At 34.9% G+C, this 41,804-nt stretch carries 26 protein-coding genes and 2 tRNA genes (1 of these 28 cut by a window edge); 11 read left to right on the forward strand and 17 right to left on the reverse strand.

Going from position 1 to position 41,804, the window contains the following annotated elements:
• Positions 1-2,060, forward strand: partial view of an alpha-ketoacid dehydrogenase subunit alpha/beta gene (locus F6P99_RS13170; RefSeq protein WP_152287960.1) — the 3' portion only. Its footprint begins 397 nt before the window's first position; the window shows 2,060 of its 2,457 coding nt (coding positions 398-2,457); its start codon lies beyond the left edge, outside the window; its stop codon occupies positions 2,058-2,060.
• Positions 2,061-2,126: 66 nt separating this feature from the next.
• Here the strand turns inward: F6P99_RS13170 and F6P99_RS13175 are convergent, their stop codons facing one another.
• The 8 genes from F6P99_RS13175 to F6P99_RS13210 form a co-directional block, all read right to left on the reverse strand.
• A complete protein-coding gene (locus F6P99_RS13175; protein WP_152287961.1) occupies positions 2,127-2,849 on the reverse strand; it encodes a hypothetical protein in 723 nt (240 codons plus the stop codon).
• A 147-nt stretch (positions 2,850-2,996) separates the two neighbouring features.
• On the reverse strand, positions 2,997-3,743 hold the full coding sequence (locus F6P99_RS13180; RefSeq protein WP_152287962.1) for a hypothetical protein: 747 nt from the start codon (positions 3,741-3,743) through the stop codon (positions 2,997-2,999).
• A gap of 167 nt (positions 3,744-3,910) precedes the next feature.
• Complete coding sequence (locus F6P99_RS13185) at positions 3,911-4,558, reverse strand: hypothetical protein (protein ID WP_152287963.1); 648 nt, start codon at positions 4,556-4,558, stop codon at positions 3,911-3,913.
• A 40-nt stretch (positions 4,559-4,598) separates the two neighbouring features.
• The gene (locus F6P99_RS13190) at positions 4,599-5,324 is read right to left on the reverse strand and encodes a hypothetical protein (RefSeq protein WP_152287964.1); all 726 of its coding nucleotides are present in this window, start codon (positions 5,322-5,324) and stop codon (positions 4,599-4,601) included.
• A 190-nt stretch (positions 5,325-5,514) separates the two neighbouring features.
• On the reverse strand, positions 5,515-6,258 hold the full coding sequence (locus F6P99_RS13195) for a hypothetical protein (RefSeq protein ID WP_152287965.1): 744 nt from the start codon (positions 6,256-6,258) through the stop codon (positions 5,515-5,517).
• Positions 6,259-6,406: 148 nt separating this feature from the next.
• Positions 6,407-6,640: a hypothetical protein gene (locus F6P99_RS13200; RefSeq protein ID WP_152287966.1), complete on the reverse strand. Its 234-nt coding sequence runs from the start codon at positions 6,638-6,640 to the stop codon at positions 6,407-6,409.
• Positions 6,641-6,771: 131 nt separating this feature from the next.
• Positions 6,772-7,515, reverse strand: coding sequence for a hypothetical protein (locus F6P99_RS13205; protein WP_152287965.1), 744 nt, complete (start codon positions 7,513-7,515; stop codon positions 6,772-6,774).
• Positions 7,516-7,663: 148 nt separating this feature from the next.
• Positions 7,664-8,995 carry a DUF2851 family protein gene (locus tag F6P99_RS13210; protein ID WP_152287967.1) on the reverse strand — a complete coding sequence of 444 codons (1,332 nt, stop codon included), beginning with the start codon at positions 8,993-8,995 and terminating at the stop codon, positions 7,664-7,666.
• A 165-nt stretch (positions 8,996-9,160) separates the two neighbouring features.
• On the opposite strand from F6P99_RS13210, the gene F6P99_RS13215 reads away from it, so the two are divergent.
• Together F6P99_RS13215 and F6P99_RS13220 are read left to right on the forward strand one after the other, a co-directional pair.
• On the forward strand, positions 9,161-9,790 hold the full coding sequence (locus F6P99_RS13215; protein WP_152287968.1) for an NAD(P)H-dependent oxidoreductase: 630 nt from the start codon (positions 9,161-9,163) through the stop codon (positions 9,788-9,790).
• Positions 9,791-9,801: 11 nt separating this feature from the next.
• Entirely contained in the window at positions 9,802-11,262 is a 1,461-nt protein-coding gene (locus tag F6P99_RS13220) for an aminoacyl-histidine dipeptidase (RefSeq protein ID WP_152287969.1), read from the forward strand.
• A gap of 64 nt (positions 11,263-11,326) precedes the next feature.
• Here the strand turns inward: F6P99_RS13220 and F6P99_RS13225 are convergent, their stop codons facing one another.
• Positions 11,327-12,286 carry an FKBP-type peptidyl-prolyl cis-trans isomerase gene (locus F6P99_RS13225; protein WP_152287970.1) on the reverse strand — a complete coding sequence of 320 codons (960 nt, stop codon included), beginning with the start codon at positions 12,284-12,286 and terminating at the stop codon, positions 11,327-11,329.
• A gap of 239 nt (positions 12,287-12,525) precedes the next feature.
• Positions 12,526-13,479 (reverse strand): FKBP-type peptidyl-prolyl cis-trans isomerase, encoded by a 954-nt coding sequence (locus tag F6P99_RS13230; protein ID WP_152287971.1) that lies wholly within the window; start codon positions 13,477-13,479, stop codon positions 12,526-12,528.
• Positions 13,480-13,570: 91 nt separating this feature from the next.
• Between F6P99_RS13230 and F6P99_RS13235 the strand changes: the two genes are divergently transcribed.
• The 5 genes from F6P99_RS13235 (at position 13,571) to F6P99_RS13255 (ending at position 16,079) form a co-directional block, all read left to right on the forward strand.
• On the forward strand, positions 13,571-13,963 hold the full coding sequence (locus F6P99_RS13235) for an RNA-binding S4 domain-containing protein (RefSeq protein ID WP_152287972.1): 393 nt from the start codon (positions 13,571-13,573) through the stop codon (positions 13,961-13,963).
• 71 nt (positions 13,964-14,034) lie between these two features.
• A complete protein-coding gene (locus F6P99_RS13240; protein WP_152287973.1) occupies positions 14,035-14,532 on the forward strand; it encodes a phosphoribosyltransferase family protein in 498 nt (165 codons plus the stop codon).
• Positions 14,533-14,978: 446 nt separating this feature from the next.
• A tRNA-Lys gene (locus F6P99_RS13245) sits at positions 14,979-15,051 on the forward strand.
• Positions 15,052-15,109: 58 nt separating this feature from the next.
• Positions 15,110-15,193: transfer RNA gene (locus F6P99_RS13250), tRNA-Leu, on the forward strand.
• An 88-nt stretch (positions 15,194-15,281) separates the two neighbouring features.
• Positions 15,282-16,079 carry a carboxypeptidase-like regulatory domain-containing protein gene (locus F6P99_RS13255; protein WP_152287974.1) on the forward strand — a complete coding sequence of 266 codons (798 nt, stop codon included), beginning with the start codon at positions 15,282-15,284 and terminating at the stop codon, positions 16,077-16,079.
• A gap of 62 nt (positions 16,080-16,141) precedes the next feature.
• Here the strand turns inward: F6P99_RS13255 and F6P99_RS13260 are convergent, their stop codons facing one another.
• Entirely contained in the window at positions 16,142-17,641 is a 1,500-nt protein-coding gene (locus tag F6P99_RS13260) for a DEAD/DEAH box helicase (protein ID WP_193316087.1), read from the reverse strand.
• Between the two features lie 263 nt (positions 17,642-17,904).
• On the opposite strand from F6P99_RS13260, the gene F6P99_RS13265 reads away from it, so the two are divergent.
• Complete coding sequence (locus F6P99_RS13265) at positions 17,905-25,578, forward strand: Ig-like domain-containing protein (protein ID WP_152287975.1); 7,674 nt, start codon at positions 17,905-17,907, stop codon at positions 25,576-25,578.
• A 133-nt stretch (positions 25,579-25,711) separates the two neighbouring features.
• Positions 25,712-34,408: a T9SS type A sorting domain-containing protein gene (locus F6P99_RS13270; protein ID WP_152287976.1), complete on the forward strand. Its 8,697-nt coding sequence runs from the start codon at positions 25,712-25,714 to the stop codon at positions 34,406-34,408.
• Positions 34,409-34,468: 60 nt separating this feature from the next.
• Here the strand turns inward: F6P99_RS13270 and F6P99_RS13275 are convergent, their stop codons facing one another.
• From F6P99_RS13275 to F6P99_RS13300, 6 genes are all read right to left on the reverse strand, one after another.
• Positions 34,469-34,891: a secondary thiamine-phosphate synthase enzyme YjbQ gene (locus F6P99_RS13275; RefSeq protein WP_152287977.1), complete on the reverse strand. Its 423-nt coding sequence runs from the start codon at positions 34,889-34,891 to the stop codon at positions 34,469-34,471.
• 99 nt (positions 34,892-34,990) lie between these two features.
• Positions 34,991-36,889: a molecular chaperone DnaK gene (dnaK, locus tag F6P99_RS13280; protein WP_152287978.1), complete on the reverse strand. Its 1,899-nt coding sequence runs from the start codon at positions 36,887-36,889 to the stop codon at positions 34,991-34,993.
• 165 nt (positions 36,890-37,054) lie between these two features.
• A complete protein-coding gene (locus F6P99_RS13285) occupies positions 37,055-38,266 on the reverse strand; it encodes an ABC transporter ATP-binding protein (protein WP_152287979.1) in 1,212 nt (403 codons plus the stop codon).
• 11 nt (positions 38,267-38,277) lie between these two features.
• Complete coding sequence (gene yaaA, locus F6P99_RS13290) at positions 38,278-39,036, reverse strand: peroxide stress protein YaaA (RefSeq protein WP_152287980.1); 759 nt, start codon at positions 39,034-39,036, stop codon at positions 38,278-38,280.
• A gap of 11 nt (positions 39,037-39,047) precedes the next feature.
• Positions 39,048-40,091, reverse strand: coding sequence for an RluA family pseudouridine synthase (locus F6P99_RS13295; RefSeq protein WP_152287981.1), 1,044 nt, complete (start codon positions 40,089-40,091; stop codon positions 39,048-39,050).
• Between the two features lies 1 nt (position 40,092).
• On the reverse strand, positions 40,093-40,647 hold the full coding sequence (locus F6P99_RS13300) for a PASTA domain-containing protein (RefSeq protein ID WP_152287982.1): 555 nt from the start codon (positions 40,645-40,647) through the stop codon (positions 40,093-40,095).
• A 90-nt stretch (positions 40,648-40,737) separates the two neighbouring features.
• On the opposite strand from F6P99_RS13300, the gene F6P99_RS13305 reads away from it, so the two are divergent.
• Positions 40,738-41,709 carry a D-alanine--D-alanine ligase gene (locus tag F6P99_RS13305; protein WP_152287983.1) on the forward strand — a complete coding sequence of 324 codons (972 nt, stop codon included), beginning with the start codon at positions 40,738-40,740 and terminating at the stop codon, positions 41,707-41,709.
• Positions 41,710-41,804: the final 95 nt, after the last annotated feature.

Below are 41,804 nucleotides of genomic sequence, written 5' to 3' on the forward strand. Positions count from 1 at the left end.
ACCAAACAAAACAATACAACACGAGTTCTGATGTTTCATGTACTGCCGCACAAATGCCTAGATTAGTAGGATTGGCATATGCATCAAAACTTTATCGAAATGTTGAATGTTTGAAAATTGGCTATGAAAAATTCTCCTCTAACGGCAACGAAATAGGCTGGGGAACGATTGGAAATGCAAGTACGAGTGAAGGTCATTTTTTCGAAGCTATCAACGCATCTGGAGTACTTCAAATACCAATGATTACGAGTGTTTGGGATGATGAGTATGGTATTTCTGTTCATGCAAAATACCAAACCACAAAAGAAAATATTTCTGAAGTACTGAAAGGGTTTCAGAGAGATAAAAAAAATAAGGGATTAGAAATTATGCGTGTGAATGGTTGGGACTATGTTCAACTAATTGACACCTATAGCAAAGCAGCAGAAACATCAAGAAAAGAACATGTACCCGTGTTAATTCACGTACAAGAACTTACCCAACCACAAGGACATTCTTCTTCAGGTTCACATGAACGATACAAGAGTAAAGAACGCTTGCAATGGGAAGAAGATTTTGACTGCAATAAAAAATTCAAAGAGTGGATACTAGAATTTGAATTGGAAAATCAAGATGGAAGCATTTTAAAAATTGCTGACAATGAAGCTATTCTTAAAGAATTAGAAACGAAAGCTCGAAAAGAAGTTTTACAAGCGAAAAAAGATGCTTGGAAAGCTTTCTTGGCACCACTACAAAAAGAGCAACAAGAGTTGCTCGTATTGCTAGATCAAGTTTCTGTAGTAAGCAGCAACAAAAATTTCATCATTAAGATGAGAAATGAACTGGCTGCAATCAAAGAACCTTCACGCAAAGAAATATATTCTACAGCAAGAAAAGCCGCACAGTTTTTAAGAAAAGAACAATCTCCTGAAAAGAAAGCTTTTCAAAATTGGCTTGTAGAAAATAAAAAAATCACTCAAGATAGGTACAGCACCAAATTATACAACGACACTGGAAACGGCGTAAGTACAATTGACGAAATTCTACCTACTTACGCAGAGGACATTCCAGAAGTAGATGCAAGAATTATCATAAGAGATAATTTTGACGCTCTCCTACAAAAACATCCTGATCTGTTTATATTCGGTGAAGATTCTGGAAAAATTGGAGACGTTAACCAAGGTCTAGAAAGCTTACAAGATAAATTCGGAGAAGATCGTGTCACTGATACAGGAATTCGAGAATCTACTATTATTGGTCAAGGTATCGGTATGGCATTAAGAGGTTTGCGCCCTATTGCCGAAATACAATATTTAGATTATTTGATATACACTATTCAAACTTTAAGTGATGACTTAGCTTGTTTGAGGTACAGAACTTTCGGAAAACAAAAAGCCCCATTGATCATTCGAACGAGAGGACATCGTTTGGAAGGAATTTGGCATTCTGGTTCACCGATGGGTATGATATTAAGCACCCTTAGAGGTGTACATTTATTGGTTCCTAGAAACATGACAAAAGCAGCTGGATTTTACAATACATTACTAAAATGTGATGAACCTGCTGTTGTTATTGAAAATTTAAATGGATACCGTTTAAAAGAAAACCTTCCTAACAATTTAGGTGAATATACAACGCCTATTGGTTATGTAGAAACCATTAAAGAAGGAGCAGACATCACTATTGTTTCTTATGGTTCTACATTACGTATTGTTGAAGAAACTGCTTTAGATTTATTACAAGCAGGCATTGATATTGAAATAATCGATGCTCAAAGTCTGATGCCGTTTGACATCAATAATGACATTTCCAAAAGTGTACAAAAAACGAACCGCTTGTTAATTGTTGATGAAGATGTACCAGGTGGTGCATCGGCATACATTCTTCAAAAAGTATTAGACGAGCAAGATGCATACAAATATCTCGACAGCAAACCTGCAACTTTAAGTGCTAAGGCGCATAGACCCGCATATGGAAGTGATGGTGATTATTTCTCTAAACCTTCGAAAGAAGATATTTTCGAAGCTGCTTATGCGATTATGCATGAAGTCAATCCAACTGAATATCCTCAACTATATTAAGTTTAATATATAAAAAAGCCGAAGCAAAATGCTTCGGCTTTTTATTTATATTCTATTGCGTCTTTTTTAATATGAATATCTATTTATATTAAAATACAAATCTTCAAACTTGATGTTTTTTTGTGATTGAGAACCTCCAATAGCATCAGAAAATGTTACCTCATACACTACGCCTTCTCCGATTACATTTTGATGTTCCCCTTTAATTTCATTATCAAAGACATCAACCTCTACCTTAATGTCTTTTTTTGTTTCATCGGTATAATAAATGGTATTCAACTCCACTTCGTCTTTACCAATTTTCACCTTCTCGATAAACAATTCCATAAAATCATTCGCTTCAACAGCAACATATCCTTGAATCAACTCCAAGGGAACAGAAATAACTCCAGCTCCAGGCGATGTTGCTACATCATATTTATCCAATCCATAATAAGCTACTGTTCCTAGTTTTTTCTTTTTAAAATCTGGATGTTTAACTGTTACTTCAATTTCACCAGTAACTTCTAACAAAATAGGTTGGTTTAAATCTACATCAGTCAATTCCATATCTCCATCAACCAAACCACCTTTAATTGTTACTTTATACCCAGTTTTTTCGTAGTTATGTTCGATATCCATATCTCTACCAGGTTGCAATGCCAAACTAAATCCGATACTTACCTCGTAAGGATCTACTATTTCTTGTGGCATCTCTTCTTCTATATTTGTATCATTACAAGAAATAAGTCCAATTGCAAAAATTGAAAAAACAAATCCCCTTACTATAATTTTAGTTAGTGTTTTCATAATCTTTATTTTTAAAAATACCATCAATTTTAAAACTTGAAAATATTTTATGGTTCAAATGGTTCACTCAAATTGATGAAAATTAGATTTTTTAAAATCCAATTCATCAAAAAACTCTTATGTTTTATAAAACTGTTTATCTATACCCTACGATTGAATCCTTGATTGCTCTAAGATGAAATCATCCCCGTTTATTTGGTCTACCTTTTTACTACCGCTCCCAATGATATCTTGAATTGTTACATTATAAACAACGCCTTCTCCTAAAACATTCTCATGCTTTCCTTTCAAAGTACGACCGAAAACATTTACTTCAATCAACAAATCTTCATTTCGTTTACCCGAATAGTAAACGGCATTCATATCAACTATTTCACGATCAATGGTTGCTCTCTCAACAAATCCTTCTAAAAAACTTGATGTGGTAATTGAAACATATCCCTGAACAAGCTCTAACATCACTTTACTTTGCAAACCTTCAACCGGTATTACCTCTTGCTTCTCTGTTCCAAAATAAGCAACCTCTTGTAGCTCATCCTCTTTAAAACCTAAATGAACAACGGTTACTTGAATCGGCCCTGTGGTTTCAACCTCTAATCTTGTTGTTAAATCAACATGCTTAAATACTCGATTACCTCCAACGATATTGCCTTCAACGGTTACTTTATATCCCTGCTTTTCATAATTATGTGAAATTGTGTTTTTCGCTTGACTACCTGTTCCTTTTTCTACAGGTTGTAAATCTAAACCAAAACCTAGAGACACTGTGATAACTTTATCTTCAGGATCTGTACTCCCCTCATCTAAATCATTAGTCTGAGAGCAAGAAGCCAAAGATATTCCCAGAATACTTATCATCCAGAAATACAAACTATATTTTACTAATTGTTTCATTTTTTTAATCTTTGGAGGCGCTTAATCATAAACACTATTCTGAGCACCTAAATGTTAGTTTCATTGATTATACTATAAAACTACATCTACTTTAACAGTTTATACAGTTAAACTAAGTGAAGTGGCAGAAAGCTTTTGTGAAACAACTTTGGTACAACTTTAAAAAATCACATAAAATATAAATTACCGTCCTCGTCTTGATGTACGTAATAAGTAACACCTGAACCGATGATATTTACAGAAGATCTATCTATTTGCATTTGTCCTGAAGTTACAGCAACAATTACCTCTGGTGAGGTCAAATAATAGGTTGTTTTAAACTCAGCTGTTTTTTCGTTTATTTCTACTAAACAAGAAGATTCTAAACCATCTTCTGAATTGACATAAACATACCCCTGTATTAATGCCACGTCTATAGAATGTTCATCTACTGTTGAAGTGTTTAAATAAACTTCATCGACACCATAATACGCTTCTGTCATCATTTGATCTATTTCAAAATCTGGATGCGAGATTGAGATTGTTACATCTTCATTCGTTTCAAATGTAAAAGTCCCCAAAAGGTTTACATTATCATAAACCAACTCCTCTGATGTTTGGTTATTGAGAATAGTAATTGTGTAACCTTTAGTTATATAACTATGAATACTTTTTGCACTCAAACCGTCATTAGTCTCCAAATAATCTAGTTCAAAACTGAGCTGTACATACCTATCATCAACAGGTTCTTGCGGTTCTTGTGTCTCACTATCTTGACAGCCAACCATCCCTATTACCATAAATAGGAATATTATATATTTTAGTATCGTTTTCATAAATTAAGGTTTTAAAAATTACACGAATTTTCGTTCATTTTTACGGATTCCAAATACCATCACCTGGATCTCCGAATTCAGGAAAAGTAAATTCTATTCCATCACCTAAATATGTAACATTGTATTGAACCCCTTCACCTAATTCGGTTGCATGATTCCCTTGTAAACTCCCATAACCATCAGTTCTTACAATAACATCAACATTTGAAGCATCGGTATAATAAATGGTATTCAACTCTTTTTCTAAACCGAGTATCCTTACTTCCGTAATTACAGGCTCAATAAGCTCATCAGATGTCACCATTACGAATCCTTGAACTAATTCCAAAGGCACTATATTCACATCTGAACTACCTGTTGGGACTGGATAATCTTCAATACCATAAAATGCCTCAGTTAAAACATTATTGCTATAAAAATTTGGGTGTTTCACAGTTATTTGAATATCACCTGACACCTCAACGGTTAACCCTTGTGTTAAATCCATATCTGTATGATACGCATCACCTGGATCAACTGCTCCGGAAATTTCAATAATATATCCATCTGTAATATAATTATGGTCGATAGATTTGACTCCTACCTTTGACATCATTCCACCCTCTTCTGGAACCAACACCAAACCGTCAAAACCTAATTGAATCTCTCTAGGCTCTTGTGGTTCAACCGGAGTACTATCCGATGTACTGTCACTACATGAAAACAAAACTCCAAAAACCAACACTGAGAGCAAACCTCTTACTGTATTTTTAAAAATTGTATTCATAATAAATTCTTTTTGATTAGTAACTCAAAGTTAAGATGTAGTATTTTTGAAAATCAAAAAAACAAAGTGAAGCGACTAAAAGTAAACTCCAAACATCTTAAGGCCTGTTTTGGTTAAAAACAAACTGTTTTCTATGACTGAAACAAAAGAGCAGCCATATAACTGCTGCCCTTTGTTATATAAATTTTGTTTAAAGTGTGGGAACTAAGTTTCCATCATCAGGATCACCAAACTCTGGCAATTCAAACTGAATCAATTCTCCAGATGAGGTTACAGTAAACTTTACTCCTCTACCAATGTTATTTGTAGCATCACCTCGTAAATCATTACCTACGGTTGTAATATCAACCCAAATGTTCGGATCTGCTGTGTAATATGGTTTGTTTTTGTCTTTTCCAATATTATCGTTAATATCTAAATTTGTAATTACTCCTTGAGCTCCATCACCTTCTGTTACGAACACAAAACCTTGAACCAATTCTGTGGTAATCAAATAGCTTTCTGAAGCATAAGGAATCGAAATATCTGTAGCTCCATAATAAGCGCCTTCTACAACTGCTGTTTCCACAAAATCAGGATGTGAAACTGTTACCGTAATATCTCCTACTACTTCAATTGGAATTCCTGCCGGATCTGCCAAATCTACATCAGTAAACAATGAATAATCTGGTGATACACCTCCTGAAACTCTTACAGTATAGCCCTTTGTGATATACGTATGGTTGATTGTAGAATCTGCTGAACTAGCCGATTTTCTTTGCAACTGTGATTCTGGAGTTAAAATATATCCTTCAAAACCTAAGTTGATCATTTTTGGCTCTTGTGGTTCGATTGGAGCCGTTTCACTCGTGTCATCACTACTACATGATGCTAACATTCCTACTGTTAATATGGCTAACAAAACCGTCTTGGTACTTTTTACTAAATTTTTCATCTTATTAACTTTTTACGATTAGTATACCCCAAATGTAGAGCGATACTAAAAGCTAAAATGAAAGAACTAAGTGAAGCTGCTCTTTTGAAAACTGAAACGTCTTTTTACTAAAATGAACTTTTCTTCTAAAAATAAATCACCCTGTAAATCACGAACTCCTTTGTAACAAACTCATACCTATTGCACATTGCAAACAGCGTTTTTTATTACTGTAATTCGACTTTAATTGTAATAGTGCTTGACTTCCTAATGCATTTTCTACATTTACACCTCGTTTACCAAAAGCTGTAATAATAGCATTTTTCTCTGGATTTATAGAAGTTATCAAGGTCTCTAAACTTTCAAAATCAATGTTTTTGAATTTATGAAATGCATACTTCATTCGGATGAATGTGATCACACCAAAACAAACAAACACATCCAAAAGATATCTAGATAGCTTCGCCAATATTAAACAGAAAAAAGGCAACAATATCATTGTTGCCTTTACTGAATAATCTAATTCAATTTTGTTTAAAGTGTGGGAACTAAGTTTCCATCATCAGGATCACCAAACTCTGGCAATTCAAATTGAATCAATTCTCCGGATGAGGTTACAGTAAACTTTACTCCTCTACCAATGTTATTTGTAGCATCACCTCGTAAATCATTACCTACGGTTGTAATATCAACCCAAATGTTCGGATCTGCTGTGTAATATGGTTTGTTTTTGTCTTTTCCAATATTATCGTTAATATCTAAATTTGTAATTACTCCTTGAGCTCCATCACCTTCTGTTACGAACACAAAACCTTGAACCAATTCTGTGGTAATCAAATAGCTTTCTGAAGCATAAGGAATCGAAATATCTGTAGCTCCATAATAAGCGCCTTCTACAACTGCTGTTTCCACAAAATCAGGATGTGAAACTGTTACCGTAATATCTCCTACTACTTCAATTGGAATTCCTGCCGGATCTGCCAAATCTACATCAGTAAACAATGAATAATCTGGTGATACACCTCCTGAAACTCTTACAGTATAGCCCTTTGTGATATACGTATGGTTGATTGTAGAATCTGCTGAACTAGCCGATTTTCTTTGCAACTGTGATTCTGGAGTTAAAATATATCCTTCAAAACCTAAGTTGATCATTTTTGGCTCTTGTGGTTCGATTGGAGCCGTTTCACTCGTGTCATCACTACTACATGATGCTAACATTCCTACTGTTAATATGGCTAACAAAACCGTCTTGGTACTTTTTACTAAATTTTTCATCTTATTAACTTTTTACGATTAGTATACCCCAAATGTAGAGCGATACTAAAAGCTAAAATGAAAGAACTAAGTGAAGCTGCTCTTTTGAAAACTGAAACGTCTTTTTACTAAAATGAACTTTTCTTCTAAAAATAAAACACCCCGTAAATCACGAACTCCTTTGTAACAAACTCATACCTATTGCACATTGCAAACAGCGTTTTTTATTACAGTAATTCGACTTTAATTGCAATAATGCTTGACTTTCTAATGCACTTTCCGCCTTTACACCTCGTTTACCAAAAGCTGTAATAACTGCATTTCTCTCTGGATCTATGTTAGTTATCAAAGTCTCTAAAGTTTCAAAATCAATACTTTTGAATTTATAAAATGCATACTTCATTGGTATAATTGCGTTGATCAGTAACACATTTACAAAAGATTTTGAAACCTGTTTCGAAGTTTTTTTAGTTTCTTTTCCAAATGTATAATGCGTATCCCAATAACGCGACGTTCCTACTTGAAAAATGGTATAAAACTCTCTTATGTGATTCGCCGCGACAATAACAGCAAACAGTTTTTTTCTTTGTTCGTATAGCTGTCCCAATTGAGCTAAGCGGATGGTTGGAAAATTTGTTGGTCTGGTTCTAAAAAACTGAAACTGACCTTTAAACAACGGTAAAAGCTTGTGCTTTTTCTTTAGGTACCGATATTCTTTTTGCAATTTCAAAAAATAAACATCTTCGATCGTTTCTTCTAAAAAACCTGCCTGGCCCATCAGTAATACTTCCATTTGCCCTTTTTGATTCAAATATTTTCTAACCAATGAAAAATCAAGAGAGGTTGCTAAATTCAAAAATGATTCACCGTTCAAACGCATTCCAAATGCTTTGGCCAAAACAATAAAAAAAGTAGCTTCCCAATCGTTATTATTCTCGCTGAGAATTTTAGTAATGGCTGCTGTTTTCTCCTCCAATCGTTCAACATACAAACGACTCATCCATGATTTTATAATTACACTAGGCATCTGAATCAATTCGGATTCACATGCGATCCATTTTTCATTTGTAGTTATGAGCTTTGCATATTGATTCAATCGTTCTTCTGACACCAAGCTTTTTAATTCTACCGTCTCTATTTCTTTGCTATTGGCATAAAAAACAGGTACGTCATACTCCCAAACTACATGTAATATAACAGCATCGTAATTAGGATCTATTTCATGTTTATGCGCATACCAATCAGAAGATTTTCGATGGATTTCTATATTGCCTGCCCACTCTTGCTCACCTATCAAAATTCGAGCATTGAAAAAATCTGGTCCGGATTGTTGATTGTAATAACCTGGTTTTAATACTTGAACAAAGACTCCATCTGTTGTTTGCAACCTATTTTTATCGAACAACTGATAACGCCATATATAATGTAAAAAATCTTCAGTAAACAAACTATTGAACAAGGCAAAGCCACCTTCTCCATATTGTGGATGGTTAGTTTTCATAGCTTTTTCTTTACAAGTTAACGATTTTGGTAACAAAAATCAATTTAAAGTCACTTAGTCATCAATCGTATTTATCGTTCAATCAATTATTAAAATCAAATGAATATTTAAAAAATCAAACAAACCATTGGAAACTCTTATTTTTGCATCATAAAATAGAAGTACATGGATATTATCAAAAGTTTACAGTGGCGATATGCAACAAAAAAATTTGACGCATCAGAAAAACTAAATGCTGATCAAATAAACACACTAAAAGAAGCCTTTAATTTAACGGCAACTTCATTTGGCTTACAGCCTATAAAACTAATCGTTATTGAAAATAAAGAACTTAGAGAAACTCTGGTTCCACATGCATATGACCAGCGACAAATTGCAGATGCTTCGCACTTATTGATACTTTGTATTCAAAAAAATATTTCTGTGGAAGATGTGGAAAACTATTTTCATTTGGTGAAAAATATTAGAAATACGCCTGACGAAATTTTAAATCCTTTTAAAGCCTATCTTATAGATACCGTTTCAAAAAACACAAAAGAAGAATTACAACAAGCTGCAAAATCACAAGCTTATATTGCTTTAGGTAATTTACTTACAGTTTGCGCTACTCTGCAAATTGATAGTTGCCCAATGGAAGGTTTTATGCCTGAAAAATTTGATGAAGTGCTAGAACTTGAAAAACTAAATTTACAATCTGTATTATTACTACCAGTTGGTAAAAGAGCTGAAGATGACTATATGGCATCGTTGAAAAAAGTAAGAAAACCCATCGAAAATATGGTAATTGAACTCTAAAGAATCTCTCTATGCATTCAGAAATTAGAAATCTTGAACCCAAAACTCTTTGGAATCATTTTTGCAATATCAACGCTATACCTCGCGCTTCAAAAAAAGAAGAAAAAATTGTAGCATTCATGGTAGCTTTTGGTAAAAAATTAAAACTAGAAACGACTACTGATGCTGTACAAAACGTAATCATCAGAAAACCTGCCACGAAGGGATTAGAAAATTGTAAAACTGTCGTTCTTCAATCTCATTTAGATATGGTGCACCAAAAAAACGAAACCACCGTTTTTGATTTTGCTACTCAAGGGATTGAGATGGAAGTGAATGATGGATGGGTACAAGCTAAAGGTACAACCTTGGGAGCAGACAATGGAATTGGTGTTGCTGCAATTATGAGCATTCTTTCCTCTACAGACATTCCACATCCACCAATCGAGGCACTTTTTACCATCGATGAAGAGACTGGCATGACAGGTGCCATGGAACTTCAACCAAACACTTTAACTGGAGCTATTTTATTAAATCTAGACACTGAAGATGATGATGAGATTTCAATTGGATGTGCTGGTGGAGTTGATGTCACCGCAGCTTCTACTTTTAAAGAAGTTCTTCCAGTCTCTAATTCAACAGGGATTCATATTACCGTAAAAGGTTTACAAGGTGGGCATTCTGGTATGGATATACATAAAGGGTTAGGAAATGCAAACAAAATATTAAATAGAATTCTTTTACATCTCAACCAAAACATCGATTTCCAAATCGAAAAAATATCCGGTGGTAATCTTAGAAATGCCATCCCAAGAGAAAGTGAAACAACCCTTGCTATCCCGAATAGCACACTCTCTCTTTTCGCAAAAGAATTTTCAAAAATTCAAACCGAAATAAAAACCGAATTTGCTGTAAATGAAGCTGATCTTAAGCTAAACTTCTTTGAAGTTTCAACACCTAAAAAAGTAATCGATAAAAAAGACCAATCAAATTTATTGCATTCAATTGCTGCTTTGCACAATGGTGTTTTTTCTATGAACGCTAAAATTACCGATTTGGTAGAAACATCAAACAACCTAGCGAGAGTTACTGTTGAAGATTCTTGTATCGAAATAGCATGCCTGACCCGATCATTCTCTGAATCGGGTAAAAAAAACTTAGTAAACAGTTTGACAAGTGTTTTTAAACTCGCGGGGTATCAAACAAAAGTAAGTGGTGATTATCCTGGATGGGCACCGAACCCGAATACTGCTATTTGCAAAATCCTAAACAATATATACCAAGATTTATTTCAAGACACACCTAATATTATGGCGTGCCATGCTGGACTTGAATGTGGAATATTAGGAACTCATTACCCAGATATGGAAATGATTTCTTTTGGCCCTACAATTAGAGGAGCTCATTCACCTGATGAGAAAGTAAACATTCAATCAACTCAAAAATTCTGGAAATACTTTTTAGAAATCTTAAAAAACATTCCGGAAAACTAATTAGATACGTAGTATGAAACAAAAAAACCAGATGATATCATCTGGTTTTTTTGTTTCATTATTTCTAGTCTTCCAAATGTATATCAGAATTTTTATAATTCGGCAAACCTCCGTTCACCCCTTCAATTCTTCCATCCTCATCATACGGAAAATCAATATTCCCTCGAGCGTCTCTGGCTGTAAACTCATCCAACACCTCATCTCTAGTAGTACTAAAATCATTGTCATCATCTTCATCTCTATAATCTTCAATACCATCTCCATCAAAATCATCTGCAATGATGTTTAACCCATCATCAAAAGAAAGTTCGAATTTGGTTGGTACCAAATCTAAATCTGTATCAATTAGTTTAACATCATCCAACGTTACTTTAAATATCAATGGAGAATTTGATGGAATCCCCATCCTTACATACCCTGCATAACCCAACCCAGAGGGAAAAATAAGATACCCCTCTCCTGAGCCATTATATACATTCTCATTCCCAGCAATCGTAGAGGTGCCTTTTTTCAACTTTGTCAAACCTATTGAAAAACCTTGAATTGTGTTATAAAGCGGCAACCAAATTGGCTCATCATCTATTACATCAAAAACTGTACTATCCAAAAGCATCGCACTATATGTTACAAGAACAGAATCAACTCTTGATGGTGACGCATGCCCTACATTTCCATTATCGATTCCTTCTTTAAAAATATAATAATACATTTTATAATCTAATAAAGTTCCATCAGTCTCAATCCCCTGTATGGAGTCTAATTTAGGGTCTTCATTTAAAGGCACTCTATTTTCTGGTGATAAAGATCCCTCTTCATCATTGTCGATGCTCCAAATAACATTGTCATTCGTATTAAAATAATGCGTGTCTAGATATAGAAGTATAGAATCTTGATCGTTTTGCAATTGCGCTTCATGATCGAAAGGATTAAAGGGATACTTAGTTAGCTCATTAGTACCCTTATCACAAGAAATACTAATTACAAATAAAACAGCAAGTAAATAGATTGTATTTTTTGAATTCATTTTTACAGGATTGATGATCATTTTTTTTAATGCTCAATATACATCTTTCCTTAAAATCACCTTGGTAATCGTTAAGAATAAAAATCATTTTCTAACATAAAAAATCTGTAAAAGTAACTTTCTGGAAGAGAACCTAATTCAAACAAAGAAATCTTAAAAAACATCATGAAAAAAATAGTGTTAGAATAAAATAAAAAAAGCCAGATGATATCATCTGGCTTTTTTTATTTCAATTATTTCTAGTCTTCTAAATGCACATTAGAATTTTTGTAATTCGGTGTACCTCCGTTCACCCCTTCAATTCTTCCATCCTCATCATACGGAAAATCAATATTCCCTCGAGCGTCTCTGGTTGTAAACTCATCCAACACCTCATCTCTAGTAGAGCTAAAATCATTGTCATCATCTACATCTCTATAATCTTCAACTCCATCTCCATCAAAATCATCTGCAGTGATGTTTAACCCATCATCAAAAGAAAGTTCGAATTTTGTTGGTACCAAATCTAAATCGAAATCTGTAAGTTTTACATCATTCAGTTCTATCCGAAAAATAAGCGGTGAATTTGGCGGAATACCGCTTTGTTCAACATTCGCATACCCAAGACCAGATGGAAAAATCAAATACCCTTTTCCTGAATTGTGAAAAATATGATCATCATCAGGAGCAGTTTCAAACGTTCCTCTTTTCAATTTTGTCATTCCTCTTCTCCAACCTACAACAGTATTGCTCAACAAAAACCAAATTGGATAATCTTCTCTTGAATCAAACACCGTACTATCTAACAACATTCCAGAATACTTAACATAAACCGAATCTACCGGAGATGGCGAAGAGTAACCGACATTTCCTGTATCTACTCCTTCTTCAAAAACATAATAATACATTGTATAATCAGCAACGATTTCCGTAAAGCTAATACCATCGATAGAGTCAAGTTTTGGATCATCTTTTAACGATATCCTAGATTCAGGCGGTAAAGAACCAACCTCATCATTATCGATACTCCAAATCAAACTGTCATTTGTATTAAAATAATGTGTACTTAAATAAGAGTACAAAGAATCTCTATCAATAATCAACTGGGCTTCATGATCGAAAGGATCTGTAACAATCTCATTAGATTCTTTCTTACAAGAAATACTAAATATAAGTAACGTTACTAATAGATATATAATATTTTTTTGATTCATTTTCACTGAATTGATAGTCTATTTTTAGGAAGCGCAATGTACAATTTTCCTATCTTTGTTGAAAGTGAAACACTATATTTTAACTTTTTAAATGAGAATCGATAAATACTTGTGGACCATTCGTTACTTCAAAACGAGATCATTGGCAACAGAAGCCTGTAAAAAGGGACATGTAAAGATCAATGCCGTAAATGTAAAACCTGCCAAGGACGTATATATTGGAGAAAAAATTTCAGTTCGAAAAAATCAAATAAACTACCAAATAGAAGTCTTAGACATCCCAAAAAACAGAGTCGGTGCAAAACTTGTAGATTTATACCGAAAAGACACCACTCCGAAAGAAGAGTTTGATGCACAAGAATTATTAAAATACTCTAAAGACTATTACCGTAAAAAAGGAGTTGGAAGACCTACAAAAAAAGACAGAAGAGATATTGAAGACTATCATGAAACCTCATTTTTGGATGATCTAGATGACAACTAAAAAAGTTGTTTTTATTGGCTCTCATCAAAAAAAATCTTTTCTATCTTTGAAATTGTAAAAAACTTATTACTATGACTGATAACTGCATCTTAACAGACAAACAAATCACCAATAAAACCCGTCGAATTGCATACCAGATTTTGGAAAACAACGTCAACGAAAAAGAAGTTATTTTGGCTGGTATTTGTGGTAATGGTTATATTTTTGCAACCCGCATAGAGGCAATATTGAATGAAATATCAGATTTAAAAACAACCTTATGTGAGGTTCATATAAATAAAAAGAATCCTAGAGAAACTATTTCAACATCAATACCTAAAGAATCGTATGAAAATAAATCTTTGGTATTAATTGACGATGTTCTTAGTTCAGGGTCGACATTGATATATGGAGTAAAACATTTCTTAGAAGTTCCTCTGAACCGTTTTAAAACGGCAGTATTAGTCAATAGAAATCATAAAAAATACCCAGTCAAAGCTGACTTCAAAGGAATATCTTTATCTACGTCTCTTAAAGAACATATTCAAGTAGAGTTTTCAGAAAATTCCTCGAGAGCATTCTTAAATTAAGAAAGAAATTTTCCATACCATTTCATTGAACACCTCAGCTATAGTTGTTTCAAACACAGATTCAATACGAATCTATTGGTCTTAAAACATGGTATTCCTATTTTAAACAAACTTCAAACGAAGTCTCAGACGAGAACAGCTTGACTTAGTATTATGTTCATCTATTCGAAAAAATACAACTCATTTTTACACAAAAAAACAGTGATTTTTTACTGTTTTTATTCTAAATAGAATCGTATAATTCTATCAGAGTCAACTTCAATTTCTCTTTAACAGTCTTAGCTAAAGACGTTTTATTATTTACTGTATCGCGAACAAAACTCTCCTAAAATTCGCTAAACTGTATTAAGTAAATTAAAGTCAGAATCTCCATTAAAAAAGTACTATAAAAAACTTGTAGTATTAAAATATGGTTTTATATTTGCACTCGCAATTAGAAATTGTATGACCTGGTAGCTCAGTTGGTAGAGCATCTCCCTTTTAAGGAGAGGGTCCTGGGTTCGAGCCCCAGCCCGGTCACTAAAAGCTTTTCTACTAAGAAAAGCTTTTTTAGTTTTGAGACATATGTATCTCAAAAGCACACATGGCGGAATTGGTAGACGCGCGGGCTTGAGGGGCTCGTGTCCTTACGGACGTGCAGGTTCAAGTCCTGTTGTGTGCACAAATTTTCTTGTTTTATAAATATTGCTAGTTGTTTTTTTTGCCAAATAATTAACATCCATTTCCTCGATAATTAGTATACTTGTATCATGCAAAAAATTGTTCTAATATTCCTTTTCGCTACTTTAATCAGCTCTTATGGGTATTCTCAAGAGACTCAGAAACCCGTTGATTTAAATGGTGTTATTCTAGATGGAGTTTCGAAAGAACCTCTAAGCGGGTCGCATATCTTAAACCTCAATTCTGTTCGTGGTACAACTACTAATTTCGATGGAGAGTTTAGCATTCCAGCTACTGTAAACGATACCATTATGATCTCTTATATCGGGTATCAATCTATCAAATTAAAAATAACCAACGATTTACTAAAAGGAAATGAGCTTTCGATTACACTGCATGAAAAAGCTAACGAAATATCTGAAGTAACCGTAAAAACACACAATCTTATTGGTGTTTTAGAAGTTGACATCAAACAAGTACCGAAAGACAAATACACTCGAATTCATATCAATGGTCTTCCTCAAACTTATGAAACCGGTAAAGTTACTCCCAAAAGCTATACTACACTTGGTGCTGCAATCTTTCAGCCAGTTGACTTTATGTATAATATGTTCGGGAAAAAACCAAAATCTCTTAGAAAGTTGAAAAAACTAAAAGACGAAGATGAGTTAAGAGAAATATTAGGACAAAAATTTGACCGTGAGGTAATGCTAGAGTATCTAGAAATGAATGACAAACAATTAGAAGAATTACTAGACGACTGTAACTACTCTGAATATTTTATCAGAACTGCAAGTGACCTACAAGTCGTTGAAGCGATTTTAGATTGTCATGAAAATTACAAAGCACTACAAGAAGGGTCTCTAAAAAAAGACAACGAAAAGTAACAGTAAAATTTGCTTATCAAAAAAGGCTAACAATTTATTTGTTAGCCTTTTTTATTTCTTAGTTATGAAAAACTTTGATTGATCATAGTTGACAATCTACGCTTGTAATCATCTTCCAACCATTGAATATAGTTTTTTGTACTTTTTATGATACAATAAGAATACTTCTTTATTCTATCAGAAATATCATCTTGCAACAATCGTGATAAAATTCGGGCATCAAAAACATCTTCACTATTTTCAACACACAACTTACAATGCTGTTCTAACGATTTGTCTAAAACCACTTTAGACTTTAAATTCATTTTTATTGCTTTGTCATATTCTTCTTTAACATTAAAAGAAAAATCTGTAGAATTCGGAAATTCAGCTCTGATTTCTGGCGGCATGGTATAAGTGAAATTTCTTTCAATTGTCTCGTCATTGATCAAATTATCCAAATAATACATCGGAGAGCTAAATATTTTTTGCCAATCCAATGGCGACCCCCACAAACCAAATCTGGCAGCATTATTTCCTAAATCCAATACTTTGAAATCTTTTTTATCTCCAATTACTCTAGACCCTCTACCGATCATTTGGTAGTATAAAGTAATTGATTTTGTAGCACGATTTAAAATAATCGTTTCAACCGATGGCTCATCAAACCCAGTAGTTAAAATACCTACTGAAGTTAAAATGGCATTCGGCGTTTCTTTAAACCATTTTAAAATAAACTCACGTTCTTGTCTAGAGTTTGTATTATCAAGATGCATGATTTCATAACCTTCAGCTTTAAAAGTCTCATACACGTGAAGTGACGTATTGATACCATTGTTAAAAATCAAGGTTTTTTTCCCTAAAGATTTTTCTTCGTAGGCATGTAATAACTTCTCTTGCATTAAATTATTTGAATACAATTCCTCAGAAGACTTAACGGTATAATCTCCATTGATACCTACCTTCAATGTTCCAAGTGCTACGTCGTATGTGTACGTCGTTGCTTTTGCAAGAAAACCTCGATCCACTAATGATTGTACCGGTTCACCTACCAACAATTCATTATAAATCTCGTTCATAGGTAGTTTCATATTCGAACTCAAAGGTGTCGCTGTTACTCCTAAAATAAAGCAAGTCTCAAAATATTTAAAAAGCTTTCTAAACGAATTGTAATGCGCTTCATCAATAATTACCAAACCAATTTGATCTAACTCAAGTTTATCGTCATTCAAACGATTTTTTAAAGTTTCAACCATCGCCACAAAACATAGATAATCATCTTGATCATCTAGTTCTTTAACATGACTGTTGATAATTTTATTGTTTACTTGAAATTCCGATAGCATCCTAGATGTCTGATTACACAACTCAATTCGATGTGTTAAAATCAATACTTTTTTTCCTGTTTGCTCTATATAGCGTCTTGCTATTTCAGAAAAAATAACTGTTTTACCCCCACCTGTAGGCAATTGATAAACAAGATTGAAATTATCTGGATTTTTTTCAATCTTACCAAAAATTTGGCTCAAAGCCTCATTCTGATAGTCATATAATTTTTTAGTCGTATTTTTTGTAGATGTCAAATTTTGGCTCACTATGCTAATTATTTCGAAACCTTGCAAAAATAGGGACTTTATTAGGTTCTACGAAATGGTTTGACAAGTATTTTGGAAATTATTAATCTACGAATTTCTTTATTTCTACTACACCACAAAGAACTAAACTCATGAATAATTGATTTTCAGATAAATAATGTTTATATTTAGCTTGGATACATGATTTTAAACCATTTCATGCATTCGCTCTACCCCTAAAGATTATTTTTTTGTTTCCAAAAAAATAACCGATGAAAAAATATCTATTCTTCGCAATAATACTAGTATTAATTCAGAACTCAATCGCACAAACCAAAGTCATTCCGGCTGGTTCTGTAATTATTGACATGGGTGTTGTACCTCAAACCGAAGACAATGCTTTAAAACCTTATGGACTGGTATATACTTTGATAAAAAACTTCGATACTCCTGTTATTTGGTCTATCAATTCATCCAAAACAAAAGATGGAACTGATTTTGTAGTAGATGGAAAAAGTTTCAAAGGTGGACCATTCATCATTCAATCGACCACATTAACTACCGCGGTGCAAGACGAAATTGCAGTTTGGGAAGCTCTTGGTGTCGTCACTTATACAACACTTACAAGTGTCATAGTCCCCGTACATAAAGAACTAGAATTTTTTGCAAATTGGGTACTTGACACAGACAATGGTAGTATCGCAGAACCTTATATTACAGCAGCTGGAATCCCTATTTCAGCTTACAGAACTTCATTACCTACTGGACTTACTAGTTGTGATGATCTATTCATTTTACCCCATGCCGACCCTACTTGGACAGATCACGGACAGCCATTATTGGATTGGAATGCACCGACTTCAGAACCGGGTGGTCATGGTGGATGGATTTGGGCTGGATGTCATGCTGTTTCCGTCTTAGAAAGTCTCGTAGATCCTTCCGATTCAAATAGAAGAACCAATTTTCTTACAGAAGATCCCTCAACCTATCCAGGAACCCCAGAGGGTTATGGCTTGATTGATTTTGATGACCACAGTGATGCATCCGGAGTTACACCTATGAGCAATGCCTTTCCAGAGCACTCATTTATGCAGTTTATGGGACTAACTGATGGAGCACATTCGGGTGGGTCAGAGCAAATATTTTTACCATACCCAACCGGAGGCTGGAGATCTACAACAACAGTTGGGGCTTGGGACCCTGCGCAGTTGGATGTTGTATCTGGAAATTCACCGGGTGAAGCCGCTACTATAGTCTATGGACCTGGTTTAGGAGATAACAATCGTGGTTATGTTATGTACGAAGGAGGTCATCGATTGGATAATGGTACCGAAGCCGAAAATGTAGCCGCAATACGAGCCTTTTTAAATTTCTCATTTGATGCTCCAACGGGTCAAGTGCCCATTATAACAGAAAACATCACACCCCCTAGTAGTATCGACGGAGGGCAATATTTAGACTTAAGTGTATCTGCAACAATTCCAGGAGGAGGGACTCCCACTTATGCTTGGACAACATCTTGCGGAACAGGAACTTTTGATGATGCCACAAGTGCTACACCTAGATTGACATTTGCAAATCCAACATCTACAGAAAATTGTAACATTACGGTAACAGTTTCTGATGCCTGTGGTAGAACTTCAATTTCTACTTGGAACATCACAGTCAACAATGGCACACCAAGTGCTCCTATTGCAGTAAACGATAATGTGTCAGTATATAATACTCAACAAATTTCATTCAATGCACTTGACAACGACAATGACCCAAATGATAATTTAGATCCAACCTCTTTTACACCTACAACAACATTAACTCCAACAGGAGGAACATTTACAAGTAATGGAAACGGAAATATTACATTTGTCCCTACTCCTGGCTTTACAGGAACTGTAACCTTGGAATACAATATTTGTGACACTACATCACCGACCCCCCTTTGCGCAACCACAGATGGAATTATTACAGTTACTGTTCTTTCGAGTCCATGTGGTGTAGGAGAAACAATCACAACTGAAACCGCTTACCCCACAATTATTGAGAGTGAAAACGAATGGAAAGACGGTGACAATGCGTTGGGAGCTCCAGATGCACAATTATCAAATTCAGATGATGACAATGGTGCTTTTATAGAATTCGATCTAGGAGCAGGAAACGAAGCCGCACTCGGAACAGATATCATATTTACTCTGTTCAGTGATGATGGTAATTCAAACACAGGTACAATTTCAATCGGTTCTACCACTAGTTATACGGAAGGAATATCGATTCCCGTAACTGTAACCATTCAGGACCCAGCGACTGAAACAATCACCTACACCGTAAACAATGAAAATTTACGTTATATAAAAATTGAAGCAATCAAAGATTTTGGTTTAGAATCTATTACATATCAAAAACTTATTTGTTCATCAGAAACAGATACAGATAGTGATGGAATTATTGACTCCATTGATATTGATGACGACAACGATGGTATTATAGATATCACTGAAAGCAATGGCAATGAACCAAATGGTGATGAAGACGGTGACAATATCTTAAACTTTGAAGATACTACCGATGATGGAAATAATGGTGATTCAAGCACAACAGATTACACAGATAGTAATATGGATGGTATACCTGATGTATATGATACCGATGGGGATGGTGTTCCGAATCATTTAGATCTAGACGCAGATAATGACGGAATACCGGATAATATTGAGGCACAATCAACCATAAATTATATTGCTCCAAACGGAACTGTTGGTTCCAATGGACTAGACAGTGCTTATGAAGTCAGCGACTCTTTGTCAGATTCTGGGTTAACTCCTCAAAATACAGATGGTATCGACAACCCAGATTATTTAGATTTAGACTCTGATAACGATATGACGTATGACATCGATGAAACTGGAGAAGGGCTTTCTAGTACAAACGGACAAACCAATGGAGATGTTGGTGTTAACGGACTCGATAACTCAGTAGAAAATGCCGACAATTATATAGATATTAATGGAAAGTATGACTATACACAAACTGATAATTTCGATGATACCGATGGAGACATTGGAACAGGAGGCGACGTTGATTTCCGTGACGATATTGCAGGGTCCGATGCAGATAACGATGGTGTTTTAGATACTATTGATTTAGATGATGACAATGATGGTATTTTAGACAGTATCGAAGGAGATATAGACACAGACAATGATGGAATCATAAATCGATTAGATTTAGACAGCGATGGAGACGGAATTCCCGATAATATAGAGGCACAAACCACCCAAGGTTATGTTCCGCCAAATTCAGATGACAATACAACTTATGCAAACAACAACGGAGTAAACTCTGCATATCTAGGTGGATTAACACCAGAAAACACAGATGGAACAGACAATCCAGATTATTTAGATACAGATTCCGACAATCACGGTGGAACAGACACACAAGAAGCTGGATTAGTATTATCAGGTACAGTAGGCTCCAACGGTCTCGACAATAATTACGATAATGGTGACACATACGCAGACGTCAATGGTAACTTTGATGCTAGTCAAACGGACAACTTTCCAGATGAAGATGGCGATGCAACCACAGGAGGAGATGTAGATTGGAGAGATGGTCTTACTGGAACAGATACCGACGGAGATGGAGTCAGAGATAGTATCGATTTAGATGATGACAATGATGGTATTTTAGATAGTATAGAAGGAGATTCAGACACTGACAATGACGGAATTATAAATCGATTAGATTTAGATAGTGACGGAGATGGAATCCCAGATAATATAGAAGCACAAACAACAATCGGTTTCATCCCATCAAATAACGATAGTGCATCTACTTACACGAACAATCAAGGAGTAAATTCTGCATATTTAAATGGACTGACACCTGTCAATACCGACGGTATGGATGATCCAGATTATTTAGATACAGACTCAGACAATGATGGTGCCAATGACACTACAGAAGCTTCCCTTACTCTTTCTGGTATTGTTGGTTCAAACGGATTAGATAACAATTATGACAACAGCGATGATTATGCTGATGTGAAAGGTAATTTTGTCAATACACAAAGTGAAAACTTTTTAGATTCGGATAGTGATTTAAATTTTGGAGGTGATGTGGATTGGAGAGACGATTTAGATGGTTTTGATACCGACAATGATGGTATTATTAATAGCCTTGATATTGATGATGATAATGATGGTATTCTAGATGCTACTGAAAGTGGCAGTTATCAACCAGATGGAGATGAGGATGGTGATGGAATTCAAAACTTTAGAGATGTTACAGATGACGGTAATGGAGGGGATTCAAGTAATACTTCTTACTCAGATGTAAACGAAGATGGCATCCCTGATGTCTATGATAACGACAACGATGGTGTGCCAAATCATCTTGATATTGATGCTGACAACGACGGTATCCCAGATAATGTAGAGGCGCAGTCAACCATAGGATATATAGCCCCTTCAGGAATTGTAGGTTCAAACGGTCTAGACAATTCTTACGAAAACAATGATACTTCGGGTGCTTCTAGTAATTTACCAATAACCAATACTGATAGTGGAATTGATAATATCCCTGACTATTTAGATTTGGACTCAGATAACGATGGCACTCCTGATATTGAAGAAAATGGTGATTCTGATACCGTTATTAGTGGTATTGATTCGGATAATGATGGACTCGATGACAATTTTGAGGGAAGCAATGCAACCGATGGTTATGATGTGAATGACGAAATTGATAACCCGTTAACAGATTTACCAGACACCGATATCGATGCCAATGCATCGGGAGATGTCGACTATAGAGATAATGTTGAAAACCCAATTACAGCTAGTTTGGGTGGTAGTCTATTGTGGTTAAGAGCTGACCTAGATGCAACAACTTCATTATGGGAAGATCAATCGGGTGGCAACCATGATGCAGCCGCAACCTCTAACCCTGCTCCTTCTATCACCACAGATGCATTAAACTTCAATCCTGTCTATTATTTTGATGGAGGTGATGAAATGGTTATTTCAGGTGGTTTGTTTGATGATAATATTTTGTATGAAAACATTTGGACATATGTTGTTCTAAAAAGTGATGATCCATTAATTAAAGGACGACTAGTTAGTGAAAAAGGTGGTGACGGAGAAGAATTTAACATCAAAATCGAAGATGATGGTGAAGTTAAATACAAAGTAGGTGGAGGTGGTGACAGTGAAATCAAGGAGTTTTTCACCACCGAAAACGAATTCAATATTTTAACTTTTAGTTCTGCTCAAAATACAAGTACTCCATTTGGAGTAAACAAAGCCATTTCTAAAAACGGTCTTTTGATTGATTCTCAAAATACCATCGATGATATTACTGGAAACAGTGGGAATGATCTGTTCATTGGAGTAAAAGGAGCAGGAAATGATTTCAAAGAATTTTTCAAAGGAAATCTTGCTGAAATAATCGTAACAGACGGAATCCCAACAGCAACCAAACAACAAAGCATTGAAAGTTACCTAGCAATCAAATATGGTATTACTTTAAACGCAACATCAAACGCAACAAATCCAATTACGGAAGGTAATTATTTGCTTTCTGATGAAACAACCGTGATTTGGGATTATACTGAGAATAGTGAATTTCATAATGATGTTGCTGGGATTGGTAGAGATGACTTAATGGGATTAGAACAAACTCAATCAAAATCTATTAATTCTGATGCGATCATAACTATAGAAATTCCTGCCGTTGCTCAAAAGTCAGGAACTTCTAAAAAAACAAACATGAACAATCGGTTCGGAAAAAACAAAGACTTTTTAGTTTGGGGTAACAATAATGGTAACCTTGCCTCTGCCAACACTGCAACTTTATTATGTTCTCCATACAATACACTTCAAAGAAAATGGAAAATCGTTGAGCGTGGAGATGTAGGAACTGTCGAGTTATCTGTTTCTGCTTCACTTATTAGCTCACTTTTAAATACGCCTGCTACAGATAAATATCTAATTATAGCAGACAACAATGCGCTATCAAATAATATTCGATACATACCCTTAACTCTTTCAACCAAAAACGGAAGCAGTCAATACACAGCTAATGTCGATTTCGATGGCAAACAATTCTTTACTTTCGGAGAAGTAAATGGTATTTTTTGGGATGGAGATTTCAATACCTGGACTGGAGGGAACAGTTCAAGTGTTAGCGGATCTGCAAGTACAAATAGCAATGACAAAGACAAAATTATGGTCATTGATTCTAAATCTTCTTTAAGACATGCGGTATTAAATGAAAATGCTGATGTAGAATGTGTATGGATTAAAGAAAACTCACAATTAACCATAGCAGATAATTTGTTTTTAGAATTTGACGAAGATTTTGTTCTTGATGGTGATTTAAAACTTACAGGTGATGCACAATTGATTCAAACACATACGGGACAATCTAATGTTCAGGGTACTGGAAAAATTTTTAAAGATCAACAAGCAACCGTGCCTAATGTGTATCGATATCATTATTGGTCTTCTCCTGTTATCGAAAACAATGGTGATGCATCGTTCACGGTTGCAGGTGTAATGAAAGATGGTACCGATGCAACAGATGAAGATTCATCTATAAGAGAAATTAACTTTATTAGCAATAGCTACGATGGAAGTTCTGGTAATGAAAACACACCTATTTCCATTGCAAATTATTGGATCTGGACCTATATTAATGGAACTGCTTGGGAACAAAAAAAACAAAACGGCTCCATCTCTATAGGGCATGGATACACAATGAAAAGTACAGGAATTGCGAATCAAAACTTCACATTTTCTGGAACACCAAATGATGGAGATGTTAGTATACCACTTACCCAAGACACCAATAGTTTGATAGGTAACCCATATCCTAGTGCTATTTCTGCATCAAAATTTCTTTCGGACAATTCTGGTGTGATTAATGCGACTCTTTATTTTTGGGAGCATTCAGGTGAAGCCTCAACGAGTTCTGTAAACGAAGGACATTTCAAAAGAGGTTATCAAGGCGGATATTCAACAAGAAATTCAGATACAGGAATCGCTGCGAACTCACCAACAAGTCAAACAGGTGGTCTGGGTAATACTGAACACTACAAACAACCTGGAACGCATATTGCAGTAGGACAAGGATTCTTTGTTGGAGCTCATTCCACTGGAAATTTGATATTTAACAACTCACAAAGAGAACACCAAATCGAAGTAGACAACAATGGTGGACAAGGTTCTGTTTTCCATAAAAACAACAAAAATTCCAAACAAGAAAATTCAATTTCTATATTAAAATTAGGATTTGAATACGTTAATGATGCCAATATTGAAATCCATAGACAAATAGCGCTTACCTTTAAAGAAGGACGCACATTTGACTATGAAAACGGACATGATAGTTATGCTTTTGATATTCAACCCACAGATATTTATTGGAGTTTTCACGATAACATAAAATACTCAATAGCAGGTATCCAAGCCCTATCAAATAATCTAGAAGTTCCTTTAACAATTGCCTCAGATGCAAATCAAGAAATTGATTTAATGATTGATGATTTAGTATCTATGGAAGGCTTTGAAATTATATTGGTTGATAATATCTCTGGTGATACATACAATTTGTCTCAAGAAAAAGCTTCATTAAATCTCGATAATTTAATATACACTGACCGTTACAAATTAATATTTGAATCAGAATTATTAAACGCAGATATCCCAGAACAAGAACCTCTCACCGTTCGATATCACAAAAATGAGCAAAACCTTGAGGTCAATTCTGTGAACTCTGGCAAAATCCATTCAATTAAAATTATCGATTTATCTGGTAAAACCATGTACAGAGAAAATACGAATAGCATTTCAAAAGTTATACCAACCCAAGGAATAGCAAATGGAGTTTATATTATAAATATAAAAACTGATCTTGGAGAAACCAGTAAAAAAATCGCAATTTATTAAAGCTAAAAACAAGAAAAACGTAACAAGAATGCTATCAATACATTATCTATCAAATATTTAATTTAAAATTGGGTTAAAGCAATAAATGAGTTAAATTAGCTCACTTTAAAACGTGACGACTAAATAACTATTGATGTTTTTCAGACCAAAAGAGTACTTTAAGACTTTAATCGTAAAGATTATTTTCATATTCCCTATATTATTCACAAGCAATATTTTAGCACAAACTATTCCGGGTACGGGTAGTCAACCCGCTACATGTGGTGATTGTACTCCTAGCGGATGGAGCGATAACGGTGGAACTCCTGACGTTGCTGATAGGTATAATATTGGTGCGCAGGGAACCATTGGTACAGGTGCTAGTTGGGTAACAGAATTACCATTACCCCCAACAGGTGATCAAACATGGATTTCAATTCGAGATGTTGGAGGTCTAGGTTCTGAAGAATCTGTGAATACCACAATGAGTGGTTTGGTTAGTGGTCAAGTTTATAAATTAACTATTTACAGCTTAACGTCGATTACCAATGCTGATGGAGGTACCAGCAGTAACCAGTATTACGCTGGGACCTATATGGATGAATTCGATTATCAAATTGCAAATTTTGATAGACAAACCATCGACGAAATCTCACAAAACCAATGGTCAACTAATGAAATAGTATTTCTTGCTAATGCTTCTTCGATGACACTTTCGCTTTTCCCAAAAACCGATGCTAACACGGGAGGAAGCCCATATGAAGGACTAGAGGCTGTACAAATTGCCGTAGAGCTAAACGCATTAGAATTATTAGACTCAGATAACGATGGTGTTCCTGATATAACTGACATTGATGATGACAATGATGGTGTTTTAGATGTTGATGAAACCAATATTGGAGGCACACAATACGACCCACTAGGTGATGAAGACGGTGACAAGCTTCCAAATTACCTAGACACCAATGATAACAATGATACATCTGATGGTAGTATAACAAATTATACAGATATAAATTCTGATGGAGTTCCTGATATTTTTGACAACGATTTAGATGGGGTTCCAAATCATTTAGATTTGGATTCAGACAATGATGGTATTCCTGATAACATCGAAGCACAGTCCACAATTGGGTACATTTCCCCTTCTACAGATACAGACAACGATGCAGATAATGACGGATTAAATGATGCATATGATTCTGATTGTACCGTAGGATCACCATGTGGGACAAGTAATACCGTAGGTACAGGTATCACTCCTATCAATTCAGATGGTGTGAGCACAAATGGAAGCAGTATAGATACAGTTCCCGATTATTTAGATACTGATGCTGATGGTGATGGAGTTTTAGACAATATCGAAGCAAATATTTCTATTGGAGGTTCGGTAGGAGTAAATGGTTTAATTGCTGCTCTTGACAACGGAGATAATTACAACGATGTCAATGGAGTATTCGACAATACACAAGAAGATAATTTCCCAGATGCTGATAGTGATGTGAACACTGGAGGTGACGTAGATTATAGAGACACAAGCGAAACAGGAGTTGGGTTGGATTCTGATTTAGACGGAATTCCCAACGAAGATGATCTAGATGATGATAACGATGGTATCACAGATGCTCAAGAATTGTGTGACACAGATTTTGCAGAGGGAGCTACAATTAACGTATACATCGATTTGGGAGCATACGAAAATGAAAATTCTTGGACCTTAACAGGCCCCGGTGGATTCTCTGAAAGTGGAGGTACTTATGCAGATGGCGACGATATCATCAATTTGAATTTTCCGGCAACTACAACCGGAGATTATACTTTTACACTAAGTGATACCTACGGTGATGGATTAGATGGTTCAGGATCTGGAGGTACCGGCGGGAGTAGTAATGAAAATGCAACTTCTTCGTATCGTATCTCTGTAAACGGAAGTGTCCTATATGAGAGTGGCACCTTCCCTACTTTTGGAACTGGAGGGAGTGCAGCTGTATTTAATTTCGAAATCAGTTCTTTAGGCACCTCATTTTCTTGTTTAGCAACCGATCCAGGTGCTGATGATGATATCGACGGAACCGTAAATTATAGTGATCCTGATTATAGCACAGGTGTAGTTGGAGATGTTATCAATGCAAATGGTATATGGACAAGTTTAGATTTGGATGGCGATGGAGTGCCAAACCATTTAGATTTAGATTCAGATAATGATGGTATTCCAGATAATATTGAAGCACAGGCAACAAGCAATTCAAGCTTTATTTCTCCAAGTGGAATTGATAACAATAACAACGGTTTAGATGATAATTATGAAACCGGACAAGATGGAACAACCTTAAGTCCTATAAATACTGATAGTGGTTCAGATTCATTACCCGATTATAAAGACACTGACTCTGACAACGATGGAGCTTCAGACAGAATTGAAGCAAACCTTTCTGTATCAGGATCCTATGGCTTGAATGGTTTAGACAGCAATTATGAAACTGGTGACAACTACTCAGATTCAAACGGTAGTTTTGACGATACACAAGAAGACAACTTTCCTAATTCCACAGGAACCGGAGATGTAGATTATAGAGATGTTTCCTCATCTTTTAGTGATAATGACGGAGATGGTATTCCAGATAATATTGATGTCGATGATGACAATGATGGGATTTTAGATACTGTTGAAAACGCTGGTGGATCAACAACAGGAACATGCAATATTACTTATGAACTTATTGGAACTATTGATGGAGACAGAGATAGAGGAAGCCCTAACGATTTAAATAAAGATTTTATTTTTGGAGATAACTTTAGCTTTAGAATTTCTTTTGACACTGCTATACCCGTTGTTATTGAAACTACCATTGGAGATCAAGATCATGCTAGAACAGGTACTGTAACGGTTGATGGAACCTCAGAAAATATAAGTACCGCTGTTGCTAATTTTCAAACGGTAACACATACTCCTACTTCAGCAACATCCTATGATATTACCATGCTAGGTTTTGATATGACAGTGACAACCATCATCGTCAAAGATGACCAAAATAATACCATTGCTCAATTTGATTTTGGAACCTCAAGTAGTACACTTGAGTCTGGTTATATAAGAGTTTCTTCTGGAACAACACAAACAACAACAACCTATTCTTGTATAGAAGATAATGATACTGATGGAGATGGAATCATAAACTCCTTAGATTTAGATTCAGACAATGATGGAATTCCAGATAATATTGAAGCACAAACTACAACGGGTTACAATGCCCCTTCGGGAGATGCTGACGAAACTGCAAATGGGCTAGATACTGCCTACGGTAGTGGTATTACCCCTACAGATACAGATGGAGATGGAACCCCTGATTATCTTGATTTAGATGCTGATGATGATGGTATACTTGACCAAACCGAAGCTGGATTATCTCTTTCAGGTTCTTTTGGAAACAATGGATTAGATAACAACTATGATAACGGAGATAATTATTCTGATGTAAATGGTAGTTTTGACAATACTCAAACAAACAACTTTCCTGACGTAGATGGAGACGTAAATTCGGGAGGAGATTTAGATTTTAGAGATGACACTTTTACCTTTGACAACGATGATGATGATGTCAATGATGAGATTGACTTAGATGACGATAACGATGGGATTTTGGATGCAGTTGAATATGGCAGCTGCAGTCCTGTTAGCAATATCTTAGACTGGAATGCAAATTATGTAGAAGGAAACTCTGGAACCTCCGGAGACATCCCTTCAGAAGAAGGAAGCTTAACGATTAGCAATGTAGGTGTCAACATTGCTATCAGTTCTAATACGTATAGTGATAGTGATTATAGAATTAACAATTTTGTGACTACTAATGGATTTACGTTATACCAAAAAGCCATCCAAAATTCAGAGTCAAATCATATTTTCACTTTCGATACTCCAATTTATGGATTGAATTTTATTTTATATGATGTAGATATTGAATCTACTACAAGTACTGATGAAGTAGAGATTATTTTAACCGCTCAAGACGGTTCTAATTACACCTTACAAGCTGCTGACTATACTGTCGATGCTGGTTCTAACACATTTTCTAATAACAATACATTCACTGGAACGGTTTCTGGAGGTAATGGAAATATTACCATTAATGCCATCCCTGCATGGATCATTAGAATGCGTATTATTTATAAAAACAAAGGAACTGGAAGTTTGAACGGTACACAACAAATTGCCATAGGAAACTTATCTTTTTGTACGCCTTTAGATTCTGACAACGATACAGTTTTTGATTTTAGAGATTTAGACTCAGACGGAGATGGAATTCCTGATAATATAGAAGCTCAAACGACTAAAGACTATATTGCTCCTACAGGCACTTACAGTATTTTTGGTATTGATGTAGCCTATGGTAATGGTTTTACTCCTATAAATACTGATGGCACAGACAACCCAGATTATTTAGATTTAGATTCAGACAATGAAGGAGAATCGGATTTTGAAGAATCTGGTCTTGCAGATCCTTCTGGAACAGAAGGCGCCAATGGTTTAGACAGCAATTATGAAGATGCTGATTCATACGACGCAACAGACATTAATGGATTGGGTGATGATACTATTACCGATAATTATGATGATACAGATGGTGATGTAAATCTTTCAGGTGGTGATTTAGATTTCCGTGATACAGTTTTTGGAAATGATACAGATGGTGACGGTATTCCTGATGACACAGATATAGATGATGACAATGATGGAATTTTAGATATTGATGAGTGTGAAAATCTTTCAAATGGAGCTGGTGTTAACAACGTATATAGCGAATCGGGAGTTGGTAACAACGCTTCAAACACCCTTTCATCAGACAATTCAAGAGTTACATTCAACAACACCAACGATGAAGTCATTTTAGATCTTACAGGTGATAACAATCTACCTACAGGTGCAATCGTCTATATTGAAGCTCGAGTTACTGTTAGTACAGGAAATACATTAAATGTACAACAATCTTCCGATGGTATTTCATTCTCTAACGAACAAATATACACATGGAGTTCTACTGGGGCAGATGAAAACAAAGAATATATCCTAACATCAGACGCAAGATATCTCAAACTCGCTTTAGAGGTTTATAGTGGCTCCGGGGGTGTTCAAGTCGATTATGTTTCCTATGGAAGTTATTGCTCTTCGGATGGAGACTCTGATAATGATGGTATCCCAAATCGATTGGATATTGATGCTGACAATGACGGTATTCCTGACAATATCGAAGCACAAAGCACAATGGACTATATGGCTCCAAGTGGTATTGGGGCAGGAATTACAGATGCCAACTCGAATGGATTAGATGATAATTATGAAACCGATCAAGGAGGAACAAATCTTTCACCTATAAATACAGATTCATCTGTTGACAACATTCCTGACTATTTAGACACCGATTCGGACAATGATGGAACTCTTGATATTGAAGAAAATGGTGATTCCGACAATGTGATAAGTGGTATAGATACTGATGGTGATGGGTTGGATGACAATTTTGAAGGGACTAACACAAACGATGGATACGATGTAAATGATGAAATAGAGAGCCCCCAAAGTAATTTACCAGATGTTGATTCAGATGTGTCAACAGGAGGTGATGTAGATTACAGAGATGATGAAATAGGTACAGTAACTCCTAGTCCTCAAGGCGCATTATTATGGTTAAGAGCAGATTTAGATGCGACCACTTCGTTATGGCAAGATCAATCTGGATTAGACCATGATGCAACACCAGGAACAAACGGACCAACATTATCGTCCAACGCAGTAAACTTTAATCCTGCATTTTCTTTTAATGGATCTAATCAATTTATGGAAATCATCAATGCTACAACGGGAGATGGAATTCTTGAAAGCGGAACAAGTTACCCTGACCTAGCAGCGTATGTTGTAACTTCAGCTGGAGCAACTCAAGATGGTTATATATTTAGAGAACTTACCGATGATCCTGAAGGAGATGATTTTTTAATCACAACTCCATGGGGTGATGGTGAAGTATATTATGGAATTGAAAATGGAAGTTCAAACATTAACCATCCATGGCAATCGTCACTCAACACTTATGGAATTCACAATTTCTATGGCAGTAGCAATGCGAGTAACTCTGCCTTAAACTTCCAACAGGCTCTTTATTTTAATGGAATAAATATTGATACAGGTACTTCATTTCAGACTACGATAGATGGTGAAGACAACAATCATTTCTATATCGGCTCTCAAGACGGTAGTCAAGATTTTCACGATGGAGAAATTGCAGAAATTATCGTGTTTACAGGAAATCAATCTTCTGAAACACAGCAGGCCTATCAATCATACTTGGCAATAAAATACGGAATCACTTTGTATAGTACTACAACAGGTTCTGCTATTATCGCAGAAGATGATCTAACTATTACCGAAGGGGATTACATTCTATCTGATGAAAGCACGAAAGTCTGGGATTACACTGTCAATTCTGATTATCATAATGATATAGCTGGTATCGGTCGAGATGATGGTTTCGCCTTAAATCAAAAACAATCAAAATCAATAAACTCTGATGCCGTAATCACCATAGGACTAGGAAGTATCGCTACTGACAATATTTCAAACAGCAACAATTTCTCAACAAATAAAGATTTTTTGGTTTGGGGTAATAATAACGGAACTATTTCGAATACTTCTACTACCACGATTATTTGTGCTCCAGAAAAAACTTTAGGAAGAACATGGAAAATTGTTGAAAACGGATCAGTTGGACTAGTTCAAATTGCAATATCAGAAAACACAATTACTGACAACCTAGACACTTCAACTTCTGTTAAAGTACTAAAAGTTGCTGATGACGCATTATTTACAACCAATGTTGAGTACGTCGCTTTAACTCCGCCTGTTAACAGTGAAACACAGTATGTCTGTAATTATGATTTTGATGGCACAAAATTCTTTACCTATGCTGAAGTAAATGGTATCTTCTGGAATGGTGATGCCAATTCTGGTGCTGGTGCATGGACAGGAGGTTCTGCGGCAGATAACTCTGCAAGTACAAGTGGTAATGATGTAGATAAAGTAATGATTATCGATTCCGAAAGTTCGTTGAACCATGCAGTTTTAAATCAAGACGCAAGAGTTGAATGTGTTTGGATAAAAGAGAACTCTGTATTAACAGTTGCTGATGAACATTATTTAGAGTTTGACGAAGACTTTATTCTTGATGGAAACCTAAAGTTAGTAGGTGACGCACAATTAATACAAACACATGTTGGCCAAACAAATGTTCAAGGAACCGGTAAAGTTTATATTGATCAAAAGGCGACAGTTGAAAATCAATACCGTTATCATTATTGGTCATCGCCTGTTGTAGAAGTAGGAAAATCTACATTTACTGTTGAAGCAGTAATGAAAGACGGTACAACACCTACTTCTGAAAGTTCTACGGAAGAAACTCCGAGAGATATCAACTTCATTTCGGAAAGCACAAGCTACGATGGTTCTTACGACGATAACCCTGCAGATGGTACGGACCCAATTACTATTGCAAATTACTGGATTTGGTCTTATATAAGTGGTACCACTGGAAACGACTGGCAACACAAAAGACATAACACTGCTATTAACAGAGGAGAAGGATACACCATGAAAAGTACTGGAAATCAAGATGGTCAAAACTTTACTTTTGTTGGAACACCTAATGATGGTACTATTAGCATACCTGTTATTAAAGATTCTAATAGTTTAATCGGGAACCCTTATCCAAGTGCTTTAGATGCTATTGATTTTATCAACGAAAATAGTGATGTGATTAGTGGAACAATTTACTTCTGGCAGCATGAAGGTGAAAACGGAACAAGTACGGTAACTGAAGGGCACAATATTCGAGGTTACCAAGGTGGTTATGCAACTAGAAACCTAGGTACCTCTGTTGCTGCACAAACCACTGTGGATGGTACCGGAGGACTAGGAGAAGGAAACACTTATGATGAACCTGGAAGGTACATTGCCGTTGGGCAGAGTTTCTTTGTTGGAGCTATCGCAAATGGAACCATTGTTTTTGAAAATAGTCACCGTAACTACCAAGCAAAAGATGGTACCAATTCTGTTTTCTTAAAAACGAATAAAAAGAAAAAAGAAACTTCTGAAAAAGAAGTTATAGAAGAAATACCAACACTAAAAATTGGATTTGAGTATGAAAACGATGAACAGCAAATAATTCATAGACAAATAGCTGTTAGCTTTGCAAATGGCTTGTCAGGTGCTCATGATAATGGATATGATAGTCCAATCTACGATATCCAAGACAACGATACATATTGGAAATTTAACGAATCAGACACTAAGTATGTCATTGCTGGTGTTGCCATGCCAAATGGTGAGACTGAATTACCTTTAGGAGTGGTGGTAGATTCAGAAAAAGAACTGACATTCCAGATTGATAATATGAACTTTGTAAATGATGCTATCTATTTAAAAGATCACCTTTTAGATATTACATACAAACTATCTGTAGATAACGCCATTAAAATTACTGTAGGTTCAGGTTCATATGAAGATCGCTTTTCTATAGTATTTAAAAATGATGCCGAAGATGATCTACTCAATATTGTAGATCAGGAAAATGTTGTCTTTAACATTCGATACAATCAATTTGATAAAACTATTGAAATAGACAACCCTAACAACATTGTATTAATGAAACTACAATTAGTGAGTATGTCAGGTAAGAAATTAAAAGAGTTTGAATCAGAGGATATCCTTGAAACTCTAAAAGTTTACGATATCTCTGATGGAGTCTATGTGGTTCGAATTAAAACCTCTGTTGGTATAATAACTAAAAAAATTGCAATATATTAAATCGTTAATAATATACCACTAAACACAAAAAAGCATCCTACCTACTATTGGATGCTTTTTTCAATTCCCCATAATAGTAATAACAATTTTTCTACTGCCACCATAATTGCGGTGTTCCCCAAGATAAATACCTTGCCAAATCCCCATATTTAGTTTTCCATTCGTAATCGGAATAGAAATAGAATTTCCTAATAAAGAGGCTTTGATATGGGCAGGCATATCGTCAGAACCTTCATAATCATGCTTATAGTATGGCATATTTTCAGGTATCATTTTATTGATATGCGTTTCAAAATCAACTCTTACCGTTGGATCGGCATTTTCATTGATCGTCAAACTTGCCGATGTATGTTTGATAAAAACTTCAAGCTTTCCAATTGATATTTTAGATAATTCTGGAATATGATTCAATATTTCACTTGTAATTAAATGAAACCCTCGTTGTTTTGGTTCTAAGGTTACTTCTTTTTGTAAAAATACCATCCCTATACAATTTTTAAGTTCTATGAAATTAAAACAAAGTTCATAAAAAAACCGTTTCAGTTTTACTGAAACGGTTTTTATTATATCCTAAAAGAGTAATTATTTTACTTCTTCAAAGTCTACGTCTTCTACTGAATCCTCAGAACTTGCATTTGGTTCTGCTTGTGCTCCAGCATCAGCACCTCCTTGTGCTTGTTGTGCAGCAGCTTGGAACTCAGCTGCAGCTCCTTGTAAAGCAGTATTCAATGCTTCTGTAGCCGTATCGATCGCTGTAAGATCTTTTGCTGCATGCGCTGTTTTCAACTCAGCTAAGGCAGCATCAATTGGTGCTTTTTTATCTTCAGGAAGTTTCCCTTCTACTTCTTTCAATTGAGATTCCGTTTGGAAAATCATTTGATCAGCAGTATTCAACTTCTCAGCAGTTTCTTTTGCTTTTGCATCTGCTTCTGCATTTGCTTCAGCATCAGCTTTCATTTTTGCGATTTCTTCTTCTGACAATCCTGAAGAAGCTTCAATCTTAATTTCTTGAGATTTGTTTGTTGCTTTATCTACAGCAGAAACTTTGATAATTCCGTTTGCATCAATATCGAAAGTTACTTCGATTTGAGGAGTACCTCTTTGAGCCGGTGGAATATCAGTTAATTGGAAACGACCAATTGTTTTATTATCAGCAGCCATCGCTCTTTCTCCTTGCAATACATGGATATCAACTGATGGTTGGTTGTCTACAGCAGTAGAGAATACCTGAGATTTTTTAGTTGGAATAGTCGTATTTGCTTCAATTAATTTAGTGAATACATTCCCCATAGTCTCAATTCCTAATGATAAAGGTGTAACATCTAATAACAATACATCTTTTACATCACCTGCTAAAACTCCTCCTTGAATAGCCGCTCCAATTGCAACTACTTCATCAGGGTTTACTCCTTTGTTTGGCTCTTTACCAAAGAAAGCTTTAACTTTTTCTTGTATTACTGGGATACGTGTTGATCCACCAACTAAAATAACTTCATCAATTTCAGAAGTAGATAAATCTGCATCTTCTAAAGCTTTTTTAACAGGCTCCATAGAACGTGTCACTAACTCAGCAGCCAATTGCTCGAATTTTGCACGAGTCAATGTTTTCACCAAGTGTTTAGGTCCTGAAGCAGTAGCCGTAACATAAGGTAAATTGATCTCTGTCTGTGCAGAAGATGACAATTCAACTTTTGCTTTTTCAGCAGCTTCTTTTAAACGTTGCAAAGCCATTGGATCTAAACGTAAATCAACATCTTCTTCAGCTTTGAAAGAATCTGCCAACCAGTCAATGATTACTTCATCAAAATCGTCTCCTCCTAAGTGTGTATCTCCATTTGTAGATAATACTTCGAATACACCTTCACCAATTTCTAAGATAGAAATATCAAATGTACCACCACCTAAATCGTATACAGCGATTTTTTGATCTGTTCCTTTTTTATCAATACCGTAAGCCAATGCTGCTGCAGTAGGCTCGTTGATGATTCTCTGAACTTTTAAACCAGCAATTTCTCCAGCTTCTTTTGTCGCTTGACGTTGTGCATCGTTAAAATATGCCGGTACTGTAATTACAGCTTCACTAACATCAGCTCCTAAATAATCTTCAGCTGTTTTCTTCATCTTTTGAAGTGTCATTGCAGAAACTTCTTGTGGCGTATATAAACGCCCATCGATATCAACTCTTGGTGTATCGTTATCTCCTTTTACTACTTTGTAAGGTACTCTTCCAACTTCTTCAGAACACTCAGAAAACTTGTTCCCCATAAAACGCTTAACAGAAGCAATTGTTTTTGTTGGGTTAGTTACTGCTTGTCTTTTTGCTGGATCACCAACTTTACGCTCACCTCCTTCTACGAAAGCTACAATTGATGGTGTTGTTCTTTTCCCCTCTGCATTAGGAATTACAACAGGCTCATTTCCTTCCATTACAGAAACACAAGAGTTTGTTGTTCCTAAATCTATTCCAATAATCTTACTCATAATATTTATATTTAATGTGTTTGTATCAAATTTACGTTTACTCAGTAGTCAATCTTTGTGCCAATATAAATACCCTCAATTATTGTCATATTTTTAATTTAGAAAATGACAGAGTGTCATAAATACTGTCTAAAAACGAGAAAAAAAGTATACAAAATGTCAGAATTACGCTAAGACACTTCCAACAGAACCATCTTCTGTTTTTGTAAGTTGGTAAATTTTATCAGGAGAAATACCTTTTTCTGTAGTATGAGAAACATAAATAATTGTAGTCTGTGTTTCTTTAGATATTTTAGAAATCAATGCTGTTATCAATTTTGTACTTTGAATATTTAAACCTGAAGTGGGTTCATCCAAAATCAATAAAGGTGGATGCTTTACCATTGCTCTTGCAATCAAAACCATTCGTTGTTCTGCCAAAGACAGAGTGGTGAATGTTTTATTCTGTATAGAAGTCATCCCTAATAGAGTAATCCATTCTTGCGCCAATTTCACATGAATATCCAAAGGTTTCACATACAAACCGACAGAGTCATAAAACCCTGATAGTACCATATGGATAACGGAATGTCTTTTGTTAAATAACTCAGTTATCGTAGAGGTAAAATATCCTATTTTTTGTTTTATTTCCCAAACATTTTCTTCGGTCCCCTTTAGTTTATCAAACAACACAATATCTTGACCATAGGCTTTATGACTGTCTCCAGTAATCAAAGATAATAACATAGTTTTTCCACTACCATTTTCACCAATCAACTGCCAAAACTCTCCCAATTTAATTTCCCAAGAAATATTTTTTAACACCTGCTTCTCATAAAATTTTATCGAAACATCCTTTAAATTTACAAAGCTACGATAGTCATAATTATAGCTCGTGGTTGTACTTGGAATAGAAAAATTCGAAAAGAAATCATTTCGGTTTCTAAAAAAAGTTTGAACCGTATCGAAATAAGGTTCCAAACTTTGAGAAAAATTTACCGTAAAAAAATCGTCAATAAACGGAAATACATCTTCTTCTTTTCTAACTATTTGAATTATTCTAGTTTTTTCAGATGCTTTTAAAAGTAATTTCTTCAAATGACTTTTATTAATCGCATCTAAATTCTCAAATAAATTTTCGACAATCAAATAATCATACTCTTGCGACAGTAAATAAGTAAATAAAGCTCTTTTTCTTTCTCCACTCGACATTGATTGAAGTGACTGCCCAAATGTATCAATAAAAACAGAAGTGTCTCGTTTGGTCTCTTCTTCAACCAATTGTAGAATTCTTTTCGCTGAAAAAACGTATTTTAAATCTGGAAATGGAATTTTAAACTCAAAGGACTCTGTGCCTTGAAGTATTGCAAAATGTTTCGATGTCGAAGGCATTATCATAAACGCATATGCTAACGGACAAACACAAATTCTGTTTCAGAAGACAATTCTTCACTAAAACCATATCCTCCATAGTCAAAACCTTTTAGAGAGGCAACATCATTAATATCATTGTCTATGATATATCTCACCATCATACCTCTTGCTTTCTTAGCAAAAAAAGATATCATTTTTAATTTTCCGTCTTTGTAATCTTTAAATTGAGGAGTGATAACCGGAGCCTTTAATAATTTGGGTTTGATAACCTTGAAGTATTCGTTACTGGCCAAATTTATTAATGGCTCACCTTCACTCATTTCTTCATTCAAAGCATCTGTAATTTTAGTATCCCAAAATTGATACAAATTATCTTTTCGACCTATTTTTAATTTGGTCCCCATTTCTAAACGATAGGCTTGTATCAAATCGAAAGGTTTTAAAATCCCATACAAACCAGATAATATTCTCAATTTATCATTTAGTTGGGTATGCTTTTCTTCTGGTATTGAATAAGCATCCAACCCAATATAAACATCTCCCTTAAACATATAAACAGCTTGTCTCGCATTTTCAATTGTAAACGGACGTTGCCATTGTTGATTTCGTTCCCAATTCAACTCTGATAAGGCTTGAGAAATAGACATCAACTCTCCTATTTTTTTTGGAGACTTTTTCTTTAACACACCTATCAATTTCTCAGCTATATCTAAAGTTTCAGGTTCACTAAAAAGACTTGTAGGTATCTGAGTTTCTAAATCTAAAGATTTGGCAGGTGAAACAACAATTTTCATATCATATATTTTTAAGCGTCAGAATCTTCTCTTGTATGAATCGTATAAGCTCTCCACTTCTCCAAAGCAGCTTTCATATCATCTGGTGTTTCAGAATCAAAACGCATCATTTCTTTTGTAGTTGGATGTATAAAGCCTAAAGTTTTTGCATGCAATGCTTGCCTTGGTAGAATTTTAAAAGTATTCTCAACAAACTGTTTGTACTTTGTAAATGTAGTTCCTTTTAACACAGCATCACCACCATATCGAGCATCGTTAAATAAGGTATGTCCAATATGTTTAAAATGAGCTCTAATTTGATGTGTTCTTCCAGTTTCTAATCTACATTCAACCAGCGTTACATAATTAAAGCGCTCTATTACCTTAAAATGAGAAACTGCAGGCTTCCCAAAATCACCCTCAGGAAAAACAGACATTTGTAATCTATTTTTTAAACTTCTACCAATGTTTCCTTCAATTGTACCTTCATCTTCTTCTATATTTCCCCACACCAAAGCATGATATACCCGCTCTGTAGTTTTATCAAAAAATTGTTTGGCCAAGAATGTCATAGCTTCCTCGGTCTTAGCAATTACTAAGAGCCCGCTAGTGTCTTTATCTATACGATGCACTAAACCAGGTCTTTCATTACTATTATTTGGCAAATTCTCAATATGATGAATCAAGCCGTTTACCAACGTACCAGAATAATTTCCATGTCCTGGATGTACAACCATACCAGCAGGTTTGTTTACAACCAACAGTACTTCGTCTTCATAAACAATATCTAAAGGTATGTCTTCAGCAATCAATAAATTTTCATGAGGAGGATGCTCTAACACCACACGTATTACGTCTTTCGCTTTTACCTTATAACTTGATTTAACAGCTACATCATTGGCTAATATATTGCCATTCTTAGCAGCTTCTTGAATTTTATTTCGCGTCGCATTTTCGATGAAATTCATCAAGAATTTATCAACCCTTAAAGGAACTTGACCATCTGCTGCTACGAATCTAAAATGTTCGTATAATTCATCTGGTTCCAAATCATTATTATCAATTATTTCTTGCATCTTATTTTCCTCTACCATTACCTAAAATAACATCTATAACAGAATGCTTTTCTAGTTTATCACCTTCTTTCAAGGTCTTGCCATTACACTTTAACCTACGTACAACATTTCTTCCAATATCAGGAATAAACAAAATACGTCCGATTTCAAAACCAGAAGATTTTAATTGCGCAATTACTTCATATTTTGTTTTACCATAAAATTCTTGAATCATCACTTTTCCATACTTAGAAGGATTCAAGGTTAGGTATATTTTTCTATTTTCTTTTACCAAAGAATGTTTTTCAGGTACCTGACTAATCACCGATTTTTTAGGATAGTTTGGATTATAACTGGCAGAGTCTATCACTTCATATCGAAGATCTAATTCTGATAATTTCGTTGCCACTTCTTCAATCGCAAGCTTAGACAAATCAGGAACCTCTATCGATTCACCATGCTTAGTAGTTACTTCAAGATATTTTACCAAAGAAAAAAAACCGATTGTAAAAACAACAGCCACAATTACTAATTGAATAAAAAACTGTTTGCTAATAAAATACTTACCTAAACTCATTTACTACATTTTTAAACAAAGATATAAAACGAACCGCTAAGGAATTGAATAATAAGTGATATTTTTGAAGCAGAATAAAAGATCAATTAGATGAAAAAAAATGTAGCTGTTGTAATGGGAGGATATTCCTCTGAATATAAAATTTCTATAAAAAGTGGTAACGTAGTTTTCAACCACATAGATAAAGAATTATACAATCCTTTTATCGTTTATATATTAGAAAACAAATGGGTAGTGGTTGATAACAATGAAAAAGAGTACTCTATTAACAAGCATGATTTTTCAATAGAAATAGCTAATAAAAAAATTAATTTTGATTTTGTATTCAATGTGATACATGGGACACCAGGAGAAGACGGAAAACTACTTGCATATTTCGATCTTTTAAACATTCCTTATAGCTCTGCTCCTTTTTATCAAATGGCATTAACATTTAACAAAAGAGATTGTTTAAGCGTTGCGAAAACATACGGAATAAAAACGGCGACATCAGTATACCTTAACCAAGGAGATGCCTATGATAAAAAAGAAATCCTATCTAAAGTAGGCTTACCTTGTTTCGTAAAGCCAAATAATGCAGGATCTAGCTTTGGTATTTCTAAAGTTAACGAAGAAAAAGATTTTGAAGCGGCTTTAAAAACTGCATTTCAAGAAGATTCCGAAATATTAATTGAATCCTTCTTAAACGGTACAGAAGTTTCTGTAGGTGTAATTCAATACAAAAATGACACGATTGTTTTACCAATAACAGAAATCGTTTCAGAAAATGATTTCTTTGATTATGAAGCAAAATATATGGGTAAATCTCAAGAAATCACACCAGCTCGTATCACTGAAAACCAAAAAAACAACGTATCAAAAGCTGCAAAACATTTATATAAAAGCTTAAACATGTCGGGGTTTTCGAGATCTGAGTTTATTTTTATTGATGATGAGCCATATTTTTTAGAAATGAATACGGTACCTGGCATGACAGAAGCAAGTCTTCTCCCACAGCAAGCTTCGATTGCAGGAATTTCATTATCTGATCTATTAACCGATACAATCCAGCGTTCTATCTAGTTTCAATAAAATTACACGAAAGCATCTTAAGGCCATTTGATTGGTTTAAGATGCTTTTTTTATGAATTGTATAAATTCATTCATTTTTAAATTTA

The sequence above is a fragment of the Flavicella marina genome, from assembly GCF_009193215.1.
In the GTDB taxonomy this organism is placed as follows: Bacteria; Bacteroidota; Bacteroidia; order Flavobacteriales; family Flavobacteriaceae; genus Flavicella; species Flavicella marina.

Coding starts and splice junctions, on each gene's coding strand:
- F6P99_RS13175 (WP_152287961.1), bottom strand. CDS start 2,849: ATGAAAACACTAACTAAAATTATAGTAAGGGGATTTGTTTTTTCAATT.
- F6P99_RS13180 (WP_152287962.1), bottom strand. CDS start 3,743: ATGAAACAATTAGTAAAATATAGTTTGTATTTCTGGATGATAAGTATT.
- F6P99_RS13220 (WP_152287969.1), top strand. CDS start 9,802: ATGCATTCAGAAATTAGAAATCTTGAACCCAAAACTCTTTGGAATCAT.
- F6P99_RS13300 (WP_152287982.1), bottom strand. CDS start 40,647: ATGAGTTTAGGTAAGTATTTTATTAGCAAACAGTTTTTTATTCAATTA.
- F6P99_RS13200 (WP_152287966.1), bottom strand. CDS start 6,640: ATGAAGTATGCATTTCATAAATTCAAAAACATTGATTTTGAAAGTTTA.
- F6P99_RS13305 (WP_152287983.1), top strand. CDS start 40,738: ATGAAAAAAAATGTAGCTGTTGTAATGGGAGGATATTCCTCTGAATAT.
- F6P99_RS13275 (WP_152287977.1), bottom strand. CDS start 34,891: ATGGTATTTTTACAAAAAGAAGTAACCTTAGAACCAAAACAACGAGGG.
- F6P99_RS13285 (WP_152287979.1), bottom strand. CDS start 38,266: ATGATAATGCCTTCGACATCGAAACATTTTGCAATACTTCAAGGCACA.
- F6P99_RS13270 (WP_152287976.1), top strand. CDS start 25,712: ATGTTTTTCAGACCAAAAGAGTACTTTAAGACTTTAATCGTAAAGATT.
- dnaK (WP_152287978.1), bottom strand. CDS start 36,889: ATGAGTAAGATTATTGGAATAGATTTAGGAACAACAAACTCTTGTGTT.
- F6P99_RS13235 (WP_152287972.1), top strand. CDS start 13,571: ATGAGAATCGATAAATACTTGTGGACCATTCGTTACTTCAAAACGAGA.
- F6P99_RS13210 (WP_152287967.1), bottom strand. CDS start 8,995: ATGAAAACTAACCATCCACAATATGGAGAAGGTGGCTTTGCCTTGTTC.
- F6P99_RS13295 (WP_152287981.1), bottom strand. CDS start 40,091: ATGCAAGAAATAATTGATAATAATGATTTGGAACCAGATGAATTATAC.
- F6P99_RS13205 (WP_152287965.1), bottom strand. CDS start 7,515: ATGAAAAATTTAGTAAAAAGTACCAAGACGGTTTTGTTAGCCATATTA.
- F6P99_RS13230 (WP_152287971.1), bottom strand. CDS start 13,479: ATGAATCAAAAAAATATTATATATCTATTAGTAACGTTACTTATATTT.
- F6P99_RS13215 (WP_152287968.1), top strand. CDS start 9,161: ATGGATATTATCAAAAGTTTACAGTGGCGATATGCAACAAAAAAATTT.
- F6P99_RS13195 (WP_152287965.1), bottom strand. CDS start 6,258: ATGAAAAATTTAGTAAAAAGTACCAAGACGGTTTTGTTAGCCATATTA.
- F6P99_RS13240 (WP_152287973.1), top strand. CDS start 14,035: ATGACTGATAACTGCATCTTAACAGACAAACAAATCACCAATAAAACC.
- F6P99_RS13265 (WP_152287975.1), top strand. CDS start 17,905: ATGAAAAAATATCTATTCTTCGCAATAATACTAGTATTAATTCAGAAC.
- yaaA (WP_152287980.1), bottom strand. CDS start 39,036: ATGAAAATTGTTGTTTCACCTGCCAAATCTTTAGATTTAGAAACTCAG.
- F6P99_RS13255 (WP_152287974.1), top strand. CDS start 15,282: ATGCAAAAAATTGTTCTAATATTCCTTTTCGCTACTTTAATCAGCTCT.
- F6P99_RS13185 (WP_152287963.1), bottom strand. CDS start 4,558: ATGAAAACGATACTAAAATATATAATATTCCTATTTATGGTAATAGGG.
- F6P99_RS13190 (WP_152287964.1), bottom strand. CDS start 5,324: ATGAATACAATTTTTAAAAATACAGTAAGAGGTTTGCTCTCAGTGTTG.
- F6P99_RS13225 (WP_152287970.1), bottom strand. CDS start 12,286: ATGAATTCAAAAAATACAATCTATTTACTTGCTGTTTTATTTGTAATT.